The following is a 56485-nucleotide window of genomic DNA, read 5'->3' as shown; positions in this document are numbered from 1 at the left end:
TGTCGGGGACCAGCGCCGTCATCGTGCCCGCGCCGAGCGTCGCCACCGGGTCCACCCAGGAGGTGGTGATCGACGACAACGACCATCCGGTGCCCATGATTGGCAACGATAGGCCTCAGCGCAGCGTCGCGCGCATGAGATAGACGTTGTAGCTGTCCCACTCGGAGATGGTGAAGTACACCTCGTCGGCGGTGGACCACGGATGCAGGAAGCCGCCGTACAGCTTCGGGTAGTCGGCGCTGCGGACCATCGGGATGCCGGCGGACCACGTGCCCTGCGGGCTGTTCGCCTGGCGCAGCACGATGGTCCCGGCCGGTGCGTCCAGGTAGCTCATCTGCCACAGGCCGCGGGACTCGTCGTAGCGCACCGACAGCTCCGCGGCCACACCGTTGAGGACCGGGGTCGGCGAGTGCTCGCCGACCGGGGTCCAGGTCCCGTCGACCCAGTACTGGTAGGCCGACTTGTTGAGCACCTGGTCCCTTGCCACCCGCGCGAGCGCGATGGTGCCGAGCCGTCCGTTCGGGGTGCCGAACATGTAGACGTGGTCGCCGGCAGGGACCATGCTCGCGACCTGGAACTGGTTCATCCCGAAGATGTTCTCCCACTTGGCATACGGATCCTTGGTCCAGGTCTGGCCGTTGTCGTCCGAGTAGGCGATGCCGCCGTGGTTGGTGTACCACATGCCGGGGACCATGCTCCAACGTCGGACCGACATGTAGCTCATGTACTGCCGGTCGCCGATCGCGAAGCCGGAGGTGGGGATCGTCGTGGTCTCCCAGTTCTTGACCTTGCGGCTGCCGAGCAGTTCGGCGGCGTGGCACCGGCTGTCCTGCACCATGGAGTCGAGGGTCAGACCGTCGGAGAGGTCGCGGTCGGTGCTGTGCCCCAGCACATTCGAGCGCCAGTCCTGACCGTTTGCGCCTGGCGGTGCCCAGCCCCGGCCGAAGGTGTCGCCGAACGCGATGGCCACCTCGCCTGGCTTGCTCTCCCACATGATGCCGAGGTCGGTTCCGTTGACCTGCCACCGCTTGTCGGTGCGGTTGATGGAACCGGGGCCGGTGAGCTGGGCCACCAGGGTCACCTCGCCGACCTTCGGCGCCGCGGCGGCGGTGTCGACCGGTCCAGGCTCGACGGGCGGCGACTGCGGGACCGGCGGCGGGGGCAGCGGCACGCCGGGACCGGGGATCGGGATGGGGATCGGCTCGGGGTCGGGGGCGATGGAGAATCGCGGTATCGAGGATCCCCACGCCCCCGAACCCGAGGACGACGAACCGGACTCGGACGACGCGGATCCGGACGAGCCCGCGGAACCGGACTCGGGTTGCTCGGGCGGGGTGTCGGTGAGGTCCGGGCAGGGATCGGCGCACGGATCCGCGGGCAGCGGGGCCTGCGGGATGCGGGTCTGATCCTGCGGCGGGTCGGGAACGGGGACCGGGACCAGTTGGGGCCAGGGCACCTTGATGTCGATGCCGGGAAGGTCCGAGGACTCGGCCTTCGCGGAGGGGTCGAAGCCGGTTTCCCCGCAGGCGTTGGTTGGCGCGGGCGCGGCCGTCGCGGGCGTCGCGCTGAGCACCGAACCGGATGCTGCGAGGAGGAGCGCGAGAAGTGGTGCGCTCAGACGATGGATCATGAAGCCCCCTTTGGCATTCCCGATCGCCCACCGCCCCCCGGGACGGCCGCCACGATCGTCGATATGAACTTAGCAGTGCGCAACGACTCCTGGAAAGATTGATTAAGTGACCACTCAATGTATTATTGGGCGTCCCGAGACGAGGAGACCGGATGCGCACAGTCGACGTCGCCGCCCGGGCGGCCAAGCGGACCGCCCTGATGGACGCCGCGGCACGGTGTTTCGCCGAGCGCGGCTACAGCGCCACCAGAACGGCGGACATCTGTTCGGGTGCGGGCATGAGTTCGGGCAATCTCTTCCACTACTTCCCCACCAAGCACGCCGTGCTGCTCGCCCTCGTCGAACGCGACGGCGAGCAGACGGGCGAGACGATGACCGATCTCGCGCAGGCCGACGATCCCCTGGCCGGGCTGCTGTCGCTCCTCGACGAGATCTGTGTGCTCGCGGGCGATCCGGTGTATTCGGGACTCGCGCTGGAGATCTCGGCCGTGGCCCATCGCGACGAGGAGGTCGCGGCCCGGTTCAAGGCGAACGACCTCACCTTCCGACGCGGGCTGGCGACGCTGGTGGAACGGGCCGGACGGGCCGGTCAGCTGTCCACGGATCTCACCCCGGAGCACGCCGCGACCTGGCTGGCCGCGCTGGTCGACGGCATGTTCGCCCGCGTGGCCGCCGACCCCGACTTCGACCCCCCGGCCCAGGCGCCGATCCTGCGCAGGATCGTCACCGAGCTCCTCGCGGGTGGTGCGGTGTGACCCTGCGGGCCGACACCGCTTCCGCGCCGGTCCCCGCCGACCGGCTCCGCAATGTCGATGCGCTGCGCGGGTTCGCGCTGCTCGGCATCCTTGCCGTCAACATCTGGGCGTTCGCCGATCCCTACTACGCGTCGCCGGAATCGAACCCGGCGTTCGATTCCGGGCTCGATCACGCCGTCCGGTTCGCGGTCTCGTTGCTCTTCGAGACCAAGTTCTACCTGCTGTTCTCGTTCCTGTTCGGCTACAGCTTCACGCTGCAGATGGCGGCGGCCGAGCGAGCAGGAACGGCCTTCATCCCGCGGATGCTGCGTAGGCAGAGCGGCCTGCTCGCTATCGGACTGGTGCACGGGGCCGTCCTCTACTATGGCGAGATCCTGTCCACCTACGCGATCCTCGGCCTGATCCTGTTGGCATGCAGGCACATCGCGCCCCGCCGGGCCGTGCAGATCGGCGTCGGACTGGTGGTCGCGGTCGGCGTGGTGTGGATGCTCCTCGGGCTGCTGACGCTCGCGGAGGGCGGGGGCGACGGCGTCGCCGCGTCGGATGCGGCGGCCAAGCTGACTGCCTTCGGCGGGGACGCGGCCTCGACCCTCGGCTTCCATTCCGGGCACCTGCCGGAAACCATCTCCGCCCTGGTGGCCCTGCAGGCTCCGAGCGCGATGGCCATGTTCTTCTTCGGATTCGCCGCGGGGCGGGTGCAGGCTTTCGCGGACCCGGCCCGCTTTCGGCCGTTGATGCGCCGGATTCTGATCTTCGGGTTGCCGGTCGGGCTGATCGGCGCGATCGTCTACGCGCTGGCCGCGGCCTACGCGCCGGGTGGCGGAGTCGAGGTCTTCGCGTTCGGGCTCGGGCAGCTGACGGCGCCGCTGCTCACCGCGGCTTACGTGGTGGCAGGGGTGATGCTGTTCCGCACGGGTCCCGGCAGGCGGATCGAGTCGGCGTTGGCCCCGATGGGCAAGATCGCGCTCACGAACTATCTGCTCCAGTCGCTGGTGCTCGGCGTGCTGTTCACCGGCTACGGGTTCGGCCTGATCGACCGGCTCCCGCCGCTCGCGGTCCTCGCCGCGGTGCCGGTGATCTTCGCGATCCAGCTCATGCTCAGCCGCTGGTGGCTGCGCGGGCACAGGTACGGTCCCGCGGAGTGGGCGCTGCGTGCGATCACCATTGCGGGCGTCCCGCCGTGGCGGCGTCATGGTGACTGACGCGTGACCGTCGCCTGCCTGCCCTGATCGGCTCAGCCCGAGACCACGTCCATGCGGAGGAATTCGCTGATGCGGAGCAGCCTGGGTGGGCGTGCCACGTCATCGGAGAGTGCCTGGAAGGCCTCGGATTCCCCGACGAGGCGTGCGGCGGCGAGTTCCACCTCCCGCCCGTCGACGAGGAGCCTCGCGCTGTCGGCCGCCAGGACGTTGCGCACCCAGTCCGAGCGCGATCCGTACACAAGAACGAACAGGTAGCCGCCGTCGACGGGATACGCATCGAGCGGGGTGCGATACGTGGCGCCGGAGGTGCGACCGACGTGGGTCAGCACCGGCCACTTCCCGCCCGCGATCGCGCGCGGGTTGAACACCCGCTTGTTGATGTGGCCCCACCACCTCGGCATGGGCATCGGAATCTCCTTTCCTCGCCGGACTCGGGCTCGTCACCGGCCGAGAGAACTTACAGATGTAAGGCTGACTTACGCCTGTAAGCTTGTCAACACCGACCCGCAGCCAGGAGCCCCCTTGTCACCACCGCCACGGCAACCACTCAGCCGAGATCGCGTGTTGGAGGCCGCGATCCGGGTCGCGGATCGCGGTGGCGCCCCGGCGATCACGATGCGCCGGGTGGCGCAGGAGCTCGGCGTGGAGGCGATGTCGCTCTACCACCACGTACCGAACAAGGACGCGATCCTCGACGGTGTGGTCGACGCGGTGTTCGCGGCGATCGAGCTGCCCGACGCCGAGTGCGACGACTGGCGCGACGCGATCCGGGCACGCGCTCGCTCGGCGCGCACGGTCCTGTCGCGGCACAGTTGGGCCCTCGGCCTCATGGACTCCCGTCGCAACCCGGGGCCTGCGACGCTGCGCCACCACGATGCCGTCCTCGGCGTTCTCCGGGAGGCGGGGTTCCCGCTGCCGATGGCCGCGCACGCCGTCTCGCTCGTCGACAGCTACATCGGTGGGTTCGTCCTCCAGGAGGCGAACCTGCCGGTGACGACGCCGCACGACGTCGAGGAGGTGGCTGGCAGCATCCTCGAGCAGCTGCCCGCGGCCGAGTTGCCCTACCTCACGGAGATGATCGTCGACCACGCCCTGCAGCCGGGCTACGACCACACGAGCGAGTTCGGCTATGGCCTGGACCTGATCCTGGACGCGCTCGAAGCTCGGAGGTAGGGCCCGGACACCCGCCGTGTCGGGCGGTCGGAACCGGCGTCGCCGCTCTCGCGTCCAACACGTATGGGACTGGTGGAGTACTCGTTCGGTACCGGTGAGGGGGCGCCGCGGGACTGGGTGTCCGAGGCGGATCTGGACCTCGGCGGCATCGGGGCGCCGGACGCGGTGAGCCTCGACTTCGACGGCGACGGCCTGTTCGACGACGCGATGTGGGACAGCGACGGGGACGGCGGTGCGGATCGTTCGGTGCTGGACGTCGGCGAGGAGGGTCGGTACTTCGAGGACGCCTCGGGCGCGGGGGTCTGGGATCTGGAGGTCCCGCCGCCCGCCGCCGAGGCCGGGCACGGGCTGCGCTGGACGGACGCGGGGGGCGTGGAGCGGACGGTGCCGGGCGGCGAGGACGGGCGGCCGGTGGAGGTCGACCTCGACCTCGACGGCGCCCCGGACGTCGCGGTGATCGACACCGACGGGGATTCGCTGGTGGACGTCAGCCTGGTGCGGGCGGGACGGGCAGGCCCCTATGCCGCGGTCGAGGTCGACGAGCGGTCCGACGGGGCGGCGGACGTGACGCTGTCCGATACGGACGGCGACGGCCGACTGGACACCGTCGACCGCGGTCCCGGCTGATCGTGGGCGGGCCGGGCGCTCAGCGCGGCGCCCGGCGCAGCGAGTTCGCCGCCACCGCCGCCAGGCCGAGCCCGTACGCCGCGGCCCCGGCGAAGACGAGTCCCGGTGAGCGTCCGTCGGGGGCGATCACCGTCGCCGCGGCCGCGAGCGCGCCGATGAACGCCATGTTGAACACGGTGTCCTGCAACGCGAACACCTGCCCGCGCCGGGCGTCGTCGATGTCGATCTGCATCGCCGCGTCCCCGGTGAGCTTGATGGTCTGGCCGGCGAGGCCGAGCAGGAACGCGCCGATCAGCAACACCGGCTGGGTGAGCACGGAGATCACCCCCAGTTGCACGGCGGTGGCGAACACGAGTGCGCACACGACGGTCGGGGACCTGCCGATGCGCGGGATGAGAAACGGGGTGACGGCCGCGGCGACCAGCATGCCCACCGCCGCGGCGCCGACCGCGACCCCGAATCCGGCGAACCCGCCCGGCAGCGCACCCGCCGCCGAGGTGTCCCGCAGGACCAGCACCATGATCAGGGTGTTGATCCCGAACACGATGCGGTGCACACCGATTCCGATCATCGCGGTGGTGACGCCGGGGGCGCGCCACACCGCGGTGGCGCCGGTGCGCAGACCGGCCAGCACAGCCAGGACGGCGTCGAGGCCCCTCGGACCCGCACCGGTGAGTTCGCCGGTCGGTCCGAGGCGGTGCGCGGCGAAGCCCGCCGCGGCGAGCGCCCCGACCGCGGACCCGGCCGAGGCGACGGCGACCGCGAGGCCGGAGCCGCGGTCCCCCTCGCCGAGCACTCCGATGATCGCGACCGCCGCCCCAGCCCCCGCGGCGGCGACGCCGGCTCCCGCGGTAGCGAGCACGGAATTCGTTGACACCAGCCAGGATTGGCGCACCACATGGGGAAGGGACGCCGAGACCCCTGCCAGCACGAACCGGCTGACCCCGACCGCGGCGAGCGCGAGCAGCAGCAGCGGAGTCTGCGGTCCGCCGGTCACGAGCACGGCCGCTGCCGCCAGGATCAGGCCGCCGCGCAGCAGGTTCGCCCACATGAGGACCGCGCGCCGGTCCCATCGGTCGAGCAGGGCGCCCGCGAAGGGGCCGACAAGTGAGTAGGGCAGCAGCAGCACCGCGAACCCCGCGGCGATCGCGATGGGGTCGGTCTCCCGTTCGGGATTGAACAGGATCGCGCCGCCGAGCGCGGCCTGGAACAGCCCGTCGCCGAACTGGCTCGCGAACCGGATGGTGGTGAGTCGGCCGAGCCCGGGCGACCGGCGCAGCGCGGCGCGCAGTCCGCCGTTCCCGCGCGTCGGGTCGGTCGGGGTCGGATCGGGTGGCGTCGGCTCCCCCGGCGTCGCGCTTCCCGGCGTCGAGTTCACCACCAGGTGACCCTATCGCGGCGCGGGCGCGAGCTCCCGTGCGCGCCACCATGCGACGGTGGCGGCGGCCGCCTCCGCCAGCGGCGTCGGCGCCATCCCGAGCAGCCGCTCGCTGCGGCCCGAGTCCAGCACGAACGGTCGCTCGAACTGGTACAGCATCTCGGCCAGTTCGCGGCTGTCGCGGTGCACGAGTCCGGCGCCGCGCAGCAGCCAGCCCGGCAGCACGCCGGTCTTCGGGTCCGGTACCCCCGCCGCCGCGGCGTAGGCGTGCACCAGGGCGCGCTGGGTGAGCGCGGGCCCGGTCGGCGCGTGCAGGACCGAGTTCCACAGCGAGGGGTCGGCTGCCGCGCCGATCATGGCAGCGGCGAGGTCGGGCACGTAGGTGAACGAGTGTGGGGTGTCGAGGTAGCCCATGACGCGAACGGTCTTGCCCGCCAAGATGATCGGCACCATTCGTTCGCCCGCGTGTGCCATCAGCACCCGCGGACCGAAGAAATCGGAGGCGGCCACGCTGACGGTGGCGGTATCCGAGGCCTCGCGCTGGCGCAGCAGCTCGGTGCGGACGCCGAGCTTGCCGTCGCGGGCCTCGCGCGGCGTGTCCTCGGTGATGGGTCCGTCGACCCGTCCGTAGGAGTACAGGCTCTCCGGGAACACCACGACGGCCCCGGCCCGCCCCGCGGCGTCGAGCACGGCCCGCTCGGTGGAGGGCAGCTCGCGCCGCCAGGCCTCGGCGGAGTAGGCCGAGCCGTGGGTGCAGTGGAACACCGCGGCGGCGCCCTCCAGTGCGGCGTCCAGCGCGCCCGGCACGGAGACGTCGACGCGGAGCCGCTCCACATTGGGGTGCTCGGGTCCGGAGCCGGACCTGGTCAGCACGCGGACCCGATGTCCCTGCGTCGCCAGCTGGTCGGCGACCGTCCATCCGACGGGCCCCGCGCCGGTCACTACCTGCACTGTCGACATCGCAATCACTCCTGGGTGTGGTTTCGGACTTTCGAGAGCACTGCTCTCGAAACAAGAATGCGCCGCTTCGAGGGGAATGTCAAGAGCACTGCTCTCTTTTGTTGACAGTGCTCACTGAAGCGGTCAGGCTGGGGCGGTGACCGGAACCCCGCGCGAACGCGCACGCGAGCAGACCCTGGCCGACATCACCCGGATCGGACGGGTGCATCTGGCCAGGGACGGGGCGGCGGCGCTGTCGCTGCGGGCGGTCGCAAGGGATCTCGGGGTGGTCTCGTCGGCGGTGTACCGGTACGTCAAGAGTCGCGACGAACTGCTCACGCTGCTGGTCGTGGAGGGGTACACCGAGCTGGGTGACGCGGTCGACGTTGCCGTGGCGTCCGCGCCGGCAGGCGATCCGCGCGCCCGGTTGCACGCTCTCGGGCACGCCGTGCGGGACTGGGCGCTGGCCGAGCCTGCGTGCTACGGGCTGCTGTTCGGCAGTCCGGTGCCGGGCTACCAGGCGCCGGCCGAGCGCACCACCGGGCCGGGCACCCGCGTGATCGGAGCGCTGGTGAAGATCTTCGACGAGGCCGGACGTTCCGGCGAACTCGCTGTCCCGCAGACGATCCCGATGGGAGCGCCGTTGCGGGAGAACCTGAGGGCGATCCGCACGGAGATGGGGCTGGAGCTGCCGGAGGAGGCGCTGGCGCGGGGTGTGCTCGCCTGGTCCTCGCTGTTCGGCGCGGTGAACTTCGAGGTGTTCGGTCAGTACGGGGCGGACACCTTCACGGACCCGCGGGCACTGTTCGAACACCACCTGTCGGTGCTGGACGAGATGGTCGGGCTCGCCCCGCAGGTGTGAGGCGGCGCGTTACCCGGCACGAGTGTCGTCCGCCGGTGCGATGATTATCCGGTGGACCACGCAGAAGAACCCGAGGACCGGATGGCGTCGACCGAACCGATCGTGCGCCCGGGCAGTCTGCTGATCTCCTCGACCGAGCTCACCGAACCGGCCTTCCGTCGCACCGTCGTCTACGTCATCGAGCACAACGACGCGGGCAGCCTTGGCGTCGTGATCAACCGGCCGAGCGAGACCGCGGTGCACACGGTGCTGCCCCAGTGGACGGAACTGTGCGCCAATCCGCGGGCGCTGTTCATCGGCGGCCCCGTGAAGCGGGACTCGGCGCTGTGCCTGGCCACGCTGCGTACCGGGGCGAACATCGACGGGGTGTCCGGGGTGCGGCGGGTGGACGGCCGGGTGGTCATGGTCGACCTCGATTCCGATCCGGAAGCCGTCGGCCCGCTCATCGAGGGCGTGCGGGTCTTCGCCGGGTACTCGGGCTGGACGATGGGACAGCTGGACTCGGAGTTGCAGCGTGACGACTGGACCGTGCTGTCCGCGTTGCCGTCCGACGTGATCGGCCCGCCGCGGGTCGACCTCTGGGCGCACGTACTGCGCCGCCAGCCCCTCCCCCTCGCTCTGCTCGCGACGCACCCGATCGACGTCGACAGGAACTGACCGGCCCGCTCGGTTCACCGACCCGGCGCCGAGGCCGCGGGCTCCTGGTCCTGGCGGCGGGCGAACCGCTGCGCCAGAGCGGCGCAGACGATCAGCTGGATCTGATGGAAGATCATCAGCGGCAACACGATCAGGCCGACCGGCTGCCCGGCGAAGAGCACCGAGGCCATCGGTAGCCCGGTCGCGAGCGACTTCTTGGACCCACAGAAGAGGATCACGATCCGGTCCGGCAGCGAGAACCCGAGCGCGCGCCCGGCGAAGGCCGTCACCCCGAGCACCGTCGCGAGGATCGCGCAGCAGACCACGACCAGCGCCAGCACCCGCCAGGCGGAGAGCCCGGCCCAAGCGTGCTCGTTCATGCCCGCGCTGAATGCGGAGTACACCACCAGCAGAATCGAGCCGCGGTCGACGATCTTGGTCGGTGCGGCGTGCCGCTGCAGCCAGCCCGTCACCCACGGCCGGATCAGCTGACCGATGATGAACGGCAGCAGCAGCTGCACCACGATGTCGACGATCGAGGACGCGTCGACGGTCGCCTCGCCTGTGGTGTTCATCAGCAGGATCACCAGCAGCGGGGTGATGAACACCCCGATCAGATTCGAGAACGACGCGCTGACGACCGCCCCCGCGACGTTGCCGCGGGCGATCGAGGTGAACGCGATGGAGGACTGGACCGTCGAGGGCACCAGGCACATGTAGAGCACCCCGGTGTACAGCTCGTCGGTCAGGACCGTGGGTGCCAGTACCCGCAGCGCGAGCCCGATGAGCGGGAACAGCAGGTAGGTGGACGCCAGCACCACGGTGTGCAGCCGCCAGTGCTTGAGCCCTTCGAGCGCCTCGCGCGGGTGCAGCCTGGCGCCGTAGAGCAGGAACAGCAGCGCGATCGCGATCTTGGTGGCCCAGTCCAGCACCGTCTGCCCGCCGCCGGAGGCAGGGAAGATGCTGGCCACGACGGCCACCACGATGATCGACAGGATGAACCCGTCGATGTAGAACCTGCTCAAGAACTTCACATCGGCAACGGTAATCCGCTGCTCAGATATCGTGAAAGTCGATCACAATGATAATTCGCATCGCAAATCGTGATAAGTATGGCTGATGCTGGATCCGGTGCTGCTGCGCAGCTTTCTCGCCGTGGAGCGTCGCGGCGGGTTCACCGCAGCCGCGCACCAGCTCGGCCTGCGTCAGTCCACCGTCAGCGGACACGTGGCCCGGCTGGAGAAGTCGATCGGTCGGGAGCTGTTCCGGCGCGACACCCGCAACCTGGAACTGACCGCGGACGGGTCAGCGATGCTTGGCTTCGCGCGCACCATCCTGGACGCGTCGCAGCAGGCAGAGAGCTATTTCGCGGAGTCCGAGCTGTCCGGGGTGCTGCGCTTCGGCGCCTCCGACGACCTGGTCGCGGCCGAGCTGCCGGAGGTGCTGCTCGAGTTCCGGCGCAGCCACCCGCGCATCGATCTGGAGCTGACCGTCGGTCTCAGCGAGAATCTCGGCGCCAAGTTGGCAGCGGGCGAGCTCGACATCGTGTTCGGGATGCGCAGGCCGGGCGAGCAGCACGGCGAGCTGGTGTGGCGCGACCGCCTGGTGTGGGCCGGATCCCACGGCGCGGAACCGGTGGAGGGGCCGGTGCCGCTCGTCACCTACCCGCCGCCGAGCATCACCCGCCGCGCCGCGATGGAGGCACTCGAGCGGGCCGGACTGGTGTGGCGCACCACCTGTGTCACCGACAGCCTGCTCGGCCTGCGCGCGGCCGTGCTCGCCGGACTCGGGTACATCGTGCACTCGGAGTCGTTGTTGCCGGACGGCTTGGTCCCGCTGCCCGACGGCGCCCTCCCCGACCCCGGTGACGCCGACTTCGTGCTGATGCGCCGGTCCCGGCCTGCCTCCAAGCCGGAGGCGGCGCTGACCGCCGCGATCCTGGCCAACGAGCGACGGCTGCGTCGGAGTTGAGCCGTCGACGCCCCGGCGCCGCGGGGGGCGTCAGCGATCGGCCAGCCGCCGGTCCGCGAGGGCGTTCAGCGCGCCGGCCATCTCCTCGGCTCGTGGCGTGGTCACCGTCAGCCGTTGCCCGTTCGCCGCGGTGAAGACCACCGCGGGCCCGGTCGTGGTGACCACCCCGTAGTTGCCGCGGCCCTTGAGGCGCAGGCCCCAGCCGCCGAAGTCCCTGGACGGGTTCACCTCCTCGACGTTCGCCCCGACCAGCTCCTCGACCCCGTACCCGACCGCGGTCATGCCCATGTTGTGCACCCACAGCCCCGTCTCGTCGAGGGTGACCCGGAAGCGCAGCAGCCCGACCATCAGCAGGGAGACCGGCAGGAAGGCCGCCAGCGGCCACCACGAGCCCGCCCGCGCGCAGAGCAGGCCGGTGATCGCCGCGCCGGTCCCGAGCAGCACGGCCGCGGTCGCGGGCCCGAGCCCGAGCCGCACGGTGATCGGCAGGTCAAGCGGCCCGCGGGGCAGCCGCGGGTCCGGCGGCAGGGTCGCCGCGGATCGTTCGCGATGGTCGCGCAGCGTCGACGCCCCGATGATGCCGACGGCGGCGCCCGCCACCATCCCGAGCCCGATCCACGTCATCGGCAGCGCCACGTCAACGGCGGATGCGAGGTCGAGTTGCGCGGCGAGCAGCGCGATCCACAGGGTGAGCACCAGCCCGACCACGGTCAGGCCGACGATCAGCATCGCGCGGCGCGTCATCAGCATCGCGCCCGCGAGCGCGGCGATCGCGCTGGCACCGCACCCGACGAGCAGGATCACGATCACCATGGTCGCGGCGAGCGAGCTGGGCGTGCTGAAGCCGTCCGGGCCGCTCCCCGCCCAGTGCGTGGCGACGGTGTCGGGCAGGCGGGGGGACCACAGCCGGGTCAGCGTCAGGCCGACGGCGACCGCGAGCGCGGGCACACCGATCCCGAACAGGACACCGGCCGGATCGAAGGTCCGGGAATTGCTCATGGGCGCCGATTCAACCAGGCGCCCGCGCGACGACCCGCTCAGCTGGGCAGGCAGGCGCCCTTGAGGGCGCAGGACCCGCAGGAGTCCATCCCGCAGTCCGCGGCGGCCGCGGCGTCGGCAGCGTTGTCGGCGGACTCCGTGGACTCCGGCTCGGCGGGGCTGCCGCACCCGCAGTCGTGGCCACAGCCCCCGGCCGGGGCGGCCGCGGCGGCGGCCCTTGCTCCCATGGATCCGCCGTACCCGGCGGTGACCAGGGCCGCGACCAGGGCGACGGGGACGGTGAGGAGTCCGCCGGCCGTGCCGAAGGCGAGAGCGCCGACACCGCCGATGACCAGCAACAATGCGGCAGCGGCCATGGTGGGCGCGGCGATGCGGTTGGCGAGGCGGAAGGCGTCGTCGCTGGCGAGGGCCTCGGGGGTGGTGACCCCGGCCCAGCGGTTGCGCGGCAGCCGGCCGGTGATCCCGGCGACCGCCACCACGCCGATGGCGAGGGCGACTACGAACAGCACGGTTGCGACGATGACCACGGGACCAGGGTACGGCGGGGACCGATGACCGGGACTATTCGGGTGACACCTTAGGCTGGTCGACGGTAATCCATGCCCGAGAACCAGCGCTGAGACACCGAGCCCAGCGCAGAGTAGATAGCGAAACACGTGACCGAGCCAGTGCAGCAGCCAGCGGACGACGCCACCCCTCAGCACCGATACACCGCGGAGCTCGCGGGTCGGATCGAGCGGCGGTGGCAGGAGCTGTGGAGCGAGCGCGGCACCTTCAACGCGCCGAACCCGGTCGGCGACCTCGCCGGGGAGCTGCCCGCGGACAAGCTCTTCGTCCAGGACATGTTCCCGTACCCCTCCGGCTCCGGCCTGCACGTCGGGCACCCGCTCGGCTACATCGCCACCGACGTGTTCGCGCGCTACCACCGCATGCACGGACACAACGTGCTGCACACCCTCGGATACGACGCCTTCGGCCTGCCCGCCGAGCAGTACGCGGTGCAGACCGGCACCCACCCGCGCACCACCACCGAGTCGAACATCGAGAACATGAAGCGGCAGCTGCGCCGCCTCGGGCTCGGCCACGACGAGCGGCGCTCGCTGGCCACCACCGATGTGGGCTTCTACCACTGGACGCAGTGGATCTTCCTGCAGATCTTCAACGCCTGGTACGACGCCGACCTCAAGCGGGCCCGCCCCATCGCGGAGCTCGAGGCGGAGTTCGAGTCCGGTGCCCGTACCGCTCCGGACGGCCGGTCCTGGTCCGCGCTCGACGTGGGTGAGCGCCGCACGGTGATCGATTCGTATCGCCTTGTCTACCGGTCGGATTCGATGGTCAACTGGTGCCCCGGGCTCGGCACCGTGCTGGCCAACGAGGAGGTCACCGCGGACGGCCGCAGCGACCGCGGCAACTTCCCGGTGTTCCGCAAGCACCTGCAGCAGTGGATGATGCGGATCACCGCGTACTCGGATCGCCTCGTCGACGACCTCGAGTTCCTGGACTGGCCGGACAAGGTCAAGGCCATGCAGCGCAACTGGATCGGACGCTCGCACGGCGCCCAGGTCCGGTTCGGTGTCGACCCCGCGGTCGACGACGTCGCGATCGAGGTCTTCACCACCCGCCCCGACACCCTGTTCGGCGCCACCTACGTCACCCTCGCCCCCGAGCACGAGTTGGTCGATCGGCTGGTATCGGGCTCGTACGCCGACGACGTGGATCCCCGCTGGACCGGCGGCGCCGCCACCCCGGCCGAGGCCGTCGCCGCCTACCGCGCCTCCATCGCCGCGAAGACGGACCTGGAGCGGCAGGAGAACAAGGAGAAGACCGGCGTCTTCCTCGGCGAGTATGCGGTGAATCCCGTCAACGGGCACCGGCTTCCGATCTTCATCGCCGACTACGTGCTCACCGGATACGGCACCGGCGCGATCATGGCGGTGCCAGGGCACGACCAGCGCGACTGGGAGTTCGCGACCAGCTTCGGCCTCGACATCGTCGAGGTCATCGCGGGCGGCGACATCGCCGAGGCCGCCTTCACGGGCGACGGTCCGCTGGTGAACTCGGACTACCTGGACGGCCTCGGCGTCGCGGAGGCCAAGGCCGCCATCACCGCGCGCCTGGAGGCGGACGGCACCGGCAAGGGCACCATCCAGTACAAGCTGAGGGACTGGCTGTTCGCCCGTCAGCGTTACTGGGGCGAGCCCTTCCCGATCGTGTACGGCGCGGACGGCGTCGCGCACCCGCTGCCGGAATCGATGCTGCCGGTGGAACTCCCGGAGGTCGAGGACTACGCACCGGTCTCCTTCGACCCGAACGACGAGAACTCCGAGCCGTCCCCTCCGCTGGCGAAGGCAACCGACTGGGTGAACGTCGAGCTCGATCTCGGCGACGGTCTGCAGAGCTACCACCGCGACACCAACGTGATGCCGCAGTGGGCGGGCAGCTCCTGGTACCAGCTGCGCTACATCGACCCGACCAACAACGACGAGTTCTGCGCCAAGGAGAACGAGCAGTACTGGATGGGTCCGCGGCCCGAGCTGCACGGCCCGAACGACCCGGGCGGCGTCGACCTGTACGTCGGCGGCGTCGAGCACGCGGTGCTGCACCTGCTGTACTCGCGGTTCTGGCACAAGGTCCTCTTCGACCTCGGGTACGTGAGCTCGAGCGAACCGTATCGCCGTCTCTACAACCAGGGCTACATCCAGGCCTACGCCTACACCGACTCCCGGGGCGTCTACGTGCCCGCGGAGGAGGTCACCGAGCGCGACGGCAAGTTCTTCCACGGCGACGAGCCCGTCCACCGCGAGCACGGCAAGATGGGCAAGTCCCTGAAGAATTCCGTTGCGCCGGACGAGATCTGCGAGGAGTACGGCGCGGACACCCTGCGCGTGTACGAGATGTCGATGGGGCCGCTGGACACCTCACGTCCGTGGGCGACCAAGGACGTCGTCGGGTCGCACCGGTTCCTGCAGCGCGTCTGGCGCACGGTCGTCGACGAGGAGACCGGCGAGCTCCGGGTCACCGACGAGGTGCCGACCGACGACACCCTGCGCGCGCTGAACAAGACGATCGACGGCGTCAACGCGGACTACGCCGCGCTGCGCGACAACACCGCGGCGGCCAAGCTGATCGAGCTGAACAACCACCTGACCAAGGAGTACCCGAACGGGGCGCCGCGGTCGGCGGTCGAGCCGCTGGTGTTGATGCTCGGTCCGCTGGCCCCGCACCTCGCCGAGGAGCTGTGGTCCCGGCTCGGGCACGAGACCTCGCTGGCGCACGGCCCGTTCCCGCTGGCCGAGGACAAGTGGCTGGTCGACGACACCGTCGAGTACCCGATCCAGGTCAACGGCAAGCTGCGCAGCCGGCTCACCGTGGCCGCCGATGCCGACCCGAAGTCCATCGAGGCAGCGGCACTGGCCGACGAGAAGATCGTCGCCCTCCTGGAGGGCAATGCGCCCCGCAAGGTGATCGTGGTGCCGGGCAAGATGGTCAACATCGTCAAGTAGGCAGCTCCGCTGCCCGTGCGCGGTTAGCGGGTCTCTGCACCCGCTAACCGCGCACAGGGGCGAAGCCCCTCAGCACTCGGTTGGTGCCGGCTCCCCGTGTAGCCGTGCGTCGACCCAGTCGAAGGCCCCGGGATTCCCCGTGAGTTCGCCGAGGATGTGTTCGCCGGGTACCTGCCGGTACAACGCGCGCACGCCGTAGCCGCACTGCTCGTCGTACAGGTTGCGTGAGCCGAGTGCCGGGACCCAGAACTCCTGACCACCGCTGTAGATGTACAGCGGGGTGCCGGACTTACGGTCCGCCATCTTCATTTTCGTGTAGATGTCATGTGCGACAGGTGAATCCAGCGCCTGCTTCACATTCGCGAGCGCCTCGGCCGGTATCCCGAAGACGCCGGCGAGGGCGAGGGTGTTTGCGCACTGGTCCTTGATGGACGTGATGCTCAGCCGCTGTCCGAGAGTGTTGATCAGCGGGAGGATCTCGGGATTCTCCCTCGTGATCCCGAACACCGCCGCGAGGAACAGTCCACCGGCGAGGTTGCCGTTCATGGTGCGTCCGAGCATCTCGAAGTCGGCGGGTATGCCGCCGAGCGCGGCGCCGACGATATCGCCTGCCAGTTCGGGCGCGTACGAGTCGATCAGCTTGACCGCGCCGTGCGTCGCGATCGAACCGCCGGAGTAGCCCATCATGGCGAGCTTGCTGGCGCCGAACTCGGCGGGGAACACGGCACGCATGCCGCGGATGGTGTCGAGGATCGCGTGCCCGGCGACGAAGGGTTCGGCGTACGCCATCCGGGGACCCTCGTGGTCGGGGATGAGTACCGCATAGCCGCGCTCCTCGGCCTTGGTGGTGACGGGCCGGAGCAGCTCGAGGAGGTTCTCCGACGGCGTGATTCCGTTGCCGAGGGTGTGGCCAGGGGTGCAGCTGCGCCCGAGGCCGTTGATCGGCACGTTGTTGACCAGGACCGGTCGCGGTCCCGGGCCGGGCCATGGCGTGGCGGGCACGACGAGAGTCGCGGTCGCGAACGAGGGCGCACCCGCCGAGTCGGTGCTCTTGACCTTGATCTGGCGCACCTCCCGCACCGGCCCGCGCAGGAGCGCTCGGGCGGCAGGCGTCACATCGCGGGTCTCGATGACCTGGCCGTTGGCCATGCCGGGCAGTCCGGGCGGGTACACGTCGAAGAACGGGTCCCCGAGCGGTTTGGGCATCATCTCGGCGCGCAGCGTCTCGAGGGGCGGCGGATCCAGATCCGGCCCCGGGATCACCGAGCCGACCACTCCGGGAATCGCGGACCCCAGCGGCGACCCCGCGGCGGAGCCGGTCCCGAGAGAGCCGGTGATCAGCGTCGTTCCGTTCAAGGGTGTGCCGTCCGACGCGGTGCCGTCTGTCAGCGACCCGGTGCCGATCGACCCTTCACCTCCGGCGCTGCCGGTGGATTGTGCGACGGCGGTGCCGACCGACGTGCCACCCCCGACCGCGACAGTGACCGCAATGGCGGCCACACACATTCGTACCCAGAAACCCCCGTGCTGGATAGGCATGCGCGGCACGGTAACACCGGATTGCAGCGGCCCGAACGACTTTCGGAGGCCACGGTTACCACATCGTGAGCTGTGGTCTACCCAATCCGGACGAACCGGGCGCCGTGCCGGTCCGATACGGCCCCTCGTTCCATGGAATCCCGTCGGCATCGCCGGTACCCTCGCAACTAGAACAGGTTCTAACAACGAAGGGCACGACATGGCGGCATCACGCGAAGACATCCTGAACACCATCGAGAGCTACGTGAAGTCGGTGGCGGGCGGCACCGTCGACGACGTCCTGGCGCTGTACGCGCCCGGCGCCACCGTCGAGGATCCGGTTGGCACCGACCCGCGGACCACCGAGGAGTCGATCCGCGAGTTCTACGGCATCATCGAGCCGCTCGAGCAGACCGCCGAGCTCGGCGTCGTGAAGATCGCAGCAGGCACGGCCGCCTTCAACTTCAGCCTCACCACCCACCTGGGCGAGCAGAAGGTCGAGATCTCGGTCATCGACGTGATGACCTTCGACGACGACGCCAAGATCACCTCCATGAAGGCGATCTGGGGTCCGGAGGACATGGTCACCCGCTGACCGATCGCCCGGGTTCGGCCTGGAGGTCATACCCAGGTCGGACCCGGGATCAGCTCGAGGCCTGACGACAGCGGGCCGTCGCCGCAATACGTTCGGATCGCAAGACATCACCAGGCGACCGAAAGCATGCGATGACCCAGATCTTGTCCCCGGCCGAGGCCCCGCCCACTCCCCGCTCACTCCCCCGGATAGTGGGCGTGGACATTGCGCGGGGTCTCGCCGTGCTCGGCATGATCGCCGTGCACACCACCAGCGCCGAACAGATCGGCGAGTTCGCCCACTTCGCGCTCAGCGGCCGCGCCTCGATCCTCTTCGCGGTGCTGGCCGGGGTGTCGCTGACGCTCACCACCGGCGGAACCCGTCCGCCGGAGCGGCTGGGCGCCGCGCGCAGGTCCATCGCCGCGCGCGCTCTCGCGCTGTTCGTCCTCGGCCTCGTCCTCACCCAGCTCGGTTCCCCGGCGCTGGTCATCCTCACGACGTACGCGGTGCTGTTCCTGATCGCGCTGCCGCTGCTTCGGCTGAGCTGGCAGCGGTTGGCCCTCGCCGCGGCCGTCGCCGCCGTCGCGGGTCCACTGCTCTCGTTCGCCATCAGGTCGCGGATGACGAGCCCCGACGTAGCCGGCGAGAGCGCGCGGTTCGAGATGCTCACCTCGATCGACGGGGTCCGGCACCTCGGCTCGGTGATCCTGCTCGAGGGCACCTACCCGGTGCTCACGTGGGTACCGTTCCTGCTGGCTGGCATGGCGATCGGCCGCTGGGGCCTGCGTCGCGAGCGGGTTGGAGCCGTCCTGGTCGCTCTCGGCTCGACTTTGGCGGTGCTCGGGCTTGGCGGGTCCTGGGTGGCGCTGAACCTGTTCGGCGGGAAGGACGCCCTGGTGGCGTTCCTGGACAAATCGATGCCGGGCGAGGGCGTGCAGATGCTTTCGTTCATGCTCCGTTCCTCGGGCCCTGGCGTCGTCGGCACCGACCCCTGGCAGTGGATGCTCACCAGCACCCCGCACAGCGGAACCGTGTTCGAGGTCGTCGGCTCGGGTGGGATCGCGATCGCGGTCCTCGGGCTGAGCCTGCTCGCGGCGGGGATCGCCCCGCGCCTTCTCACGCCGCTGGCCGCGCTCGGATCGATGCCACTGACGATCTACGCCGGGCACATCGTCGTGCTGGTGCTGGTGCTGCGCAGCGAATCGTTCACCTATTCGTGGGCGCTCCCGGTCTCGTTCCTGGTGGTGCCGTTGGTCTTCGCGACGATGTGGCGGCGCTACCTCGGGCGGGGTCCGCTCGAATGGGCGCTGAACAAGATCGGGGCGGGCGCCGCCCGGCTGGGTTCCCGCCCCGCGGTCAGCTAGCGCGCGCGAATGCCGGACCGGGCCATTCGTGGTTCCCATCACAGCAGGCTCTCGACGTGATGCGTCTTACAGTCTAGGCTGACCGACCGATGGGTCAGTCAGCCTGTTCCCCCGTGGAGCGGTTCACCCCCTGTCCCAATGAACCGAACCCACGAAAGGAGCGTCGTCGTGCACTCCAACATCTCCCTCGGCGACACCGCGCAGCCGACCGGCGGCACCGGCGAAGCATCGGATCTCGCACGGCCAGGCTGGAATTGGCGTCTGGCCCTGTCGCTCGCCGCGCTCGTCGCAGTGCTGGAAGTGGCCGCGCTCAGCTACCCCTTGGTCGGGATGGCGATCCCCGACATCGCTACCCACTTCCACACCACGCAGGACGGTTGGATCATGACGGCGTTCGTGATCGTCGGCGCGGCCGCGTCGCCCATGATCGGCAAACTCGCCGATCTGCACGGCACGCGGCAGGTGCTGCTGAGCTGCATCGTGTTGTCCGGGATCGGGGCCCTCCTGTGCGCAGTCGCGACGAACTACGGGACGTTCCTCGTCGGCCGGTGCCTGTCGGGCCTGATGGTGCCGTGTCTGTTCCTGAGCTACTCGCTGATTCGAGATGTGTTCCCGCCCAGCACCGTTGCGCTGGCGGCATCGATCGCCACATCAGCCGTCGGGCTGGCACTCGTCCCCGCCCCGTTCCTGACCGAATGGCTGGTCGGCGACCACGAGTTCCGTGGCCTGTTCTGGTTCATGGGGCTGGCGCTGGGTGCATTGGCCATCGCGGTGGTGCTCACCACACCCGAATCACCGGTGCGGTTGCGCGCACGAGTCGGCGTGCTGGGCGCATCGGTGCTCGGCACCGGTATCGCCGGTCTGCTCGGTGGGGTCTCCCAGGGGCCGGTGGTGGGATGGACCGCCGCGGTCACCCTCGCCTTGCTCGGCACCGGTATCGCCGCGATCGCCATCTGGGTCGTGACCGCGGCGGCAACCCGAGACGCGTTGATCGACATCAGGCTGTGGCGCCGGCGGCCGGTGTTGCTGACCGCGCTGGCGGCAGGGTGCATCTACGCTGTGACGAGCCTGTATTCGATGCTGTTGCCGATGCTGACCAGGACCCCGGCAATGCTCGGACTCGGCTACGGATTCGGTGTCGATGAACAGGGCGCGGCGGCCTTCCAGGTTCCGATCGGTGTGATGGGCGTGCTGGGCGGCATCGTCGTCGGTGTCCTGGTCGGTCGCCACGTCGCCTCGCCGGGACTGTTGATCTCACTCGGAATGGTCTCGGCCGCAATCGGGTGCACCGTGACGGCCTACGCCCACGACAACGAGCTCCTGCTGATGATCCTCGCGGGTGCGGTCGGCCTGGGGTCCGGGCTGGCGTACGCGGCGACACCGAATCTGGTGTTCCTGGCGGTGCCGCCGGAGCTGCAGGCGTCGACTTCGGCACTGGTCGGCATGTTCCAGACCGTGGTGCCCGCGATCGCGCCGATTCTCGCGTTCGCCGTGATGGACGGCTCACACGTCGCTCAATTGCCCCCGATGATCACGAGCATGCTCAATGGCGCAACCGTCTACACCGACGACGGATTCACGGTGGGATTCCTGATCGCCGCCGCCATCGCCCTTGTCGGGTTGTGCGCCGCCGTGCTCGTTCCCCGCAGGATCGTCCAGGTCGATGTCGACTCGATCGTCGACATGGGACAACCTGTGGGACAGGGGAAGTGACGTGGTGTCAGTCCTGATTCGGTGCGAAATCGCGACGCAGGAGGGTGGTGAGCATCCGCACCGCCGCCACCATGTCCAGGGACTCGTCGCGTAACCAGAGTTCGGTCAGGCCGGTGAACGCGCCGACCAGTAGCAGCGCAGTGGCCTCCGCGTCGACGTCGGCGCGGAGGTCCCCGGCCTCGACGCTCTGCTCGATCACCCGGGCGAGGTTGCTCCGGTACGTTCGGATGCGCTCATCGGACCACTCGTGCGCAACCTCGGGGGCGTCCGCCGAACCGAACAGCGCCAGATGGCTCAGCCGGGCGAGCTCACGGTTGCCCTCGTTGCGCATCGCCAGCCCATCGAGGATGTCGAGCGCCCGCACTGCCGCGGGCCCCTCGAAGGCACGATCCACCTCCACGGCGTCGAATGCCTGCTGATCGCGTTCGGCGAGCACGGCCGACAGCAGAGCTTCCTTGCTGGGGAAATGATGCAGCACCCCGGACCGGGTGATGCCCGCGGCCGCGGCGACTGCCGCCAGCGAGGTCCCGCGGTATCCGTTCTCGGCGAACAGGGTCATGGCGGCGGCGAGGATCTGGCTGCGCCGCGCTGCCCCTGTCTGCTCGGCATCGCGTGTTCTCGCCATTCGCCCTCACACCTGCCAACGGGTTCCGTCCCGACCGATCGCTCCGGTCGCCAGGCTACTGCCCGGTCAGGCGGCGCGGGCGAAGGTGGCCCAGGCGCGGGCCGCGACACGTCCACCCTGCCCGGTGGCGGTGAGGACCACGTCGACGCGCGCCTCCCCGTCGGCCGTGTACTCCTGCACCACCTCGCCCGAGCACGACAGCGTCTCGTCGGCCGCGACCGCGGTCACCAGGCGGGTGCGGAATCGTCGCACCGACTCCGGGCCGAGCCAGTCGGTTGCGTAGTTGGCGAGCTGCCCGACCACCGCGGTGTCGCCGCCCGCGCCCTGCGTCCACGCGTCGGCGATCAACCGGCCGTCGGCGTCGCGGTACTCGGTGATCCGGTCGTGCTCGCCGTCGCGCACGGTCACGGTCAGCTGGTCACCGGCGCGCGGCGGTGCGCCGAAGAAGCGGCAGTCGCGTTCCGACGGGACGTCGTGGGCGCCCGCGATCGAATCGGTTCCGCACAGGTAGGTCGGAGGCACCACCGGGCGCTCGGCGTCGCGGTACGCGGCGTGGGTGGAGTGGGTGGCCTCCGCGAACTCGAGGATCTTGCCGCGCTCCAGGTCGACGGTGACGCCGGTGAACGGCGACCCCACCGTGCTCGTTGCGGTTGTGGTGATCATCGATCCGCACCTCCTTCGATCAGTTCGGATACCGCGACGGTAGGTCCGCGCGAGGGCCGGCCGGCGTCCTCTTCCCGCTGATCGGGAGGCTGCGGGCACCGGCTTGCTGGGCGGGGGCGAAATCGTCCCGGTCAGCGGGAAGGCCCCATGAACTCGCATGCCGATGCCCCGAATTATGAGGCTCATCACATCAGTGCGTGACTCGGGCGCGTTTGTCTCGAGCGTGAGAGAAGAGGTAGCGATGGCGCTGCAATCCAAGTCCGACGCCGACGAGGTCAGGATGATCGAGGCGGCGGCGGCCCCTACCCGGTTCGCCCGTGGCTGGCACTGCCTCGGCCTGCTGAAGTCGTTCCAGGACGGAAAGCCGCACGAGATCAAGGCCTTCGGCACCTCGCTGGTGGTCTTCCAGTCGGAGTCGGACGGCAAGCTCAACGTGCTCGACGCCTACTGCAGGCACATGGGCGGCAACCTCGCCCAGGGCACCGTCAAGGGTGACTCCATCGCCTGCCCGTTCCACGACTGGCGCTGGGGCGGCAACGGCAAGTGCACGGGCATCCCCTACGCCCGCCGCGTTCCCCCGCTCGCGCGCACCCGCAGCTGGCCGACGCTCGAGCGCAACGGTCAGCTCTACGTGTGGCACGACCCGCAGGGCAGCAAGCCGACCGACGACGTGACGATCCCCGAGATCGAGGGCTTCGGCTCCGACGAGTGGACCGCCCTGACCTGGAACTCCATGTTGATCGAGGGCTCGCACTGCCGCGAGATCGTCGACAACGTCGTGGACATGGCGCACTTCTTCTACGTGCACTACTCGTTCCCGCGGTTCTTCAAGAACGTCTTCGAGGGCCACGTCGCCACCCAGTACATGCGGTCGACCCCGCGCCACGACATCTCCGTCGGCACCAGCTACGACGATCCGAACTCCACCCTCCGATCGGACGCCTCGTACTTCGGCCCGTCCTACATGCTCGACTGGCTGTGGAGCGATGCCCAGGGCATGACGATCGAGACGGTGCTCGTCAACTGCCACTACCCGGTCGACGAGAACTCCTTCGTGCTGCAGTACGGCGCGATGGTCAAGAAGCCCAAGGGCATGTCGGACGAGGCGGCCGAGGGCATGGCGAAGCAGTTCGCCGAGGGCGTCGAGATGGGCTTCGAGCAGGACGTCAAGATCTGGAAGAACAAGGCGCCCATCGACAATCCGTTGCTGTCCGAGGAGGACGGCCCGGTGTACCAGCTGCGCCGTTGGTACAAGCAGTTCTACGTCGACGTCGAGGACGTCACCGAGGACATGACCAAGCGCTTCGAGTTCGAGATCGACACCGACCGCGCCGTGCAGAGCTGGGAGGCGGAGGTCGCCGAGAACATCGCCAACGGCGTCGTCCCCGTCCAGGCCAACGCCTGACACATCCGCCCGACCTGCCCACGATCTACCGATAGACAAGAAGGAACACCACGATGACCAACAAGGCACTCGACAATCTCTTCGAGATCGCGGATCAGATCCGCGATCAGGCGACCGAGGCGGAGCGGATCGGTCGGCTTCCCGACGAGACTGCGAAGCTGCTCAAGGCCGCAGGCCCGATCAAGCAGCTGCAGCCGAAGCAGTACGGCGGATTCGAGTCGCACCCGCGCGCCTTCTCCGAGACCGTGATGAAGGCGGCTTCGCTCGACCCGGCCACCGGCTGGGTGTGCGGCATCGTCGGTGTGCACCCGTGGCAGCTGGCATTCGCGGACCCGAAGGTGCAGGAGGAGATCTGGGGCGCGGACGACAACACCTGGGTCGCCTCCCCCTACGCCCCGACCGGGATCGCCAAGCCGGTCGACGGCGGATACATCTTCAACGGTCGCTGGCAGTTCTCCTCCGGCACCGACCACTGTGACTGGATCTTCCTCGGCGCCATGGAGGGCGACAAGGACGGCAACATGGCGCTGCCGCCGCGGATGCTGCACATGATCCTGCCGCGCAAGGACTACGAGATCGTCGAGGATTCCTGGAACGTCGTCGGCCTCAAGGGAACCGGGTCCAAGGACATCATCGTGCGGGACGCCTTCGTGCCGTCCTACCGGGTGATGGACGGCGACGAGGTGATCAACGGGACCGCGCAGAAGAACGCCGGCATGACCGAGACCCTGTACAAGATGCCGTGGTCCACCATGTTCCCGCTCGGCATCTCCTCCGCGGTCGTCGGCATCGCCGAGGGCGCGCTGGCTGCGCACCTCGACTACCAGCGTGACCGGGTCGGTGCACAGGGCACCGCGGTCAAGGACGACCCGTACGTGCTCTTCGCGATCGGCGAGGCCGCCGCGGACATCAACGCCGCCCGCCAGGAACTGCTGGCCAACGTCGACAAGATGTGGGACATCGTCGAGTCCGGCAAGGAGGTCTCCTTCGAGGACCGCGCCGCCGGTCGTCGCACCCAGGTGCGTGCCGCCTGGCGCGCGGTCGGTGCCGTCGACCAGATCTTCGCCCGCTCCGGTGGCAACGCGCTGCGCATGGACAAGCCGCTGCAGCGGTACTGGCGTGACGCGCACGCAGGCCTGGCCCACGCCATCCACGTGCCCAGCACCGTCTACCACGCCTCCGCGGTGAGCTCGCTCGGTCTCGATCCGGCCGACAACCTCAAGTCGATGATCTGATCCGGTCCCGCACAGCACTGAAAACATAAGAAGGACATCACATGACTGACATCAAGGGCTTGGGCTACATCAAGGTCCAGACCAACGACATGGAGCGCTGGCGCAAGTTCGCCTTCGACGTGCTCGGCTTCGCCGAGGGCTCCGGTCCGGACGAGAACGCCATCTACCTGCGGATGGACGAGCGCGCCGCGCGCATCGTCATCGTGCCGGGTGACACCGACGAGGTCGTCACCATCGGCTGGGAGGTGCGCGACCACGCCGCCCTGGTTCGCGTGCAGGAGGCTGTCGAGGCCGCGGGCATCGCCGTCAAGCCGCTCTCGCTGGAGGAGGCCGACGCCCGCCGGGTCGAGGAGGTCATCACCTTCCAGGATCCGACCGGCGCCACCCTCGAGATCTTCCACGGCGCGGTCCTCGACCACAGCCCGGTCGTCACTCCGTTCGGTGCCAAGTTCGTCACGGGCGCACAGGGTCTCGGCCACGTGGTGCTTCCGGTGATGGACATCAACGGCGCCTTCGCCTTCTACACCGAGGTGCTCGGCTTCCTGTCGCGCGGCGCCTTCCGCATCCCGGCTCCGCCGGAGTTCGGCCCGATGCGGGTGCGCTTCATGGGCGTCAACGAGCGCCACCACAGCCTGGCGCTGTGCCCCGCACCGCACGGCGGTGCCCCCGGCCTGGTCCACATCATGGTCGAGGTCGACACCCTCGATGCGGTCGGCCAGGCGCTCGACCGCGTCGTCAAGGACGGCTTCTCGGTCTCCTCGACCCTGGGCAGGCACACCAACGACAAGATGGTCTCGTTCTACGTTCGCGCTCCCGGAGGCTGGGACATCGAATTCGGAACCGAGGGCATGCGGGTAGACGAGAAGTACTACTCCGCGGAGGAGATCACCGCCGACAGCTACTGGGGCCACGACTGGTCCGGCAGCGAGCCCCTGGCGGCGATGTAACAACAGCCCACCCACCTTCGCGCGCGGTTTCCACCGCCGGCGTACGCACCCGCGTTCGCCGGCACTGGAGCCGCGCGCGAGGTGTATCCAGACCCGTTCACGAAAGGAACCCGATGACCAGCAACACCACGACGGTCCGGCCGCGGCCGGCCGTCGAGATCACACAGTGGGACCACGAGGCCGATGTGGTGGTGGCCGGCTACGGCGTCGCGGGCGCGTCCGCGGCCGTGGCCGCGGCCCAGGAGGGCGCCGACGTGCTGGTGCTCGAACGCACCGGCGGCTGGGGCGGCGCGGCCGCGATGGCAGGCGGATTCATCTATCTCGGCGGTGGCACCCCGCTCCAGAAGGCTTGTGGATTCGAGGATTCCGCGGAGAACATGAAGGCGTTCATGACCGAGGCACTCGGCCCCGGCGTCGATGCCGAGAAGATCGACGCCTACTGCGAGGGCAGCGTCGACCACTACAACTGGCTGGTCGAGTGCGGCGTCCCGTTCAAGGCGAGTTTCTGGGGCGAGCCGGGTTGGGAGCCGCCGGGCGACGACGGGCTGCAGTACACCGGCGGCGAGAACGCCGCCCCGTTCAGCGCGACCATCCCGCCCGCGCCGCGCGGGCACGTGCCGCAGATGGCGGACAAACAGTCCGGCGGCGAGAAGGGCGGCGGCTTCATGCTGATGAAGCCGCTCACCGACACGTCGGCGGCCCTCGGCGTGCGTTCCGTGTACGACACCCGCGCGCAGACCCTGGTCACCGACGAGTCCGGCCGGGTGGTCGGCGTCGTGGCGACCCAGTACGGGAAGGAGATCACCATCCGGGCGCGTCGCGGCGTGGTGCTCGCCACCGGCAGCTTCGCCTACAACGACCGGATGGTCGAGGCCTACGCGCCGCGGCTGGTGGGCCGCCCGGCCGCCTCCATCGAGGAGCACGACGGCAAGGCAATCCAGATGGCGCAGGCCCTCGGCGCCGATCTGGCGCACATGGACGCCACCGAGGTGGCGTTCTTCTGCGACCCGCAGCTGTTCATCCGCGGGATCCTGGTCAACGGGCGAGGTCAGCGCTACATCAACGAGGACACCTACCCCGGCCGGGTCGGGCAGGCCACGCTGATCGAGAACCAGAACCAGTCGTTCCTGGTGATCGACGAGGCTGCGTACGAGGAGGCGCAGGCCACGCCGACGGCCACCCCGTTCCTGCGGCACCAGCCGAGCTGGGTGTGCGAGACGGTCGAGGAGCTCGAGGCGGAGATGGGGCTGCCCGAGGGCACCCTGCAGACCACCGTCGAGGTCTACAACAAGCACGCCGCGAAGGGCGCGGACCCGGTGCTCGGCAAGAAGTCCGAATGGGTCAGGCCGATCGGGTCGCCGGTCGCCGCGATCGACCTGCGCGGGTTCACCGGCGGGTTCACCCTCGGCGGTCTGCGCACCAGCGTCGAGTCGGAGGTCCTGCACGTCTCCGGCGAGCCGATTCCGGGGCTGTACGCGGCAGGCCGGTGCACCGCCGGCGTCTCCGCGGGCGGCTACGCGAGCGGTGCTTCGCTGGGCGACGGAAGTTTTTTCGGGCGTCGCGCGGGCCGATCCGCGGCCAAGGGATGATCCCACTGAGCGGTCAATAACTGCAGGTCAGGCATATCGGGCCCCGGGTCGAGTCAATCGATCCGGGGCCCTTCGCCGTCTCGTGACCCAAAACGAACCACTCGGTCGTGTGTGACAGCCGACACAAGCCCGTGCTATCAATAGTCATATTCCTAATCGAAACACCCCGGTCGGACCCCCAGCCGATCGGCGCACCAACCCGGCGCCCAGCCGCCAAGCACTCCCGGAGGACCCCATGACAACTTTGGTCGACGCCAGCACCCCGAGCGCCGTACTCGATCGCGTCTCGCTCGTTCTGGATGCCTTCGACGGACCCGGCCGGCTGACGCTCGCTCAGGTCGTTCGGCGCACCGGGCTGCCGCGCTCCTCGGCGCACCGGATGCTCGAGCGGCTCGTCCACCTCCGCTGGCTGCGCAGGCAGGGTCGCGACTACGAGCTGGGCATGCGCCTGGTCGAGCTCGGCTCCCTCGCGGTGCACCAGGACCGGATGCACCGGGCCGCGCTGCCGTTCCTGCACGAGCTGCACCGGGTGACCGGCCACGTCGTCCACCTGGCGATCCTCGACGGGCCCGATGTCGTGTACCTCGAGAAGATCGGTGGCCGGATGGCCGCCGCTATCCCGACCCGGGTCGGCGGCCGCTACCCCGCGCACTGCACCGGGGTCGGCAAGGCGATCCTCGGGTTCGCGGGCGAGGCCCAGCTCGCGGCGCTCGACGGCGACCTCCTCAGCCGCAAGACCAAGTACTCCATCTCCACGGGGGCCCAGCTCCGCACCGAGCTGGCCAAGGTGCGTGAGCAGGGCATCGCCTACGAGCGCGAGGAGTCGCTGCCCGGGTTCGGCTGCGTGGCAGCCCCGATCGGGAACATCGGCGAGGCGGTTGCGGCCGTCTCGATCTGCGGTCCGGTCTCCCAGATGAAGCTCGACCACCGGCTCGCCGCACCCGTGCGGATGACCGCGCTGGGAATCTGGCGCAACATCGAGGGCGGCCCGGTCCGGGTCCAGCCGACCCTGCAGCAGCAACCGCGTCCCATCCTCGGCGGGCCGTCGGCTCACCGCGCCCGCCCTGCGGCGGCGCCGACCGATCTGCAGTACGCATGACCGTCGACGCCGAGGTGGCGGCGATCCTCGACGCGCTGAACGCCGGATTCCCGAAAGTCGAGACCATGGCAGGCGCGCAGGCGCGCGCCGCGATCCGAGCCAGGCTCGTGCTGCCCGATCAGCCGGAGCCGGTCGCGGAGGTCATCGAGCGCGTGGTTCCCGGACCAGGCTCGGACCTGCCGGTCCGGATCTACCGGCCCGCGGTCACCTCCGATGCGGATGTACCGATCGTCGTGTTCGCGCACGGCGGCGGGTTCGTGTTCTGCGATCTGGACACCCACGACGGGATCTGCCGGGCGATGGCCAACGGCGTCGGGGCGATCGTGGTGTCGGTCGACTACCGGCTGGCCCCGGAGTCGCGGTGGCCTGCCGCCGCCGAGGACGTCTACGCCGTGGTGGCGTGGGTGGCCGAGCACGGGCAGGAACTCGGTGGTGACACCGGCCGGATCGTGGTCGCCGGGGACAGCGCAGGCGGCAACCTGGCCGCGGTGACCGCGCTCATCGCCCGCGACCGCGGCGGCCCGGCCCTCGCGGCGCAGCTGCTGCTGTACCCGGTGATCGCCGCGGACTTCGAGACCGATTCCTACCGGGAGTTCGCGACCGGTTACTTCAACACCAGGGCCGCGATGCAGTGGTACTGGGACCAGTACGTCGCGGTCGAGGACCGGGATCACCCCCATGCCTCTCCCCTGCGCGCGGAACTCGCCGGGCTGCCGCCCGCCGTGGTGGTCACCGCGGGCTGCGACCCGCTCTGTTCGGAGGGTGACGCCTATGCGAAGGCCCTTGCCGCCGAGGGTGTTCCGGTCAACCATCGTCGATACGACGGCGCGATTCACGGGTTCATGACGATGGGCATGCTGGCCCTGGCACGCACCGCGCAGAAGCAGGCGTGGGCGGATCTGCGCGAACTCCTCGACCCGGCCCGCTAGGGCTCACTCCAGGTCGGGGTTCTCCGACTCGGTCTCGACCTCCACCTGGCGCCAGGCGCCGGGGGTCGGCTTCGGGAAGCCGGCGTCGTCGCCGTCCTTGACCTGGGCGATGACGGCGTCGGCCTTGTCGATGTCGGCGATCAGCTGCTCGGCCAGATCGCGCTCGGCGGCGTAGTACCGCTCGGCCCACCGCAGCACGATCTGGGAGTACGCCCATGCCGGTTCCTTGTCGGCGCCGGAGGCATCGGCCGCGGCGCGCCGCTCCATCTTCGACACGTACTCGATGTGCTCGCGGAGGATCTCCTTGAGCCGTTCCGGCTTGTTCAGGTGTCCGAGCCAGATGCGAAGCATCACACCGTGTTTGAGGATGGGCGGGTCGATCGGCGCCTCGTTGGACCAGCGCCCGACCGCGGCGGTACCCGCCTCGGTGATCTTGTAGAGACGGCGGCCGCGAACGCCGTTGTCGTGCTGCACCCGGGAGGTGACGAAGCCGTGCTTCTCGAGCTTCTTCAGCTCCGTGTAGACCTGGCTGAACGACGGGCTCCAATAGAAGAACTTGATGCTCCAGTCGGCCCACTTCTTGAGCTCGTAGCCGGACAGCTCCTCGTCGAACGCGAGCATGCCGAGTACAGCCCAGCTCGTCGCGGGCAGGTTGGGTAGATCAGACTCGGAGGCCGGTTCGGTCGGTGCCACCTGGGGAGCCTAACAATTGGACAGATGACCTGGACAGGGCAAGCTACCACTGACCGGGAACGGGGATGGCGCCGCGCACAGGGTGTGGCGATTCTGGATGGTGCCCGTTTCATCAGGAGGAACACCGCAATGAGCGCAGAGATCACAGCCGTCGCCGAGCAGGATGCTCTCTCGGCTCCCGACGCCGCCACACTGAGAAAGGTGATGGGGCACTTCTGCACCGGGGTCGCGGTGATCGCCGCCCACGACGGCGACCGCCCCCTCGGGTTCGCCTGCCAGTCGGTGGTGTCGGTGTCGCTGGATCCGCCGTACATCTCGTTCTGCCCCGCGAAGACCTCCACCAGCTGGCCGCTGCTGCGGGAGGCCGGCTCGCTGTGCATCAACATCCTCGCCCATGACCAGAAGGACGTGTGCTCGACCTTCGCGGTGAGCGGCGGCGACAAGTTCGCCCAGGTCGACTGGAGCCCGGCGGGTAACGGTGCGCCTGCGCTCGGCGGCGCGCTCGCCCGGATCGAGGCCACGGTCGAGCTCGAGCACGACGCAGGCGACCACACGATCGTGCTCGCCCGCATCACCGACCTGACCGCGGATGCGGACGGCAGGCCGCTGCTGTTCTTCAAGGGCGGGTTCGGCGGGTTCGCCGGCTAGAGCACTCACAGGACGACGCCCCTCGCCGACACCTCGGCGGGGGGCATCGTTTTGCGAGCTGCCTTGTTGCTCAGGACTTCTCGCGCATCGTCATCCCCTCGAGCGTGATGACGTACTCCGCGGACCGGTCGTCGAACCGCACGGTGTAGGTGGTCGGCGAGTAGCCGGACCGCGGATACGCCTTGGGCAGCTTGAGATCCTCCTGCAGGGTCGGCTTGGTGAGCAGCCACTCGCGGGTCATCATCGGCTCGATGAAGGTGAACTCGCCGTCCCATGAGCCGTTCAGCAGTACCTCGGTGAAATCGAAGGAGCCAGGGACAACGCGGTCGGCGCTGTCGTTCCAGTGCAGGCCCATCGACGGCACCGTGTTCGCGGCGGGCGGACCCGGTGGGGCCACATAGTCCTGCGGGATGTACTTCGGGTCCGGTAGCCGTGCCGCCTTGGTGGCGAAGTCCGGGGCGGTGGGGTCGATGGCGTGGACCTCCGCCATGTCGGTGAGGTAGAAGTGCATGTCGAAATGCGGTTTGCCCCAGAGGATCTGTGGGTCGTGCCCGTTGGGGTTCCAATCCAGCATGACGTGCTCGAAGACCGTCTCGGACGCCTCGTCCGGCAGGTCGAACATCAGCATCTGGGGCTTGGCATCGGGGCCGCCGGGCAGACCGTCGAGGGCCGTTTCCGTGATCCGGATGCCGATCTCGGTGGGCTTTCCGTCCGAATCCAGGCTGACGTAGGTCTTGGACGTGCCGTCTCCGAGGTCCTGCGAGGGGCCGAAGAAGGTGCCGCTGCGGTCGTCGGCCCCGACGGCGGCGCCGCATCCGGCCAGGGTGACGGCAGCGCACGCGGCCAGTGCCAGCCGCGCCGCTCGTTTCGCGGGTCGCGCGGCCAGGTCGGCGGCGGTCGTGGGTTGGGTGCAGAGTTCGGTGTTCGGCATCTGCCGAGCGTCCCGGTTGCGCCGGACGGAGAACATCCCAGATCGCTGGGATCCTGTCTCCCCAGCAATCGGGGATGCCTGCCGCAGGTAGGGCGACGCACGGTTCACCCGACCCCGCGATGCTCCGCCCGCCGCTGTAGGGCCAACTCGCGCAGGGCCAGCCGGGACGGCTTCCCGGCGGCGATCCGTGGCATCTCGCTGAGCAAGATCACCTCGGAGGGGACCTTGTAGCCGGCGAGCGCACCGCGACAGTGCTCGACCAGCTGCTGGCCGGTCACGCTGTGGCCCTGGCGTGGGACCGCGTACGCGATCCCGCGCTCCCCCAGCCGGTCGTCGGGTACCCCGACGACCGCGACCTCGCCGACCGCCGGGTGCCGGCTCAGCACCTGCTCCACCTCGGAGGGATACACGTTGAAGCCGCCGACGATGAACATCTCGCCGATCCGGTCGATGATCCGCAGTTCCCCGGCCTCGAGCACCCCGACGTCGCCGGTGTGTAGCCAGCCGTCGCCGTCGAGTGCCGTCGCGGTGGCCGCCTCGTCCTCGAAATAGCCCGACATCACGTTGTATCCACGGACCAGGACCTCGCCGGCGGTGCCCTCGGGAACGGCGTTCCCTTCGGTGTCGACCACGCGCAGCTCCACCCCGGGCAGCGGCGGCGCGGCGAGCGAGACGGTCTGCGACTCGGGGTATCTCGCGGTGACGGTGCCGCTGGCCTCGGTTAGCCCGTAGCCGGTGACGATCAGTGGGATGCCGAGCACAAGGCGGATGCGGTCGAGCAGCGGGGCGGCCACCGTCGTCGCGCCGGTGACCGCGAGCCGCGGGGTGTGCGCCTGTGGCTGCCGCTCCGCGGGTGACGCGGCGATCAGGTCGGTGAACAGTGTTGGCGGACCGGACAACACGGTGATCCGTTCGGTCGTGATCCGGGTGAGCGCGGTGACCGGGTCGAACACGTCCACAGCGACGTAGCAGCCGCCCGCGGCCAGCGCCGCCAGCAGGCCGGCGTTGAGGCCGAACGAATGCGACAACGGGGTCACCCCCAGGATCCGGTCGCAGCGGCCGATCCCCAGCCGCTCGGACAGGGACCGATACACGCGAACGAGTTGCCCGTGCCGGAGCACAACGCCCTTGGCCCGACCGGTCGAACCGGACGTCGACATGATGTACGCGACGTCGTCGGTGCCGGGCGGAGCCACCCGGCGGGGTGCCCGCAGGTCGACGGGACGTGGCGTGGTCGCGCGCCGGAGGAGCTGCGCCCAGCTGGTGATGTGCAGGTCCGGTTCGCGGTGGAAGTCGATGATCTGTTCCAGATCCGGGAGGCCGAGGACCGGGCGATCCGGGCCGGATTCTCCCGCGGCCGCCCGGAGCATCGCGGCATAGCCGGTGCCGAGGAAGCCGTCGTCCACGAAGAGCATCCGGCTGCGGGTCGTGCGCAGCTGGTGCGCGGCCTCGGCCCCGCGTGCCCTGGTGTTGATCGGCACCACCACCGCGCCGACGGAGTGGGCACCCAGCGCGACCACCGCCCATCGTGCGGAGTTCGGCGCCCACAGGGCGATGCGGTCGCCGTGCCGGATCCCCGCGGCGGTCATCGCCGTCCCCGCCTGGGAGGCGGACGCCGCGAGCTGCTGGTAGCTGAGCCGCTCCCGTCCGTCCACGACGGCCTCACGGTCGGGGTGGCGCCGCGCGGACTCGCACAGTACCGCCCATATCGTGTCGGGGGTGATGTCGCCGACGGTCATAACCGAGGGACCGTACCGGACATCATCGCGCCTGTCGGAGGCGTCCCGCTGGCCGGGAAAGCGGGGGTCCGCCTGGGGGTGGTTGTGGCTACCGTCACACGTACACACCGTACCCATATGCCCGGGAGAGATCATGGCCTCAGCAGACGACATCCGTTCGACAGTGTCGAAGTACCTCGACGCGGTCGGAGGCGGAACGTCGGCCGACGTCGCCGCCCTGTACGCGGACGACGCCACCCTCGAGGACCCGGTGGGCACCGAACCGCTGGTCGGCCGCGAGGCCATCGAGAAGTTCTACAGCGCGCTCGACGCGGTGCAGGTCAAGACGGAGCTGCTCAACGTCCGGGTCGCGGGCGACACCGCGGCATTCCACTTCCGCGTGGTCACCGACACCGGCGAGCAGACCATCACCGTCGAGCCGATCGACGTCATGACCTTCGACGATCAGGCGCGGATCACCAGCATGCGTGCCGTCTGGTCGCAGGACGACATCAGCTTCAGCTGAGCATCACCAAGAGAGAGAACTATGCCTGCAAGCGAACAATCCTGGGACCACGAGGTCGACTTCGTCGTGGTCGGTAGCGGCTGCGGCGGTCTGACCGGCGCACTCGCCGCCGCCGACCGGGGCATGGACACCCTCGTCATCGAGAAGGCAGCCGTGTACGGCGGCACCACCGCCCTGTCCGGTGGCGGCATCTGGGTTCCCAACAACCCGCTGCTTGTCCGTGAGGGACTCGGCGACTCGCGCGCGGACGTGCGCACCTATCTCGACGCCGTCGTCGGCGACCGGGTGCCCTCGGAGAACCTCGACGCGTTCATCGACGAGGGTCCCCGCACTCTCGAGTTCCTGGAGACCTCGAGCAGGCACATGCGGTTCCAGTGGTGCACGGGCTACTCCGACTACCACCCCGAGCAGCCGGGTGGCCGCCCCAACGGCCGCACGATCGAGCCGCTCCCGGTGAACCTCAAGGAGCTCGGCGAGGACGAGGACCTGCTGCGTCCGGCCGCCTTGGCCACGCCCCCGGGGCTGTTCATCACCTCGAAGGACTTCGTGCAGCTGAACATGGTGACGCGGACCTGGAAGGCCAAGTGGACCGCGCTGCTCACCGGTCTCCGCGCGGTCAAGGCCATCGTGCTGCGCCGAAACATGGACACCCTCGGCCGCGCGCTCATCGCCCGGCTGCGGCTGGCGCTCAAGGACGCCGGCGTCCCGCTGTGGCTGAACACCGCGCTGCAGTCCCTTGTCACCGACGAGTCCGGTGCGGTGGTCGGCGTGGTCGCCGAGCGCAACGGCGCGCAGGTCCGGATTCGCGCCCGCCGCGGTGTGCTGCTCGCCAGCGGCGGCTTCGAGTACAACGAGGAGATGCGCAAGCGCTACCTGCGCGAGGGTGGCAAGGACAACTTCAGTGCCGCCGCAGTGGAGAACACAGGTGACGGCATCGTCGCGGGCGAGAAGCTCGGCGCCGCTGTGGATCTCATGGACGACGCCTGGTGGATGCCGTCCTTCCATCGCCCCGACGGCATCAACCAGGTGCTGGTCTCGGAGCGCTCGATCCCGCGCTCGATCATCATCGACCAGCACGGCAAGCGTTTCACGAACGAGGCGTCGCCGTACGTGACGTTCGTGCACGATCAGCTTGCCGGCGGGCACGAGCCCACCTGGTTCGTCTTCGACCACAAGGCGAAGGGCCGGTACCCGATCGGCGGCATCATGCCCGGCCAGAAGTTCCCGAAGGCCTGGCTCGAGAGCGGACTCATCCAGACCGCCGAGACCGTCGAGGAGCTCGCGGCGAAGATCGATGTCCCCGTCGCCGCGCTCGTCGAGACCGTCCAGCGGTACAACGGATTCGCTCGGGCCGGCCGGGACGAGGACTTCAACCGGGGCGCCAGTGCCTACGACAATTACTACGGCGACCCGACCCTGCCGCAGCCCACGCTCGACGTGCTGGACCAGGGTCCCTACTACGCCCTGCGCACGCGTGCCGGTGACCTCGGTACCAAGGGTGGACTGGTCTACAACGAGAAGGCCCAGGTGCTGCGAACCGATGGGGGCGTCATCGAGGGCCTCTACGCGACCGGCAACACGTCCGCCGCGGTGATGGGCAACGACTACGCCGGTGCAGGCGCGACCATCGGTCCGGCCATGGTATTCGGCTACATCGGCGCGCGGCACGCCGCCGGCGCCAACTAGGAGACGAGGCAACCATGCAGGAACTGAGCTGCACCAGCTGCGGGAACCGGGTGTTGGTGGAGAAGTACAGCCCCACCCACACCAGCATCCAGTGGCTGGCGGACGCGGAATCGTCCTGCCCCGAGTTCGCGCGGCAGGCCGCGCTCGGCGTGGACAGCAAGTGGATCCCCACCTGCACGTCACTGCGTGACTCCATCGACGAGGCGGCGGTGAAGGGTGTGCTCGAGACCGATTCGCCGCGCAGCTATCCGGTTCCCGGTCGCCTGACCTAGCCCTCAGTCGAGCGAAGGAAGGCCCCACCCTTGCAGGGTGGGGCCTTCCTTTGGTTTCGGAACACGGTGCACGCGTGGAGAAGTCACGGCACTCGGGCGCGACCTCCGACCGCGACAGAAACGGCTCAGCGGCCGCGCCGAGAGATTCTCGACGCAGCCGCTGAGCTCGCGGTCATGAGGGCTTCATGAAGGTTGCAGCCCTCCGGCTCGGGTGGCGAACTAGGACAGCGCGCCGCCGCCGACGAGCGCGGCCAGGCCGATCGCCGCACCGAGGCCGGCGAGGACGCCACCGACGCCTCCGATGAGCCCCGCAGCGGTGCCGAGCTGTCCGAGCTGTTCCTGTGAAGATCCCATGTGTTGCTCCTCGTGCGAAGGTTGTCACGTGTACAGGTTTCTGTGCACGGCTACTGCACGCGTGACGCTATCCACGCTCGATGGTCCGCGAAGCAACGTCGACCGCTGAGCGGAAAAACTCGGATGCCTCTGTTGTACAACAGGATCGGTCAGCTTGTTCAGTCTGCCGAGGCCGCCATCACGGTCTGGTGCATCTCGCCGATGGCCCGCGCGCAGTCGCCCAGCGTGTAGCCGAGCAGCTCGGTCCCGGCCGGTTCGTAGGAGATGACGTTGCCGCGGCCCTGCACGATGAAGCCGTCAGGCAGGAGTGGATGCTCCTCGTTCCGCTCCTCGATGGTGCGATTGCCTCCCGAGGCGTCGACGAGCATCTGGAAGTACTCCCGGAAGGTCAGATTCTGGTCGCCGATCAGGTAGGCCTTGCCGGACTCTGCTCGCTGCAGCGCGCCCGAGATCGCCTCTGCGAGTGAGCGCACGGACATGTAGTTCGTTCCACCCGCGGGCGCGAAGTCCGGAATGGCCGGCTCGTTGCCCGCGGCCCAGGAGAACATCCGCCGGTAGCGCTTGGCGGACGCGCCTGGGCTCACTCCGAGGATGTTCGGCGGGTTCAGGGTCGAGACGTTGAAGGAGTCGTCGGCCAGCGCGCGGGCGCCTTCGTCGGCCGCCTTCCTGGCCGCGACGTAGGGCAGCGTGTCCGCGAGGTCGGGACGCAGGTGGTGGTAGTAGCTGCCGATCTGAACGAACCGTGCGACACCGGCCTGCTTGGCCAGCGCCGCGAACCGGGGCACTCCCCCGGACTGCGTCTTCTCCCAGAACGCCGCCTCGTCGACACCACGGCCGATATGCCGGATGTCCTGTCCCGCAGCGAAGACGATGCCCTCGAAGGGTTCGAGTTGTGCGGCCGAGAACGTCTGCTCGGTGTAGTCACCGAGCAGCACGGGGAAGTCGCGTACCGGTGAGTCGTCGGTGAGCGGGTTGCGTGCCGCCACGGTGACATCGTTGCCCTGGTCGCGCAGATGGAGTGCGGTGCGGGCGCCGATCATGCCGGTGCCGCCGACGATCAGTGTCTTCACGGAAGTCCCTTTCAGGAGTAGTGATCAAGCAGTACGTGCGTCGCGCGGTCGGAGCCGAGTAAGCGACCCCCGCGAAGCTACGGAACAGCAGCCCGGGCGGAACCCCCCTCGTCCGGGCACCGGGAAAACTGGTTGCGGTCAGGCGAGCTGGATGAGCTCCAGGTACTCCTGCGACCAGTGGTCCTCCTGGCCGTCGGGCAGCAGGATGACCCGCTCCGGGTTCAGCGCCTCCGCGGCACCGGGATCGTGGGTGACCAGCACGACCGCACCCTTGTAGCTGCGCAGCGCGTCGAGGACCTGCTCGCGCGAGATCGGGTCCAGGTTGTTGGTCGGCTCGTCGAGCAGCAGCACGTTGGCCGCCGAGGACACCAGCCCGGCCAGCGCCAGACGCGTCTTCTCACCACCGGAGAGGGTGCCCGCCGGCTGCTCGAGCTGCGGGCCGGTGAACATGAACGCGCCCAGCAGCGACCGCAGCTCCTGCTCGCCGGTGTCCGGTGCGGCGTGCCGGATGTTCTCCCACACGGTCGCCTCGTCGTCGAGGGTGTCGTGCTCCTGCGCGAAGTAGCCGACCTTCATCCCGTGGCCGGGCACCAGCTCGCCCGCGTTGGCCTGCTCGGTGCCGGCCAGGATGCGCAGCAGCGTGGTCTTGCCCGCGCCGTTGAGGCCGAGCACGACGACGCGGCTGCCGCGGTCGATCGCCAGGTCGACGCCGGCGAAGATCTCCAGCGAGCCGTAGACCTTGGTGAGCTCCTTCGCCATCAGCGGGGTCTTGCCGCACGGCGCGGGTTCCGGGAACCGGATGTGCGCGACCTTGTCGGCGACCCGGACCTCATCGAGGTCATTGAGGAGCTTGTCGGCCCGCTTGGCCATGTTCTGCGCCGCGGTCGCCTTCGTCGCCTTCGCGCCGAGCTTGGCGGCCTGCGCGCGCAACGCGCCTGCCTTCTTCTCCGCGTTCGCCCGCTCACGGCGGCGACGCTGCTCGTCGGTGGCGCGGGCGTCGAGGTACTTCTTCCAGCCCATGTTGTAGATATCGGCCTCGCCGCGGACGGCGTCGAGGAACCACACCTTGTTCACGACGTCGGCGAGCAGGTCCACGTCGTGGCTGATCACGATCAGCCCGCCGTCGTGGTTCTGCAGGAACCCACGCAGCCAGGTGATCGAGTCGGCGTCGAGGTGGTTGGTTGGCTCGTCGAGCAGCAGGGTGGTGTCCGACTTCCCGCCGGATCCGTCGGACGCGGCGAACAGGATGCGGGCCAGCTCGACGCGGCGGCGCTGACCACCGGAGAGGGTGCGCAGCGGCTGGGCGAGGATCCGATCCGCCAACCCGAGGCTGCTGCAGATCCGGGCCGCCTCGCTCTCGGCGACGTAGCCGCCCGACGCCGAGAACCGGTCCTCGAGCTGCCCGTACTTGCGGATCGCCTTGTCGCGCTCGGCGTCGTCCACTGCCTCCGCCATGATCGCCTGCTGCTTCTCCATGCTGCGGAGGATCTCGTCGAGGCCGCGGGCGGAGAGCACCCGATCCTTGGCGAGGACGTCGAGGTTGCCCTCCTTCGGGTCCTGCGGCAGGTAGCCCAGGTCCCCGCTGCGGATCACCGACCCGGCGTAGGGCTCACCCTCCCCCGCGAGGATGCGCAGCGTGGTGGTCTTGCCCGCACCGTTGCGGCCGACCAGACCGATCCGGTCGCCTGCCTGGACCCGCAGGGCCGGGCCCGGCGCGGAGAGCAGGGTCCGCACACCGGCACGAACTTCGAGGTCAGTAGCGGTAATCAATGAAATCTCCTGAAAGAAAACGAATGTGCCCCGGCGCACGCAGCACACGACCTCGAGGGCGGGCATCGCGGTCCGTCCTGAAGCTGTGCTGAAGTCGATGTTCGAGGTGTGAACCAGGGAAGGCTGCACACGAGCCGTTCGTCTCCGGAAGGCTCGTCGCGACGGTTACCGCCGATTCCACGTACCGTTTCTCGCCGGCCGGACGTGCGAATCGCGGCGTCGACCAGGGATGGGGTACGGCGGCGTTACAGGGCCGTTGAATGCATGCACCGTCGCGAACAGTGCTGAGAATGGGTTCTAGCGCTGCGTTCTCTGTACCCAGATCAGGCCGGTGAGAAGCCGGCCTCGGGTCTTCGCGGTGGAACGGACATGCATAGCCGGGCACTGTACGAGATGGCCCCGACCGTGTCAAAAGTGCGAGCAGGCACTGTGGGCGTGATCGACGACGTGTCGTGGGGCCGGGTTCACCGAGCGTCGGCGGCCACCCGGCGTCGAGGCACGGTCTGTTGCTCAGGATGCGGATGGGACCTCGGCCGGGTGTTCTCGGAGCCGACGTGGTGGTCGGTTTTGGGGCACATGTGATACGCCGACGCGTCGTTCGGTGGACGGCATTTGCAGTGCTGAGCGGGGGTGGTGATCCGGGAGCGGGCCGGTTTCGTCCGATTTTCGGGCGGGAGCGGCGGCAATCGTCCCACTGAACGGAATTGTGACTGGCCGCACTGGCGCCGACGACCTGTGATGTGGATTACACATTCGGTGCGAATTCGCCGGGTGCACAGCTCCACCCTCCTGTTGTCCGTGCCGTACACGTGCCGGATCGCACATCGAGGCCTGAAATCCATTGGGCCTGAGATTTATTGGTATCCCGGAAGGACCCCACCACGATGGTCACCACCCGCACAGGCGGCGAGATGTCGCAGCCCCCCGGCGCCCAGGGAAGTACGTCCGCACCCGAGAAGTGGACGCCCCGCCTGATCTTCTCGCTGGCCTCGATCGTGCTCGTGCTCGAGATGCTCGCGGTCAGCTACATGATGATCTCGATGGCCCTGCCGGCGATCGCCGCGCATTACCAGACCACGCAGGGTGCGTGGCTGCTCACGTCGTTCCTGCTGCTCGGCGCGGTCACCGCCCCGCTGATCGGCAAGCTGGCCGACATGTACGGCAAGCGCAAGATGCTGCTGGCGTGCATCGTCGGCGCCGCGCTCGGATCGTTCATCTCGGCGATCGCGGGGAGCTACAGCGTGCTCATCGCCGGACGCGCGCTGACCGGTCTGCTGGTGCCCTGCCTGTTCCTGAGCTACTCACTGATCCGTGACGTGTTCCCGGCCAAGACCATCGCGCTGGCCGTGAGCATCGCGACCAGCGGCATGGGTCTGATCGCGATCCCCGCCCCGTTCCTCACCGGCTGGCTGATCGACAACCACGGCTTCCGCAGCATCTTCTGGTTCTTCGTCATCGGTCTCGCGGTGCTCGCCGTGATGATCTTCGTCAGCACCTCCGAGTCCCAGGTCCGGCTGCGTTCGCGCCTCGACTTCCTCGGTGCGGCCCTGCTGGGCGCGGGCATCGCCGGCATCCTGATCGGCATCAGCTTCGGCCCGACCTGGGGCTGGAAGTCGGGCTCGACCCTGGCCTACCTGCTCGGTGGCGTCGCGCTGGTCGTGGCGTGGCTGGTCACCGCGGGCACCGTCAAGGAGCCGCTGATCGACCTGAAGGTGCTGAGCCGTCGTTCCGTCGCCTTCACCGCCACCGCGGCCGGCTTCATGTACGGCGTCAGCGGCCTGTACACCATGCTGCTGCCGATGCTGGCCATGACGCCGGCGATCATGGGCCTCGGCTACGGATTCGGCGTCGACGCCGAGGGCTTCGCGGTCTTCCAGGCGCCGATCGGTGCCCTCACCGTGATCGGCGGCCTCATCGTGGGCATGCTCGTCGGCCGCAACGTCAAGCCGCGGCTGCTGCTGGCGCTCGGCGCCGCCTCCGCCGCGCTCGGCTGCACCCTGACCGCCTACTCGCACGACACCAAGGGCCTGCTGATCGTCTTCGCCGGACTGGTCGGCCTCGGCATGGGCCTTGGCTACGCCTCGATCCCCAACCTGCTGATCGAGGCGGTCCCGCCGCAGCTGCAGGCGTCCACCGCGAGCATCGTCGGCGTGTTCCAGAGCGTGTTCCCGGCGGCCCTGCCGGTCATCGCGTTCACCGTGATGAACAACTCGCACATCGCGCCGATCCCGCTCGAGATGACGCAGGGCGTCGTGTTCTACACCGACAGCGGCTTCAAGGTCGCCTTCCTGATCGCGGCGGCCGCCTCGGTCGCGTGCCTCGCGGCGGCGCTGCTGCTGCCGAAGCGCATCGAGCAGGTGAAGGTCCCGGCGGCCCAGGCCTCCGGCGAGCCGGCGATGGCCACCGCCGACTGATCGCACTCACCAGCTGAAGGGCACCCCCGTCCGGTCGGAACCGGACGGGGGTGCCCTTCACCCGTTTCGGTGTCGGATTTGCCCACTGACCGGAACAGCATCTGGGTGTCCGGTGCCCGCAGTGGCAATGTGACGGTGAACACTGGCGGACCTATACCGCCTGTCGAGACGGAGGTAGGCGATGACATCGGACCTGAGCTACGAGGGCACTCTTCGGGAGATCTCCACGGAGTCGGGCGTCCTGCGTTACCACGAGGCCGGTGACGGGCCCCCGCTGCTGCTGCTGCACGGTTCGGGCCCCGGCGTCACCGGTTGGCGCAACTTCCGGGGCAACCTCGGTGTCTTCGCCGAGCACTTCCGCTGCCTCGTCCTCGAGTTCCCCGGCTTCGGGGTCAGCGACGACTTCGGTGGTCACCCGATGGTCACCGCCCTGGAGTCGGTCGTGAAGTTCGTCGACGCCCTCGGTCTCGACAGCGTCGACATCATCGGCAACTCGATGGGTGGCGGCGTCGCCATCAACTACGCCATCGCTCACCCCGAGAAGGTCCGCCGGCTGGTGACCATCGGAGGCATCGGCAAGAACATCTTCAGCCCCGGCCCCGGCGAGGGCATCAAGCTGCTCCAGGAGTTCACCGAGGCGCCGACCCGCGAGCGCCTCATCCAGTGGCTGCACTCGATGGTCTACGATCCGGCGATGGTGACCGAGGAGCTCATCGAGGAGCGCTGGACCCAGGCCACCGATCCGGAGACCCTCGACAGCGCCCGCCGGATGTACAGCAAGGTGGCCTTCTCGATGATGGTCAAGGCGATGGAGGCCTCCGACGCGCCGCCGCCGTGGGCGATGATGCACAAGGTGAAGGCGCCCACGCTGCTCACCTGGGGTCGCGACGACCGGGTCAGCCCGCTGGACATGGCGCTGATCCCGATGCGCACGATCCCCAACGCCGAACTGCACGTGTTCCCCAACTGCGGACACTGGGCGATGATCGAGCAGAAGGAAGCATTCGAGAGCGCCGTCCTCGCCTTCCTGCGCCGCAAGGACGCGGCCGGCCGGCCCTGATCGCCACCCGAAGCGCGCAGCGCCGAGGCGTCGAAAGACGCCTCGGCGCTGCGTTTTTGGTTTCAGGTGCTGTTGCGCTCGAGGGGATGCTCCGAAAACAACTCGGGCGCTGTGACCGAAACGGTCACAGCGCCCGAGAGAGTGCCTGGCTCAGGCGCTCGCGCCCTCACGCTCGGCGACGATGTTCAGTGCGATGTCGATCAGCATGTCCTCCTGGCCGCCGACCAGCTTGCGCTTGCCCGCCTCGAGCAGCAGGGTGCGCACGTCGACCCCGTACCGCTCGGCCTGGATCTCGGCGTGTCGCAGGAAGCTCGAGTACACACCCGCGTAGCCGAGGGTCAGGGTCTCACGGTCGACGCGGACCGGCCGGTCCTGCAGCGGACGGACGATGTCGTCGGCTGCGTCCTGCAGGGCGAACACGTCGCAGCCGTGCTTCCACTCGTACAGGTCGGCGACCGCGATGAACGGCTCGATCGGGCAGTTGCCCGCGCCCGCGCCGTGCCCGGCGAGGGACGCGTCCACACGGTAGACGCCCTCCTCGACCGCGACGACGCTGTTCGCCACCGACAGCGAGAGGTTCTCGTGGGCGTGGATGCCGATTTCGGTGCCCTCGTTGAGGACCTCCTTGTAGGCGCGGACCCGGTCGCGGACCCCGCCCATGGTCAGGCGTCCGCCCGAGTCGGTGACGTAGACGCAGTGCGCGCCATACGATTCCATCAGCTTGGCCTGCTTTGCGAGCTCCTCCGCGGGCGCCATGTGGCTCATCATCAGGAAGCCCGAGACGTCCATGCCGATCTCGCGGGCGGTCTCGATGTGCTGCGCGGAGACGTCTGCCTCGGTGCAGTGCGTCGCGATGCGCACCGACCGCACACCCAGCTTGTAGGCGTGCTTGAGCTCCTCGATGGTGCCGACGCCGGGCAGCAGCAGCGTGGTCAGCCGAGCGTTCTTGATGGAGTCCGCCGCGGCCTCGATCCACTCCCAGTCGGTGTTCGAGCCGGGACCGTAGTTCACCGACCCGCCTGCAAGACCGTCGCCGTGGGCGACCTCGATGGCGTCGACGCCCGCGGCGTCGAGGGCGGTCACGATGCGCTTGACGTCCTCCGGCGAGATCCGGTGGCGCACCGCGTGCATGCCGTCCCGGAGGGTGACGTCCTGGACGAAGATGGTGGGGTTGCTCATCGGGTGGCTTCCTTCTTCTGTGCGATCCGCTCCGCGATCTGCTGTCCGGCGGAGGTCATGATGTCGAGGTTGCCGGCGTAAGCGGGCAGGTAGTGTCCGGCGCCCTCGACCTCGAGGAAGATCGACACCTGGTGGGTCGGGCGGTTGCCGTCGACGACCAGCGTCTCGACCGGCTGGTCGGCGGGGATCTCGGTGATCTGGACCTGCTGCTTGAGGCGGTATCCGGGGACGTAGGCCGAGACGTCGCCGACCATCTTCTCGACGGACTGGCGGATCTCGTCGTGCGTCGCCGGGTCCGGGGCGTCGACGAGGCAGAACACCGTGTCGCGCATGATCAGCGGCGGCTCGGCGGGGTTCAGGATGATGATGGCCTTGCCGCGCTTGGCTCCGCCGACCGACACGATCGCGGCGGACGTGGTCTCGGTGAACTCGTCGATGTTGGCGCGGGTACCGGGACCGGCCGACTTCGACGCGATCGACGCGACGATCTCGGCGTAGGCCACCGGGACAACCCGGGAGACGGCCGCGACCATCGGGATGGTGGCCTGGCCACCACACGTCACCATGTTCACGTTCGGGGCGTCGAGGTGGTCGTCGCCGTTGACCGCGGGGATCACGTAGGGCCCGATGGCGGCGGGGGTGAGGTCGATCATGCGCTTGCCGAGCGGGCGCAGGCGCGCGTCGTTCGAGACGTGCGCCTTCGCCGACGTCGCGTCGAAGACGATCTCGATCTCGTCGAAGTTCGGCAGGGCGACGAGGCCCTCGACGCCCTCCGCGGTGATTGGCACGCCGAGCTTCGCGGCCCGTGCCAGACCGTCGGAGGCAGGGTCGATACCGACCATCGCGCCCATTTCCAGGTACTCCGAATGGTTGAGCACCTTGATCATCAGATCGGTGCCGATGTTGCCCGATCCGATGATCGCGACCTTGACTTTGCTCATGCTTCCTTCTCTCCCACGAAACGGGCGGTCACGGTGCCGAGACCGGACACGGTGACGGTGACGGTGTTGCCGGCGGCGACGGTCGCCATCGGGCCGAGGGCACCGGACAGGATGACCTGACCGGCGAGCAGCGGCTGGCCGAGGTCGCGCGCCGCGCGGGCGAGCCACACCACGGCCTCGATCGGGTCGCCGAGGCAGGCGGCGCCGTTGCCGGAGGAGACCTCCTGGCCGTCGACGGCCATCGACATGACGACGTCGACCGGTGCGACCTCGTCGAGGGTGCGGCGCTCGGTCCCGAGGACGTACACGCCGGAGGACGCGTTGTCGGCGACGGTGTCGCCGAAGCGGATGTCCCAGTTCTCGATGCGGCTGTCGCAGACCTCGAGTGCGGCGACCGCGTACTCGATCGCGCCGCGGACCTGGGCCGCATCCAGCGGGCCCTCGGCCAGGTCGGCGCCGAGCACGAAGCCGACCTCGCCCTCGATCTTCGGCTGGATCAGCAGGCTCATCGGGATGTCGGCGCCGTCGGCGTACGCCATGTTGTCGAACAGGACGCCGAGGTCGGGCTGGTCGACGCCGAGCTGCTGCTGGACCGCGACCGAGGTCAGGCCGATCTTGCGGCCCACGATCTTGGCGCCGGCCTGCTGCCGGAGGTCGTTGACGCGCTGCTGGACTGCGTAGGCGGCGGCGAGGTCGTCGGCGCCGATCAGCTCCCGCACCGGCGCGCAGGGCGCACCGGCCGCGGCGGCGGCCGCAAGGCGGTCCGCGGCGGCGGCGATGTGGGACTCGCTCGCCGCGATGGAGTTCGTGGGCTGGCTCATGGCCCCTACTGTTACGGGATCCGTGCGGCCGAACCAGCCCTTCGTCTCACTCAGCGATACGCTCGAATGATGACGGCCGCCGCGAACCTCGACACCGTGCTCGGCAAGGCGGTGACGATCCTGCGTGCCTTCCGGGCGGAAGACCAGGTGCTCACCCTCGCCGACCTGGTCCGGCGGACGGGGCTGCACAAGGCGACCGTGCACCGCCTCGCGGGGGAACTCGTCGCGAACCGGCTGCTCGACCGCGTCGAGGGCGGTTACCGGCTCAGCGGCGGTCTCTTCGAGCTAGGGATGCGGGCATCGCTCGAGCGCAGCCTGCTCGAAGTCGCGATGCCGTTTCTGCAGGACCTGTACGAGCGGACCCACGAGACCGTGCACCTCGGCGTGCGGGAGGGCCACGACGTCGTGTACATCGCGAAGATCGGCGGCCACCGTCAGGCGAAGTCCCCTTCCCGAACCGGCGGACGAAATCCATTGCACTGCACCGCGATCGGTAAGGCCCTGCTGGCGCATGCAAGTCCGGAGATCCAGCAGGAGGTGCTCGCGTCGCCGATGACCCGGCGCACCGCGCACACGGTGGTCGCTCCCGGACTGCTGCGTCGCCAGCTGACGCGGATCGTGGAGACCGGCGTGGCCTTCGAACACGAGGAATCCGCGCTCGGTCTCACCTGTGTGGCCGCGCCGGTGCTCGGCCAGGGCGAGGAGCCCCTCGCGGCCATCAGCGTCACCGGGCCGACCGGACGGTTCCGGCCGGAGGGTCAGGTCGGGGCCGTGCGTGCGGCGGCCGCAGGGCTTGGGAGTACCTTGGCGCGCCGCGAGCGGCTCCGGTAGGGGGAACCGGGACCGTCCGCCGTCGCAGCGCGGCGCGGGGTCGGCCGGGCACCGTATGTAGAGTGCACATCGCATGCATGACGCTCCGTGCACCAGGACCGTTGCCCTCGTGCCCGGTGTCGACTTCCCGCACTAGTGAGGCACTGTGACTGACTCGATCGCTCATCAACAGCAGTTCTACGTAGCGGACGGCCTGTCCGACGACGAGATCGCCCGGCAGGCGGACCTGTACGGGCCGCTGACCGACAGCGTCAGGGAGCTGATCGAGATCGCGCTGCTGACCGAGGTCGACGACCCGGAGGTGCGTGCGGCGCAGGAGCACATCGAGTCCGCGAAGCGGTTGCTGCGGCAGCGGGCGATCCCGGGACCGTATGGCGTGCGTTGGGGCGCCTCGGGCCAGAAGCGGGCCTGGGGCAATGCCGCGGCCGGGCTCCGCAACGCGGTCGCGCCGCCGTTGGTCGTCGAGTGCGAACCGGACGGTCGCGCCTGGGCCGACTTCCACCTCGGTGCGGCCTACGAGGGACCCGCCGGACTGACCCACGGTGGTGTGTCCGCGCTGGTGCTCGATCAGGTTCTCGGTGCGGCGGCCGAGGCGGGCGGGGCTCCCGGCATGACCGGGACGCTGACCCTGCGCTACCGCCGCCCCACCCCGCTCGGCGCGCTGCACGCCGAGGCGCGCATCGATCGCCTCGAGGGCGTCAAGACCATCGTCACCGGGCATCTCGCCGGGCCGGACGGCGTCTGCGTCGAGGCGGAGGGGGTCTTCATCCTGCCGCGCTGGGCTCGGGGCAAGGACAGCGCCACGGTCTCCGATCCGGTCTGAGGGTTCATCCGCTACCCGATGATCGTCACGAGTGCGCAGCACGGTCGCCGCCTTGGATACCGTCCTGACCTCCTCGGGGTAGCGTAAATCCCACCAAACCCGGCGAACAGGGGGCGTGTAATGACGACCTCGGTGAAGGACAGGCCAGGCAACCTGCCGCTGGAACTGACGAGCTTCGTCGGTCGGCGCCATGAGGTGACCCAGGCGAGACGGTTGCTGGCGAGTTCGCGGTTGGTGACATTGGCCGGGATCGGTGGGGTCGGCAAGACCCGGCTGGCATTGCGGGTCGCCACGGATTCGCAGCGGGTCTTCGCCGACGGCGTGTGGTTTGTCGCGCTCGGCGAACTGCACGATTCTGCGTTGCTGGCGGAGACCGTCGCCGCGACGCTCGGGCTGCCGGATCAGCCGGGACGGTCGGTGTCCGGAGTGCTGGTCGATCATCTCTGCACCAGGCAGGCGTTGTTGGTCCTGGACAACTGCGAGCACCTGCTGGGTGCGGTCGCGGGGTTGGCGCAGACGCTGTTGCGGGCGTGTCCGGAGCTGCGGATCCTGGCCACGAGCCGGGAGGTCCTCGGGGTGGATGCGGAGCGGGTGATGCGGGTGCCGCCGTTGACGGTGCCGGACCCCCAGCAGAGCCCGCCGCTCGAGGCGATGCCCCGGTACGAGTCGGTGGCGCTGTTCGTCGAACGGGCTGCCGCGGCTCTGCCCGACTTCGCGCTCACCGAGGGCAATTGCGCTGCGGTGGTGGGAATCTGCGCCAGGCTGGACGGGCTCCCGTTGGCGATCGAGCTGGCGGCGGTGCGGATCCGGGCGATGTCCGCCGAGCAGATCCTGCAGCGGTTGACCGACCGGTATCAGTTGCTGACCCGCGGGTCGCGGGTCGCGCCGACCCGGCAGCAGACGTTGCGGTCGTGCGTGGACTGGAGCTACGAGCTGTGTGAGGCCCGGGAGCAGGAGCTGTGGGCGTGGCTGTCGGTGTTCGTGGGTGGTTTCGAGTTGGATGCGGCCGAGGGCATCTGCCCCGAGGAGTTGGTTGCCGACGACTTGATGGACGTGGTGACCTCGCTCGTGGACAAGTCGATCCTGATCCGCGAACAGATCGGGGAGGTTGTGCGCCTCGGCATGGCCGAGACGATCCGCGACTACGGCCGGGAGAAGCTGCGTGAATCCGGCGACTACACCAGTGCTCGGCGGCATCACCTCGATTGGTACCAACGGCTGGTGCTGCGGGCCGAGTCCCAGTGGATCGGCCCCAAACAGGGGCACTGGATCGCCCGGCTTGATCGGGAACAGCCGAACCTGCGCGAGGCGCTGGCGTTCAGCCTGACCGCTCCGATCATCGATACCGACCCGGACATCAATGCCGTTCTCACCAATTCCATCTTCGTTGCGTTCTGGTTGTGCAGGGGCCAGTTGGCGGAGGCCAGGCATTGGATGGAACGCTCCCTGACCAGTGCCGTCACCGCGCAGCCAGGCGAACGCCTGAACTCGCTGTACGACGACACAGTGTTGGCGGGCATGCAGGGCAAACCCGACGAGGCCGCGGCAAGGGTGGCGCAATGCCGGGAGCTCGCAGAACAATTGGGCGATCCGGAGTCACTCGAGACCGCGAACTACGCGCGCGGTTATCTCGGGGTGTTCAGCGGCGACCTCGCCGGTGCGGTCGAACCGTTCCAGGCCGCCCTCGCCAGCGCGCGCGTACGGGACGAATTCGGGCCTGCCCCGAGGCGGGCCGGGTTCGAGATCACTCGGCAGCTGGGCGGACTCCTCGGCCTGGCAGCTGCGAGCGGACTGCAGGGGGACGAGGAAACCGCCGTCGCCTGCCATGAGCGGATACTTGCGATCACCACTCCGCGAGAGGAGTCCTTCTTCCGCGCGCACTCGTCGTGGGCCCTCGGACAGGCCGCGATACAGGCGGGAGACATCGAACGGGCGAGGCCGCTGACCGAACAGGCGCTACGGCTGAGCCGGAAGATCAACGACCCCGCCACGACAGGATGGTGTCTGGAGTCCTTGGCCTGGAACGCAATTCACAGGGGAGAGTCGACACGTGCCGCCGTCCTGATGGGGGCCGCAGACATGCTCGCACGCAAGGTGGGAAGCGAGTCGGTGACCCTCACCTTCCTGCAGGGCAATCACGACGAATGCGAGCAACTCACCCGCGCCGCACTCGGGGACCGCGCCTACGGTGAGGCATTTCGCGCCGGTGGCGCCATGAGCGTCGACGAGTCCGTGTCGTACGCGCTCGGGGACAGCGACACCGACAAGCCCCGGGCGACACCGGTCGCCTCCGTGTTGACCCCACGCGAAACCGAGGTCGCACACCTGATCGCCGCGGGCCATTCGAACAAGGTGATCGCCTCGACGCTTGTGATCTCACCCCGCACCGCCCAGGGCCACGTCGAGCACATCTTGTCCAAACTCGGGTTCACCTCGCGGACACAGGTCGCGGCCTGGGTCGCCGAGAACCAATCGAGTCCGTGAAGCGGTTGCTGCGGCAGCGGATGATCGCCGGACCGTATGGCGTGCGTTGGGGCACGGTCTCCGATCCGGCCTGACCGTCGTCCCGGCCGGGACCGCGACGAGAGGGATGGCCGATTTCACCGCTGGTGGTGATGGGCATCCGCGCATCGGCGAACGAGACTTGTAGTCGGTGGCGCAGCGGCGATTCTGCGAAAATTTCGCCGGCGCAACCTCTTCCGCTCCGAGATCCCGGGGTGGTTCGCCGACCCCGAAAGAGCGTGATCGTCGTGGACAACCCAGCAGCCCACAACCTCGAGCCGCGGGATCCCCGTCGCGGCGTCATCGGTGGGATCGCCCAGCTCCTGTTCCTGCTCGCCCTGCTCGGTGTGGTTGTGCTGTGGGCGGGTCGGGTGGCCACCCATGAGGTGTCGGCGCCCGTTGGCGGCGCCGGAATCGACACCGTCGCGCCCGACGGTCCGGCGCCTCGGCACCTCGATCCGAGAACGGGCGCGCTGCAGTTGGACCTGACCCCGGACACCGCGGCTGTCCTGCCCGGCGACTTGCGTCTGTGATCAGGTAAGAGTTGGGAGCCTTCGTGTCTCAGGGCTGACCGACTTCCGACTTGTATTGCGAGCGGCGTCGAAGGCGCACGCTATCGACCCGCTCAAGTCCACCCACACCGCCCCCGCCGTAGATGCAATCGAGTCGGCAAGCTAGGGAAGTACCGCTGTCGCTTCGACTTCGACCATGAGATCCGGTTCTCCCAGGGACGCGACTCCCAATAGTGTGATCGGCTTGACCGGATCGACGCCCATCTTCTCGGCCGCTCGGGTCACGCCCTCACCGAGGAGTGCCATCTTGTCCGGGGTCCAGTCGACAACGTAGATGGTCAGCTTCGCGACGTCATCGAATGATCCGCCGATCTCGTTGAGAGCTGTCCCGATGTTGAGGTATGTCTGTTCGACCTGTGCGGCGAAGTCGCCCTCACCGACCGGCCTTCCGTCTGCATCGCGAGCGACCTGTCCTGCGAGGAAGACGATCTTCGAGCCCGTCGAGATCGACAGTTGCCGGTAGACATCGGGCTTCGGCAGTCCTTCAGGGTTGATCAAGGTCACTGGCATTTCAGCTCTCATCTCTGTCTGGATGGGCGATCAGTCACGAGAAAACATAGCAGCGTTATGTATCGTTTCATCGTGGTTAGAGTGAAGGATCCCGCGGTTCGGGAACTGTTAGTGGAGCGAGCGGCCCGGATGATCCGTGCCAGGGAGCCGATCACGATTCGTTCGCTCGTTGCGGGGACCGGCGTCTCCACGATGGCCGTCTATACCTACTTTGGCAGCATGGACGGCCTGTGGATGGCCGTGCGGCAGGAAGGATTCACCCGGCTGGCGGCGATTCTCGAAAACACCCCAGTCTCCGACGATCCCATCCGGGACTTGGTTGCTCTCGGTTCCGCATACGTATCCAATGCGTTGGCAAATCCTGACCTCTATCGCGTCATGTTCGACGACACCATCGAACTCGCAGATCCTCTGGCCGCAGATGAAACCCTGAGCTACCTCGTGCGCGCTGTCGAACGAGCAAAGCTCGCCGGGCGGCTATCCGACGCAGTTGTTGCGCCCGAACTTGCCACCCAATGCTGGATCATCGGCCACGGGCTGACCTCACTCGTTGCGACCGGGCCCCTTGTCCGGGAGGTTCTCGACTACGGCGCAACCATGTTGACCGCTCTGCTGATCCGTGCTGGCGATGAGCCCGCGCAGTGCGAGCGTTCTGTAGTGGGTGGATGGGGGGCGTATCCCCTTGGCGTTAGTGATGTTTAACGGTGGTGCAGAGTTGGCGTGGGTCGACGCTTCCCTCGTCGACCCACGCCAAGATCAACGGTCCGGTGTTCGAACGTTCTACCGCTTGACAGCACACACAGGAGCCCCCGGGCGTGCGCTGAGTGAGGTGCTTCCACCCTTGTGGGGATGGATCGGTGGTCGGCGCTCCGCCACTGTTGAGGGTGTCCACGGCATAGCGGCGAATCGAGATTCCGCACCAGCCCACGCAACTCACCAGGAGTTCCCGATGTACATGTCCCTCCGCTCCCCCGCGCGGTCACTGTTGCTCGTGTTCGGCGCAGTCGCGATCGTCGCGGTCGGCGGCGGCGTGGCCGCCCAGGCCGACGAGCTGCCGCCTCCGTGTATGACGGGACCGGCCCCCGGTACCGACTGTTGGACCCCTCCGAAGCACCGCGGAACGGCGTTCGCCCCCGAGCGCCTGCAGACCGTTGTGCCGGATCGGGCGGTCGTGCCGCCGAGGGGATTGCACGACCGGGCGATCGTGCCGCGGCCGCAGCCGACCCCGGGTTGCGGCGCGCCGCTGGTGTTCTGCCTGTAGCTGCGCCGTTCCGCCGCTACGCGAAATCCGACCGCTGACCGGCGAATGACGTTGGAACCCAGGATCACCGCGCGATCGGGCGCAGAATGATCTCGGTCGGGTGTGCGTCGCGCGGCGTCTCGATCGCGCCCCGTACCGCGCCCGCGACGCTGCTGGCCTTGAGGAACTCGTCCGGGTCGTAGGCGCCGCCCTCGGTCCCGATGATGTCGCGCTGCATGTCGGTGTCGATCCGGCCCGGGTGGATCGAGGTCACCCGCAGGGCGGGCTCCTCCAGCCGCAGCGCATCGCCGAACGCGCGCAGGGCGAACTTACTGGCGGCGTAGGCGCCCCAGCCGGCGTTGGCGCGGAGGCCGGCGCCCGAATTGATCAGCACCACATGTCCGTTCGCCGCGCGCAGTGCGGGCAGCAGCAGTCGGGTCAGCTCCGCGACGGCCACCACGTTCGACTCGAACGAGCGGCGCCACGCCTCGGCGGGGGTCTCGGCGATCGGGCCGAGCTCGGCCACGCCCGCGTTGTGCACGAGGACGTCGAGACTCTCGATTCCCGCGACCGCGGCGGCGACCGCGCCGTGGTCCGTGAGATCCGCAGGCAGACCGACGGCACCGGGCAGCTCCGCGAGCATCGGCTCCAGCGACTCGGGTCGGCGCGCGCCGAGCAACAGGTCGTGAGTGGGGGCGAGCTCGCGGGCGATGGCGGCGCCGAGGCCGCGGCTCGCCCCGGTGATCAGTGCAGTCGGACGCATGGAGTCGAGGCTAGCCGAACGGTCGGGGCGCCCTAGGCGTTCTCCTTTGCGAAGGTGCGGGCCCCGATCAGGCCCAGCACCAGCGCGAGGCTGACGGTGACGAGGGTGCCGATGTAAACGTCGGAGGACCCGAAATCGCCGCGGAACAGGGCGCGAGCGGCGTCGACGGTGTGCGAGAGCGGGTTGAGCCGCGCCAGGGTCTGCAGCCACCCTGGGCCGAGGGTCATCGGCAGCAGGATTCCTGAAAGCAGCAGCAGCGGAACCGAAACCATGTTCAGCACGGAGGCCAGCGAATCCTCGGAGCGCGTCGCGAGGGCGAGCGCATACGAGGCGGACGACATCCCGGCCGCGATGATGGCGACCAGGATCAGCGTCAGCACGAAGCCGAGCGGGTTGGGCCGCAGGTCGAAGAGCACCACCGCCACCAGGGTCAGGATGGTGGCCTGGACCATGAGCACCACCATGTCCTTGAGCACCCGGCCGAGCAGCAGGGCCCCGCGGCTGGCCGGGGTGACCCGCTGGCGTTCGATGATCCCGGCGCGCAGCTCATAGACCATCGCGAAGCCCGCGAACATCGAGCCGAACAGTCCGATCTGCATGATCAGTCCTGGCGTGAACAGCAGCCAGGGGTCGGTGCCCGCGCCCATCGGGCCCGCGACGCCCTCGAGCAGCGGACCGAACAGCACCAGGTAGAGGATCGGCTGGGTCAGCCCGATCAGGACCCACAGCGGGTTGCGCAGGTTCGCGCGCAGGTGCGCCCAGAAGATCAATCCGGTCTCGTTGAAGAAGGTCATGATTGGTCTCCGTCCCGAAGGGATCGCCCGGTCACGGTCAGGAACACGTCATCGAGGCTGGGTCGCTTGACGGTGAGCGAGCCGGGCACGATGCCTGCCCCCTGCAGCGCGTGCAACAGTGGGATGACCGCCGCGTCGCCGTGCTCGACGGTCAGGTGGATGTGATGGCCCTCGGTCAGCTGCGAGCGCAGGTCGAGGGCGTCGTCGGCCACCGCGATCGCGCGCGCCGTCAGCTCGGGGGCGATCTCGAGGCTGATCACGTCGCCCGAGATGCGCCGCTTGAGCTCGTCCGGGGTTCCCTCCGCGACGATCTCCCCGTGGTCCATCACCAGGATGCGGTCGCAGAGGGCGTCTGCCTCGTCGAGGTAGTGCGTGGTGAGCACGATGGTGGTGCCGCGGTCGCGCAGCGAGCGGATGTGGTCCCACAGGTTGGCGCGGCTCTGCGGGTCCAGGCCGGTGGTCGGCTCGTCGAGGTAGATGAGGTTCGGCTGGTGCACGAGTCCGAGCGCGATGTCCACCCGTCGGCGTTGACCGCCCGAGAGCTGCTTGCACTTTCGGCCGCCGAGGCCGTCCAGGTCGAGCGCGGCGAGCAGCGCCTCGGCGTTCGCGACCGCGGTCGCCTTGCTCAGCCCGAACAGCCTGGCCTGCAGGATCAGTTCGTCGAGGACCAGCTCCTCTTCGTTGGTGGACCCGCCCTGCGCGACGTATCCGATCCGGGAACGGACCCCGCGGGGGTCCCGGCGCAGGTCCGCGCCGGACACCGTGGCCTCGCCGGCGGTCGGGTTGATGAGGGTGCTGATCATGCGCAGTGTGGTCGTCTTGCCCGCACCGTTGGGACCGAGCAGTCCGAGGATCTCGCCCTCGTACACCTGGAAGTCGATGCCCTTGACCGCCTCGACTGGTCCGGTCTTGGTCGAGAACGTGCGCGCGAGCCCCGTGACGCTGATCATGGCTGGGATGCTCATGGGCCCACGATAAGCAGACCCACCGACATCCGGCGACCGATATTCAGCCCGCCAGTGCGGGATGCAGCTCCAGTTCCTGGGTCTTGACCACGAAGTAGACGTGTTGTCCCGGGGTGAGGTCGAGGTCGGCGACCGCGGCCGCCGTGACGTCGGCGGCGGGGCCGGTGCTGCCGTCGGGGTGGTCCGCTCCCCTGACCCGGACGGTGGCCCCGTGCACGTCCAGCTCCGCGATGGTCACCGCGATCACGTTGCGGGGGCTGGCGTGCGGCGGCGGCTCGAGGTGTACGGCGACCGCACCCGGCCGGAACAGGGCGACGGCGTCGGAACCCACCGCGGCCTCGCCGATCCCGAACAGTGTTGTGCCCCAAGAGGTCCGGAGAAGTCCCGGCTCCTCGATGGTCCCGGATACCAGATTCACCCCAGCCATCCGGGCGGCGAAGGCGCTGCGCGGCGAGGTCAGCACGTCGCGCACGCTCCCCCGTTCGACGATCCGCCCGGACTCGAGGACGATCACGTGGTCGGCGAGCGCGAGGGCGTCGAGCAGGTCGTGGGTGACGAGCACGGCGGTGCGCCCTTCCTCCCGCAGGATCCGGCGCAGCAGTCGACGCACAGCAGGAGCCGAGCCGACATCGAGGGCCGCCATCGGTTCGTCCAGCAGCAGCAGCTGCGGGTCGGCGGCGAGGGCGCGGGCGATCGCGACGCGCTGGGCCTGGCCCCCGGACAGCTGCGACGGCCGCCTGCCCGCGAGCGGTTCGGCCTCCACCTCGCGCAACCAGCGGTCGGCGATCCCGCGTGCCGCGGAACGGGTTTCGCCCCGGCTGCGCGGCGCGAACGCGACGTTTTCGGCGACGCTCAGGTGCGGGAACAGCAACGCCTGCTGCGAGAGCATCGCAACGCCGCGCGCGTGTGCGGGCACGAACGTCCCCGACGCCGTGTGGGTGAGCACCCGTCCGTCGAGCTCGACGCGGCCCCGGTCGGGCCGGACGAGCCCCGCGATCAGTGAGAGCAGAGTCGACTTGCCTGCCCCGTTCGGGCCGAGGACGGCGAGCACGTGCCCGCCGTCCAGCTCCAGGTCGAGGTCGACGCCGCGATGGTCGAGGCGGGCATGGACCCGGAGCCCGCCGTGTCCGGCGACCCGCGCCGTGGTCGCGCCTGCCCGGCTCACAGCACGCCGCCGGACCGGCGCCTGCTGGTGCCGATGACGATCAGCGCCGCGACAAGGACGAGCAGCAGCGACAGCGCAACCGCGGCCTCCGGATCGGTCTCGCGCTGCAGGTAGATCTCCAGGGGCAGGGTCCGGGTGACACCCTGCAGCGAGCCCGCGAAGGTGAGGGTGGCGCCGAACTCGCCGAGCGAGCGCGCGAAGGCCAGCACGGCGCCGGAGATCAGGCCGGGCAGCACGAGCGGGAGGGTGACCCGGCGCAGCACGGTGGTCGGCCGGGCGCCGAGGGTGGCGGCCACGGTCTCGTAGCGCCTGCCAGCCGTGCGCAGCGCGCCCTCGAGGCTGACGACGAGGAACGGCAGCGCGACGAAGGTCTGCGCCAGGACCACCGCGGTGGTGGTGAACGCGATCCGGATCCCGAACGCCTCGAGCTGATGCCCCAGCAGGCCCTGCCTGCCGAAGGTGTATAGCAGCGCGATGCCGCCGACGACGGGCGGCAGCACGAGCGGAAGCAACACCAGCGACCGCAGCACCGACTGGCCGGGGAAGCTGCTGCGGGCCAGGACGAGCGCCATCGGGACCCCGATGAGCACGCACAGCACCGTACTCGCTGTGGCGGTCCGCAGGCTCAGCATCAGTGCGGCCCTTGATGATTCGGAGGTGACAAGCGGCACGAAATGGGCCCAGTCGATCTCCAGCAGCATCGCCACCAGCGGCAGGATCACGAAGCAGGCGCCCAGCAGGGCCGGGAGGTACACCCATCGGGGCAGTCCAACGGCGACCTCGCCCCCTGGTCCCCGGGAGCGGGTCACGGTGCGGAGCACCCCGATGGGGGTCACGGTGCGGCGAATCCCGCCCCGGCGAGCACCTGACGGCCGGTGGGGCCGGTGACGAGTTCGACGAA

At 69.1% G+C, this 56485-nt stretch carries 55 protein-coding genes (1 of these 55 cut by a window edge); 29 read left to right on the top strand and 26 right to left on the bottom strand.

The genetic code is table 11. The features are described from left to right. Positions 1-97: the 5' portion of a hypothetical protein gene (locus tag RM1_RS17720; protein WP_083576806.1), read on the bottom strand. The gene continues 623 nt to the left of window position 1, outside the view; 97 of the gene's 720 nt are visible here — the first part of the coding sequence; it begins with the start codon at positions 95-97; its stop codon lies off the left edge, out of view. A gap of 18 nt (positions 98-115) precedes the next feature. Next, positions 116-1630, bottom strand: coding sequence for a glycoside hydrolase family 183 protein (locus RM1_RS17715; RefSeq protein WP_072753046.1), 1515 nt, complete (start codon positions 1628-1630; stop codon positions 116-118). Between the two features lie 152 nt (positions 1631-1782). Between RM1_RS17715 and RM1_RS17710 the strand changes: the two genes are divergently transcribed. Continuing rightward, positions 1783-2385 carry a TetR/AcrR family transcriptional regulator gene (locus RM1_RS17710; protein WP_072753045.1) on the top strand — a complete coding sequence of 201 codons (603 nt, stop codon included), beginning with the start codon at positions 1783-1785 and terminating at the stop codon, positions 2383-2385. Then, positions 2382-3587 carry a DUF418 domain-containing protein gene (locus RM1_RS17705; RefSeq protein WP_218019713.1) on the top strand — a complete coding sequence of 402 codons (1206 nt, stop codon included), beginning with the start codon at positions 2382-2384 and terminating at the stop codon, positions 3585-3587. Before RM1_RS17710 ends, RM1_RS17705 begins: the two co-directional genes overlap by 4 nt. Before the next feature lie 32 nt (positions 3588-3619). Here RM1_RS17705 and RM1_RS17700 read toward each other — a convergent pair whose 3' ends face one another. Further along, positions 3620-3994 (bottom strand): nitroreductase family deazaflavin-dependent oxidoreductase, encoded by a 375-nt coding sequence (locus RM1_RS17700; protein WP_072753044.1) that lies wholly within the window; start codon positions 3992-3994, stop codon positions 3620-3622. Between the two features lie 115 nt (positions 3995-4109). Between RM1_RS17700 and RM1_RS17695 the strand changes: the two genes are divergently transcribed. Beyond that, positions 4110-4760 (top strand): TetR/AcrR family transcriptional regulator, encoded by a 651-nt coding sequence (locus RM1_RS17695; protein WP_072753043.1) that lies wholly within the window; start codon positions 4110-4112, stop codon positions 4758-4760. Between the two features lie 63 nt (positions 4761-4823). Beyond that, the gene (locus RM1_RS17690; protein WP_083576805.1) at positions 4824-5387 is read left to right on the top strand and encodes a hypothetical protein; all 564 of its coding nucleotides are present in this window, start codon (positions 4824-4826) and stop codon (positions 5385-5387) included. A 19-nt stretch (positions 5388-5406) separates the two neighbouring features. Here RM1_RS17690 and RM1_RS17685 read toward each other — a convergent pair whose 3' ends face one another. Both RM1_RS17685 and RM1_RS17680 read right to left on the bottom strand, forming a co-directional pair. After that, positions 5407-6678 carry an MFS transporter gene (locus RM1_RS17685; protein WP_072753067.1) on the bottom strand — a complete coding sequence of 424 codons (1272 nt, stop codon included), beginning with the start codon at positions 6676-6678 and terminating at the stop codon, positions 5407-5409. A 99-nt stretch (positions 6679-6777) separates the two neighbouring features. Continuing rightward, positions 6778-7725, bottom strand: a complete 948-nt coding sequence (locus RM1_RS17680) for an NAD-dependent epimerase/dehydratase family protein (RefSeq protein WP_072753042.1) — start codon at positions 7723-7725, stop codon at positions 6778-6780. 136 nt (positions 7726-7861) lie between these two features. Between RM1_RS17680 and RM1_RS17675 the strand changes: the two genes are divergently transcribed. Both RM1_RS17675 and RM1_RS17670 read left to right on the top strand, forming a co-directional pair. Continuing rightward, the gene (locus RM1_RS17675; protein ID WP_072753041.1) at positions 7862-8566 is read left to right on the top strand and encodes a TetR/AcrR family transcriptional regulator; all 705 of its coding nucleotides are present in this window, start codon (positions 7862-7864) and stop codon (positions 8564-8566) included. Between the two features lie 51 nt (positions 8567-8617). Next, entirely contained in the window at positions 8618-9223 is a 606-nt protein-coding gene (locus RM1_RS17670; RefSeq protein WP_072753040.1) for a YqgE/AlgH family protein, read from the top strand. A gap of 14 nt (positions 9224-9237) precedes the next feature. On the opposite strand, the gene RM1_RS17665 is transcribed toward RM1_RS17670, so the two are convergent. Then, on the bottom strand, positions 9238-10236 hold the full coding sequence (locus tag RM1_RS17665; RefSeq protein ID WP_072753039.1) for a bile acid:sodium symporter family protein: 999 nt from the start codon (positions 10234-10236) through the stop codon (positions 9238-9240). Positions 10237-10321: 85 nt separating this feature from the next. Between RM1_RS17665 and RM1_RS17660 the strand changes: the two genes are divergently transcribed. Continuing rightward, complete coding sequence (locus tag RM1_RS17660; RefSeq protein WP_072753038.1) at positions 10322-11173, top strand: LysR substrate-binding domain-containing protein; 852 nt, start codon at positions 10322-10324, stop codon at positions 11171-11173. A gap of 30 nt (positions 11174-11203) precedes the next feature. Here the strand turns inward: RM1_RS17660 and RM1_RS17655 are convergent, their stop codons facing one another. Together RM1_RS17655 and RM1_RS17650 are read right to left on the bottom strand one after the other, a co-directional pair. Further along, on the bottom strand, positions 11204-12172 hold the full coding sequence (locus RM1_RS17655; RefSeq protein WP_072753037.1) for a DUF1648 domain-containing protein: 969 nt from the start codon (positions 12170-12172) through the stop codon (positions 11204-11206). A gap of 38 nt (positions 12173-12210) precedes the next feature. Continuing rightward, on the bottom strand, positions 12211-12699 hold the full coding sequence (locus tag RM1_RS17650) for an SdpI family protein (RefSeq protein ID WP_072753036.1): 489 nt from the start codon (positions 12697-12699) through the stop codon (positions 12211-12213). A 129-nt stretch (positions 12700-12828) separates the two neighbouring features. On the opposite strand from RM1_RS17650, the gene leuS reads away from it, so the two are divergent. Beyond that, positions 12829-15675 carry a leucine--tRNA ligase gene (gene leuS, locus RM1_RS17645; protein WP_072753035.1) on the top strand — a complete coding sequence of 949 codons (2847 nt, stop codon included), beginning with the start codon at positions 12829-12831 and terminating at the stop codon, positions 15673-15675. 69 nt (positions 15676-15744) lie between these two features. Here the strand turns inward: leuS and RM1_RS17640 are convergent, their stop codons facing one another. After that, positions 15745-17214: a lipase family protein gene (locus RM1_RS17640; protein WP_245816425.1), complete on the bottom strand. Its 1470-nt coding sequence runs from the start codon at positions 17212-17214 to the stop codon at positions 15745-15747. 199 nt (positions 17215-17413) lie between these two features. Between RM1_RS17640 and RM1_RS17635 the strand changes: the two genes are divergently transcribed. The 3 genes from RM1_RS17635 (at position 17414) to RM1_RS17625 (ending at position 20844) form a co-directional block, all read left to right on the top strand. Continuing rightward, positions 17414-17788, top strand: a complete 375-nt coding sequence (locus tag RM1_RS17635) for a nuclear transport factor 2 family protein (RefSeq protein ID WP_072753033.1) — start codon at positions 17414-17416, stop codon at positions 17786-17788. Between the two features lie 197 nt (positions 17789-17985). Then, entirely contained in the window at positions 17986-19131 is a 1146-nt protein-coding gene (locus RM1_RS17630; protein WP_072753066.1) for a heparan-alpha-glucosaminide N-acetyltransferase domain-containing protein, read from the top strand. A gap of 168 nt (positions 19132-19299) precedes the next feature. Next, the gene (locus RM1_RS17625) at positions 19300-20844 is read left to right on the top strand and encodes an MFS transporter (protein WP_245816424.1); all 1545 of its coding nucleotides are present in this window, start codon (positions 19300-19302) and stop codon (positions 20842-20844) included. 7 nt (positions 20845-20851) lie between these two features. On the opposite strand, the gene RM1_RS17620 is transcribed toward RM1_RS17625, so the two are convergent. Together RM1_RS17620 and RM1_RS26880 are read right to left on the bottom strand one after the other, a co-directional pair. Next, the gene (locus RM1_RS17620; RefSeq protein ID WP_072753032.1) at positions 20852-21469 is read right to left on the bottom strand and encodes a TetR family transcriptional regulator; all 618 of its coding nucleotides are present in this window, start codon (positions 21467-21469) and stop codon (positions 20852-20854) included. 66 nt (positions 21470-21535) lie between these two features. Continuing rightward, positions 21536-22132 (bottom strand): FAS1-like dehydratase domain-containing protein, encoded by a 597-nt coding sequence (locus RM1_RS26880; RefSeq protein ID WP_072753031.1) that lies wholly within the window; start codon positions 22130-22132, stop codon positions 21536-21538. 241 nt (positions 22133-22373) lie between these two features. On the opposite strand from RM1_RS26880, the gene RM1_RS17610 reads away from it, so the two are divergent. The 6 genes from RM1_RS17610 (at position 22374) to lipP1 (ending at position 29336) form a co-directional block, all read left to right on the top strand. Then, positions 22374-23537 carry a 3-ketosteroid-9-alpha-monooxygenase, oxygenase component gene (locus RM1_RS17610; protein WP_072753030.1) on the top strand — a complete coding sequence of 388 codons (1164 nt, stop codon included), beginning with the start codon at positions 22374-22376 and terminating at the stop codon, positions 23535-23537. 53 nt (positions 23538-23590) lie between these two features. After that, a complete protein-coding gene (locus RM1_RS17605; protein WP_072753029.1) occupies positions 23591-24772 on the top strand; it encodes an acyl-CoA dehydrogenase family protein in 1182 nt (393 codons plus the stop codon). 41 nt (positions 24773-24813) lie between these two features. Continuing rightward, complete coding sequence (gene bphC / locus RM1_RS17600) at positions 24814-25719, top strand: biphenyl-2,3-diol 1,2-dioxygenase (RefSeq protein ID WP_027502207.1); 906 nt, start codon at positions 24814-24816, stop codon at positions 25717-25719. Positions 25720-25832: 113 nt separating this feature from the next. Continuing rightward, entirely contained in the window at positions 25833-27308 is a 1476-nt protein-coding gene (locus tag RM1_RS17595; protein WP_072753028.1) for an FAD-dependent oxidoreductase, read from the top strand. 235 nt (positions 27309-27543) lie between these two features. Beyond that, positions 27544-28407, top strand: a complete 864-nt coding sequence (locus tag RM1_RS17590) for an IclR family transcriptional regulator (RefSeq protein ID WP_072753027.1) — start codon at positions 27544-27546, stop codon at positions 28405-28407. Further along, positions 28404-29336 (top strand): LipP1 family hormone-sensitive lipase, encoded by a 933-nt coding sequence (lipP1, locus tag RM1_RS17585; protein ID WP_072753026.1) that lies wholly within the window; start codon positions 28404-28406, stop codon positions 29334-29336. Before RM1_RS17590 ends, lipP1 begins: the two co-directional genes overlap by 4 nt. A 3-nt stretch (positions 29337-29339) precedes the next feature. On the opposite strand, the gene RM1_RS17580 is transcribed toward lipP1, so the two are convergent. Beyond that, positions 29340-29957 carry a PadR family transcriptional regulator gene (locus RM1_RS17580; RefSeq protein ID WP_081830560.1) on the bottom strand — a complete coding sequence of 206 codons (618 nt, stop codon included), beginning with the start codon at positions 29955-29957 and terminating at the stop codon, positions 29340-29342. 201 nt (positions 29958-30158) lie between these two features. Here RM1_RS17580 and RM1_RS17575 point away from each other — a divergent pair, with 201 nt between their 5' ends. Further along, complete coding sequence (locus RM1_RS17575; RefSeq protein WP_072753024.1) at positions 30159-30677, top strand: flavin reductase family protein; 519 nt, start codon at positions 30159-30161, stop codon at positions 30675-30677. Between the two features lie 70 nt (positions 30678-30747). Here the strand turns inward: RM1_RS17575 and RM1_RS17570 are convergent, their stop codons facing one another. After that, positions 30748-31608, bottom strand: a complete 861-nt coding sequence (locus tag RM1_RS17570) for a DUF5602 domain-containing protein (RefSeq protein ID WP_169922342.1) — start codon at positions 31606-31608, stop codon at positions 30748-30750. A gap of 104 nt (positions 31609-31712) precedes the next feature. Then, a complete protein-coding gene (locus RM1_RS17565) occupies positions 31713-33347 on the bottom strand; it encodes an AMP-binding protein (protein WP_072753023.1) in 1635 nt (544 codons plus the stop codon). Between the two features lie 133 nt (positions 33348-33480). On the opposite strand from RM1_RS17565, the gene RM1_RS17560 reads away from it, so the two are divergent. From RM1_RS17560 to RM1_RS17550, 3 genes are read left to right on the top strand one after another with little or no spacing between them, the layout of a single operon-like run. Continuing rightward, complete coding sequence (locus RM1_RS17560) at positions 33481-33852, top strand: nuclear transport factor 2 family protein (protein ID WP_072753022.1); 372 nt, start codon at positions 33481-33483, stop codon at positions 33850-33852. Positions 33853-33873: 21 nt separating this feature from the next. Next, a complete protein-coding gene (locus tag RM1_RS17555) occupies positions 33874-35538 on the top strand; it encodes an FAD-binding protein (protein WP_072753021.1) in 1665 nt (554 codons plus the stop codon). 14 nt (positions 35539-35552) lie between these two features. Beyond that, positions 35553-35810, top strand: coding sequence for a hypothetical protein (locus tag RM1_RS17550; RefSeq protein WP_072753020.1), 258 nt, complete (start codon positions 35553-35555; stop codon positions 35808-35810). 219 nt (positions 35811-36029) lie between these two features. Here the strand turns inward: RM1_RS17550 and RM1_RS27070 are convergent, their stop codons facing one another. The 3 genes from RM1_RS27070 to RM1_RS17540 form a co-directional block, all read right to left on the bottom strand. Then, positions 36030-36164, bottom strand: coding sequence for a hypothetical protein (locus tag RM1_RS27070; protein ID WP_269321359.1), 135 nt, complete (start codon positions 36162-36164; stop codon positions 36030-36032). A gap of 158 nt (positions 36165-36322) precedes the next feature. Next, positions 36323-37234, bottom strand: coding sequence for an NAD-dependent epimerase/dehydratase family protein (locus RM1_RS17545; protein WP_072753019.1), 912 nt, complete (start codon positions 37232-37234; stop codon positions 36323-36325). Positions 37235-37372: 138 nt separating this feature from the next. Continuing rightward, positions 37373-39004: an ABC-F family ATP-binding cassette domain-containing protein gene (locus tag RM1_RS17540; protein ID WP_072753063.1), complete on the bottom strand. Its 1632-nt coding sequence runs from the start codon at positions 39002-39004 to the stop codon at positions 37373-37375. Positions 39005-39915: 911 nt separating this feature from the next. On the opposite strand from RM1_RS17540, the gene RM1_RS17535 reads away from it, so the two are divergent. Next, complete coding sequence (locus RM1_RS17535; protein WP_245816427.1) at positions 39916-41418, top strand: MFS transporter; 1503 nt, start codon at positions 39916-39918, stop codon at positions 41416-41418. 181 nt (positions 41419-41599) lie between these two features. After that, complete coding sequence (locus RM1_RS17530; protein WP_072753017.1) at positions 41600-42478, top strand: alpha/beta fold hydrolase; 879 nt, start codon at positions 41600-41602, stop codon at positions 42476-42478. Positions 42479-42628: 150 nt separating this feature from the next. Here the strand turns inward: RM1_RS17530 and dmpG are convergent, their stop codons facing one another. Genes dmpG through RM1_RS17515 form a run of 3 tightly spaced genes read right to left on the bottom strand, consistent with a single transcriptional unit; the run spans position 42629 to position 45419 of the window. Beyond that, on the bottom strand, positions 42629-43657 hold the full coding sequence (dmpG, locus tag RM1_RS17525) for a 4-hydroxy-2-oxovalerate aldolase (RefSeq protein WP_072753016.1): 1029 nt from the start codon (positions 43655-43657) through the stop codon (positions 42629-42631). Continuing rightward, positions 43654-44598, bottom strand: a complete 945-nt coding sequence (locus RM1_RS17520; RefSeq protein ID WP_072753015.1) for an acetaldehyde dehydrogenase (acetylating) — start codon at positions 44596-44598, stop codon at positions 43654-43656. Before RM1_RS17520 ends, dmpG begins: the two co-directional genes overlap by 4 nt. Then, complete coding sequence (locus RM1_RS17515) at positions 44595-45419, bottom strand: 2-keto-4-pentenoate hydratase (RefSeq protein WP_072753014.1); 825 nt, start codon at positions 45417-45419, stop codon at positions 44595-44597. The genes RM1_RS17520 and RM1_RS17515 overlap by 4 nt, the downstream gene beginning before the upstream one ends. A gap of 69 nt (positions 45420-45488) precedes the next feature. Here RM1_RS17515 and RM1_RS17510 point away from each other — a divergent pair, with 69 nt between their 5' ends. The 4 genes from RM1_RS17510 to RM1_RS17495 all read left to right on the top strand — a co-directional run bounded on the left by RM1_RS17510 (position 45489) and on the right by RM1_RS17495 (position 50108). Next, positions 45489-46250, top strand: a complete 762-nt coding sequence (locus RM1_RS17510; RefSeq protein WP_072753062.1) for an IclR family transcriptional regulator — start codon at positions 45489-45491, stop codon at positions 46248-46250. Positions 46251-46395: 145 nt separating this feature from the next. Further along, positions 46396-47073 (top strand): PaaI family thioesterase, encoded by a 678-nt coding sequence (locus tag RM1_RS17505; RefSeq protein ID WP_072753013.1) that lies wholly within the window; start codon positions 46396-46398, stop codon positions 47071-47073. 120 nt (positions 47074-47193) lie between these two features. Beyond that, positions 47194-49557 (top strand): ATP-binding protein, encoded by a 2364-nt coding sequence (locus tag RM1_RS17500; RefSeq protein WP_072753012.1) that lies wholly within the window; start codon positions 47194-47196, stop codon positions 49555-49557. Between the two features lie 266 nt (positions 49558-49823). Next, positions 49824-50108, top strand: a complete 285-nt coding sequence (locus RM1_RS17495) for a hypothetical protein (protein ID WP_143069458.1) — start codon at positions 49824-49826, stop codon at positions 50106-50108. Between the two features lie 141 nt (positions 50109-50249). On the opposite strand, the gene RM1_RS17490 is transcribed toward RM1_RS17495, so the two are convergent. After that, positions 50250-50657: a RidA family protein gene (locus RM1_RS17490; protein WP_072753010.1), complete on the bottom strand. Its 408-nt coding sequence runs from the start codon at positions 50655-50657 to the stop codon at positions 50250-50252. A gap of 81 nt (positions 50658-50738) precedes the next feature. On the opposite strand from RM1_RS17490, the gene RM1_RS17485 reads away from it, so the two are divergent. Then, positions 50739-51359: a TetR/AcrR family transcriptional regulator gene (locus RM1_RS17485; RefSeq protein WP_245816423.1), complete on the top strand. Its 621-nt coding sequence runs from the start codon at positions 50739-50741 to the stop codon at positions 51357-51359. Positions 51360-51606: 247 nt separating this feature from the next. Next, positions 51607-51918 carry a hypothetical protein gene (locus RM1_RS17480; protein WP_092667850.1) on the top strand — a complete coding sequence of 104 codons (312 nt, stop codon included), beginning with the start codon at positions 51607-51609 and terminating at the stop codon, positions 51916-51918. 64 nt (positions 51919-51982) lie between these two features. Here the strand turns inward: RM1_RS17480 and RM1_RS17475 are convergent, their stop codons facing one another. Genes RM1_RS17475 through RM1_RS17455 form a run of 5 tightly spaced genes read right to left on the bottom strand, consistent with a single transcriptional unit; the run spans position 51983 to position 56393 of the window. Further along, positions 51983-52660 carry an SDR family oxidoreductase gene (locus tag RM1_RS17475; RefSeq protein WP_027502137.1) on the bottom strand — a complete coding sequence of 226 codons (678 nt, stop codon included), beginning with the start codon at positions 52658-52660 and terminating at the stop codon, positions 51983-51985. A 32-nt stretch (positions 52661-52692) separates the two neighbouring features. After that, positions 52693-53454 carry an ABC transporter permease gene (locus RM1_RS17470; RefSeq protein ID WP_027502136.1) on the bottom strand — a complete coding sequence of 254 codons (762 nt, stop codon included), beginning with the start codon at positions 53452-53454 and terminating at the stop codon, positions 52693-52695. Then, positions 53451-54419, bottom strand: coding sequence for an ATP-binding cassette domain-containing protein (locus tag RM1_RS17465; protein ID WP_245816421.1), 969 nt, complete (start codon positions 54417-54419; stop codon positions 53451-53453). Before RM1_RS17465 ends, RM1_RS17470 begins: the two co-directional genes overlap by 4 nt. A gap of 43 nt (positions 54420-54462) precedes the next feature. Then, entirely contained in the window at positions 54463-55584 is a 1122-nt protein-coding gene (locus tag RM1_RS17460) for a sulfate/molybdate ABC transporter ATP-binding protein (RefSeq protein WP_083576800.1), read from the bottom strand. Next, the gene (locus RM1_RS17455; RefSeq protein ID WP_083576808.1) at positions 55581-56393 is read right to left on the bottom strand and encodes an ABC transporter permease; all 813 of its coding nucleotides are present in this window, start codon (positions 56391-56393) and stop codon (positions 55581-55583) included. The genes RM1_RS17460 and RM1_RS17455 overlap by 4 nt, the downstream gene beginning before the upstream one ends. Positions 56394-56485 lie beyond the last annotated feature (92 nt).

This window comes from Rhodococcus maanshanensis NBRC 100610, assembly GCF_001894865.1.
Lineage (GTDB): Bacteria > Actinomycetota > Actinomycetes > Mycobacteriales > Mycobacteriaceae > Rhodococcus_G > Rhodococcus_G maanshanensis.
This window is presented reverse-complemented; position numbering and strand designations above follow the sequence as displayed.

Bases quoted from the DNA above. Each gene is read 5' to 3' on its own strand.
- RM1_RS17620 (WP_072753032.1), bottom strand. From the start codon at position 21,469: ATGGCGAGAACACGCGATGCCGAGCAGACAGGGGCAGCGCGGCGCAGC.
- RM1_RS17535 (WP_245816427.1), top strand. From the start codon at position 39,916: ATGTCGCAGCCCCCCGGCGCCCAGGGAAGTACGTCCGCACCCGAGAAG.
- RM1_RS17700 (WP_072753044.1), bottom strand. From the start codon at position 3,994: ATGCCCATGCCGAGGTGGTGGGGCCACATCAACAAGCGGGTGTTCAAC.
- RM1_RS17605 (WP_072753029.1), top strand. From the start codon at position 23,591: ATGACCAACAAGGCACTCGACAATCTCTTCGAGATCGCGGATCAGATC.
- RM1_RS17595 (WP_072753028.1), top strand. From the start codon at position 25,833: ATGACCAGCAACACCACGACGGTCCGGCCGCGGCCGGCCGTCGAGATC.
- RM1_RS17555 (WP_072753021.1), top strand. From the start codon at position 33,874: ATGCCTGCAAGCGAACAATCCTGGGACCACGAGGTCGACTTCGTCGTG.
- RM1_RS17530 (WP_072753017.1), top strand. From the start codon at position 41,600: ATGACATCGGACCTGAGCTACGAGGGCACTCTTCGGGAGATCTCCACG.
- RM1_RS17590 (WP_072753027.1), top strand. From the start codon at position 27,544: ATGACAACTTTGGTCGACGCCAGCACCCCGAGCGCCGTACTCGATCGC.
- RM1_RS17635 (WP_072753033.1), top strand. From the start codon at position 17,414: ATGGCGGCATCACGCGAAGACATCCTGAACACCATCGAGAGCTACGTG.
- RM1_RS17715 (WP_072753046.1), bottom strand. From the start codon at position 1,630: ATGATCCATCGTCTGAGCGCACCACTTCTCGCGCTCCTCCTCGCAGCA.
- RM1_RS17580 (WP_081830560.1), bottom strand. From the start codon at position 29,957: ATGCTCGCGTTCGACGAGGAGCTGTCCGGCTACGAGCTCAAGAAGTGG.
- RM1_RS17470 (WP_027502136.1), bottom strand. From the start codon at position 53,454: ATGACCTTCTTCAACGAGACCGGATTGATCTTCTGGGCGCACCTGCGC.
- RM1_RS17690 (WP_083576805.1), top strand. From the start codon at position 4,824: ATGGGACTGGTGGAGTACTCGTTCGGTACCGGTGAGGGGGCGCCGCGG.
- RM1_RS17565 (WP_072753023.1), bottom strand. From the start codon at position 33,347: ATGACCGTCGGCGACATCACCCCCGACACGATATGGGCGGTACTGTGC.
- RM1_RS17680 (WP_072753042.1), bottom strand. From the start codon at position 7,725: ATGTCGACAGTGCAGGTAGTGACCGGCGCGGGGCCCGTCGGATGGACG.
- RM1_RS17655 (WP_072753037.1), bottom strand. From the start codon at position 12,172: ATGAGCAATTCCCGGACCTTCGATCCGGCCGGTGTCCTGTTCGGGATC.
- RM1_RS26880 (WP_072753031.1), bottom strand. From the start codon at position 22,132: ATGATCACCACAACCGCAACGAGCACGGTGGGGTCGCCGTTCACCGGC.
- dmpG (WP_072753016.1), bottom strand. From the start codon at position 43,657: ATGAGCAACCCCACCATCTTCGTCCAGGACGTCACCCTCCGGGACGGC.
- RM1_RS17610 (WP_072753030.1), top strand. From the start codon at position 22,374: ATGGCGCTGCAATCCAAGTCCGACGCCGACGAGGTCAGGATGATCGAG.
- RM1_RS17520 (WP_072753015.1), bottom strand. From the start codon at position 44,598: ATGAGCAAAGTCAAGGTCGCGATCATCGGATCGGGCAACATCGGCACC.
- bphC (WP_027502207.1), top strand. From the start codon at position 24,814: ATGACTGACATCAAGGGCTTGGGCTACATCAAGGTCCAGACCAACGAC.
- RM1_RS17550 (WP_072753020.1), top strand. From the start codon at position 35,553: ATGCAGGAACTGAGCTGCACCAGCTGCGGGAACCGGGTGTTGGTGGAG.
- RM1_RS17640 (WP_245816425.1), bottom strand. From the start codon at position 17,214: ATGCCTATCCAGCACGGGGGTTTCTGGGTACGAATGTGTGTGGCCGCC.
- RM1_RS17710 (WP_072753045.1), top strand. From the start codon at position 1,783: ATGCGCACAGTCGACGTCGCCGCCCGGGCGGCCAAGCGGACCGCCCTG.
- RM1_RS17480 (WP_092667850.1), top strand. From the start codon at position 51,607: ATGTACATGTCCCTCCGCTCCCCCGCGCGGTCACTGTTGCTCGTGTTC.
- RM1_RS17475 (WP_027502137.1), bottom strand. From the start codon at position 52,660: ATGCGTCCGACTGCACTGATCACCGGGGCGAGCCGCGGCCTCGGCGCC.
- RM1_RS17510 (WP_072753062.1), top strand. From the start codon at position 45,489: ATGACGGCCGCCGCGAACCTCGACACCGTGCTCGGCAAGGCGGTGACG.
- RM1_RS17660 (WP_072753038.1), top strand. From the start codon at position 10,322: ATGCTGGATCCGGTGCTGCTGCGCAGCTTTCTCGCCGTGGAGCGTCGC.
- RM1_RS27070 (WP_269321359.1), bottom strand. From the start codon at position 36,164: ATGGGATCTTCACAGGAACAGCTCGGACAGCTCGGCACCGCTGCGGGG.
- RM1_RS17490 (WP_072753010.1), bottom strand. From the start codon at position 50,657: ATGCCAGTGACCTTGATCAACCCTGAAGGACTGCCGAAGCCCGATGTC.
- lipP1 (WP_072753026.1), top strand. From the start codon at position 28,404: ATGACCGTCGACGCCGAGGTGGCGGCGATCCTCGACGCGCTGAACGCC.
- RM1_RS17515 (WP_072753014.1), bottom strand. From the start codon at position 45,419: ATGAGCCAGCCCACGAACTCCATCGCGGCGAGCGAGTCCCACATCGCC.
- RM1_RS17500 (WP_072753012.1), top strand. From the start codon at position 47,194: ATGACGACCTCGGTGAAGGACAGGCCAGGCAACCTGCCGCTGGAACTG.
- RM1_RS17575 (WP_072753024.1), top strand. From the start codon at position 30,159: ATGAGCGCAGAGATCACAGCCGTCGCCGAGCAGGATGCTCTCTCGGCT.
- RM1_RS17465 (WP_245816421.1), bottom strand. From the start codon at position 54,419: ATGAGCATCCCAGCCATGATCAGCGTCACGGGGCTCGCGCGCACGTTC.
- RM1_RS17570 (WP_169922342.1), bottom strand. From the start codon at position 31,608: ATGCCGAACACCGAACTCTGCACCCAACCCACGACCGCCGCCGACCTG.
- RM1_RS17560 (WP_072753022.1), top strand. From the start codon at position 33,481: ATGGCCTCAGCAGACGACATCCGTTCGACAGTGTCGAAGTACCTCGAC.